Origin of the sequence: Deinococcus metalli (assembly GCF_014201805.1) — a bacterium.
In the GTDB taxonomy this organism is placed as follows: domain Bacteria; phylum Deinococcota; class Deinococci; order Deinococcales; family Deinococcaceae; genus Deinococcus; species Deinococcus metalli.
Genome location: NZ_JACHFK010000006.1, coordinates 225,638 through 281,448, shown reverse-complemented (window position 1 = coordinate 281,448; position 55,811 = coordinate 225,638). Strand labels below are relative to the sequence as shown.

Below are 55,811 nucleotides of genomic sequence, written 5' to 3'. Positions count from 1 at the left end.
AGCACGCGGCGTGGCCCGCAGCATACTGGCCGCACGACCCAGCCGGGGCCGCGCAGGAGTGGGACGCGCAGGTGGTCGCCTTCCGGGCGGACCTGGCCGCGCTGCTTGCCCTGCTGGACGATCCGGCGACCGACCTGCTGGCGGTGGTGCCCAACGGCGAGGGGGCCGGCGGGCAGACGTGGCTGCGCGAGTTCCTGCTGGTCGCGGACCACACTGCCTACCACGTGGGGCAACTGCGGCTCCTGCGCCGGCTTCTGTCGAATGGTGCGTGAGCCAGGCGGCGCGGGTGCGGGCGCTCCCCGTCCCCGACCCCTGAACAAGTTGACAACTTTGCTCAACTGCTCTGCTATGCTTCGCCGCATGCAGCGAGTCCTTCTTTCTCTTCTGACCCTTTCCCTGATCACCGGTGCCGGCGCGCAGCAGGCGAAGGAGCTGCGCCTGGGCGTGTTCCCGAACGTCACGCACGCGGCCGGGCTGGTCGGCGTGCAGCGCGGCCTGATCCAGAAGAACCTGCCGGACGGCGTGAAGCTGGTCGTGCGTGAATTTGCCAACGGCAGCCAGATCAACGAGGCCTTCGCGGCGGGCGCCATCGACGCGGCGTATGTCGGCCCCGGTCCGGCCATGAACGCCTTCATGCGCGGCGTGCCCATCCAGGTGATCGCCGGCGCGGCGAACGCGGGCGCGGTGCTGGTCGCGCGCGGAGACAGCGGCATCCGGACCATCAAGGCGCTGGGCGGCAAGAAGGTCGCGGTGCCCACGCGCGGCAGCACGCAGGACATCAGCCTGCGCCACCTGCTGCACGAGAACGGCCTGAAAGCCAGCGACGAGAACGGTACCGTCACCATCGTGCCCATCGACCCGGCGAACATGCCCGCCGCCTTCGCCGCCAAGCAGGTGGACGCCGCGCTGGTGCAGGAGCCGTGGGGCGCCGTGCTGGAAACGCAGGGCGCGAAGCTCGTCGCCAACGAGAAGGCGATCTGGGCCGGCGGGAACTACACGACCACCGTGCTGACGGTGAACACGAAGTACGCCGCCGCGAACTCCGACACGGTCAGGGGCCTGCTCAGGGGGCACCTCGCGTCCATCTCCTTCATCCAGAGCAGCAACGCGGGCGCGCAGAAGGCCATCGCGGATCAGATCGCGGCGTTCACCGGCAAGCGCCCGAACACCGCCGAGCTGTTCAAGGCCCTGGCGCGCACCAAGGTCACGTGGGACATCAACCTCACCACCCTGGGCGAGTACGCGCAGCTGAACAAGGAGGCGGGCTTCGCGCGGGACGTGCCGGACCTGAGCAAGTTCGTGGACCTCAGCGTGATCCGCAGCCTCGCCAAGTAAGTCCGGTTCCTACGCCGCGCTCCGACTTAGCGGAGCGCGGCGTTCCTGTGCCGGAACGCGCTGCCCGGTACACTGCGGCTCATGACGGGGCCAAGAAAGGGAACCAAGGGGCGAGGCCCGAAGAAGAACACCGCCCAGGGGCGCGGAGGCGTCACGCGTGACACCGTGCGGCCGGCGCGGGAACGAGCAGCCCAGAGCGGCGAGTCCCGCGGCGCGGCGGCGCCGCAGGGCACCGCAGGACGCTCCGGCGCCGGCAGTGGTGGTCGCCGCCCGGCCGCTTCGGGGGGCCGGACCGGCGCGACCAACCCGGCGCGGCGCAAGCCCGGGGAACGCGCGGCGGGCGAGGGCAACCCGACCGGTGCCCGCCCCGCGCGCGGCACCGGGAGCCTGAAAGGCGGGGCGAAGACCGAGGGCCGGACGCCGGGCGCCCGCGCGCCCCAGGGCGCGAAGGCCGGAGCGGTCGGGGAGCGCCGCGCGCCGCCGAAGGTGCGCAAGGCCCTCCCGGAACTCAAGCGGGTGGTGCTGGACGCGCCCGCACCCGACGCGGTGTTCGTGGACCGCGACGGCGAGCGGCTGACCTTCGCGGACAGCGCCCTGAAGCGCGTGGCGGCGCGGGTGCTGAGTGAGAAGCGCAAGGCGTGGCGCTACCGGCCGTTCTCGTTCCCACTGTTCACGGACCGCGGCCATGAGCAGACCTTCCATTTCGACTTCTACATCTACGACGCCGAGGACAGCGTGATCCGGCTGATCCTGGTGGTGCCCTTCGAGTCGCGCGAGGTGTGGGACCGCGTGGGGCGCTTCAAGCGGCAGTACCCGATGTACACCTACGAGCTGTGGACGCCGGAAAAACTGGCGTTCCTGGACGGTCCGCGTGGCCGCCTCGAGTTCTGAACCGGAACATCTCACGTGGCGTTAATACTTTAGCTGATCGTGTATCCGGTTCCATGCTTCGGGCGGAGGTGGTCTGGTAGCGTTCCCGCAAGTGGGGTCAGCCCGGTATGACCGGTGCGCGGCCCCGCTGCCAGACCACCCATGAACAGGGCCCACCATGCCCCTGAGGAGAGTCCCTCATGACGACCATCGAACGACCCCAGACTGCCACCCGCATCCGCCCCGGCTCGCCGTATCCGCTGGGCGCGACGTGGGACGGGCAGGGAACGAATTTTGCGCTGTACTCCGAGAATGCCGCCGGTGTGGAACTGTGCCTGTTCGACGCCGAGGGCCGTGAGACCCGCCACCGCCTGACCGAGCAGACCGCCTTCGTGTGGCACGGCTACCTGCCGGAGATTGGCCCCGGCCAGCGCTACGGCTACCGGGTGTACGGTGAGTACGCCCCGAAAAAGGGCCTGCGCTTCAACCCCAAGGTCGTGCTGCTCGACCCCTACGCCAAGGCCCTGGACGGCACTGAGGAGTTCGACAAGGGCGTGTTCGGCTACGTGGCCGGCAAGGACGACCTGGTCAAGGCCCGCAAGGAGCAGCGCGGCACGCCACTGGGCATCGTGGTCGATCCGGGCTTCGACTGGCGGGGCGACCGCCGCCCGAACGTGCCCTTCCACCAGTCCGTGATCTACGAGACGCACGTTAAGGGCCTGACCATGACGCACCCGCTCGTGCCCGACGAGCTGCGCGGCACCTACGCCGGGATTGCCTGCGAGCCGATCCTGTTCTACCTGCGCGAACTGGGCATCACCAGCATCGAGCTGATGCCGGTGCACCAGCACGTGGACGATCCCTTCCTGCTCGACAAGGGCCTGACCAACTACTGGGGCTACTCGACCCTGAACTTCTTCGCGCCGGACGTGCGCTACTCGGCCGAGGCGCGCCGGGGCAACCCGGCGGGCGCGGTGAACGAGTTCAAGGAGATGGTGCGCGCCCTGCACCAGTCGGGCATCGAGGTGATCCTCGACGTGGTGTACAACCATACCGCCGAGGGCAACAACATGGGGCCGACCATGTCCTTCAAGGGCATCGACAACCCCACGTATTACCGCCTGGTGGCCGACAACCCCCGCTTCTACTTCGATTACACCGGCACCGGCAACTCGCTGAACGTGCGCCATCCGCAGACGCTGCAGCTGATCATGGACTCGCTGCGGTACTGGGTCACGGACATGCACGTGGACGGCTTCCGCTTCGACCTCGCCAGCACACTCGCGCGCGGCCTGCACGAGGTCGATCAGCTGTCGGGCTTCTTCACGATCATCCACCAGGACCCGATCATCTCGCAGGTGAAACTGATTGCCGAGCCGTGGGACGTCGGTGAGGGCGGCTACCAGGTGGGCAACTTCCCCGTGAACTGGGCCGAGTGGAACGGCATCTACCGCGACGACATGCGCGCGTTCTGGAAGGGTGACGGCGGGCTTGCCAGCGAGATCGGCTACCGCCTGACCGGCAGCAGCGACCTGTACCAGCGCGACGGCCGCAAGCCGTACGCGAGCATCAACTTCGTCACCGCGCACGACGGCTTCACGCTGCGCGACACCGTGACCTACGAGCAGAAACACAACGAGGCGAACCAGGAAGGCAACAACGACGGCCACAACCACAACATCACGTGGAACTGTGGCGTCGAGGGCGAGACCGAGGACCCCGAGATCAACGCGCTGCGCCAGCGGCAGATCCGCAACTTCCTGGCGACCCTGCTGCTCGGGCAGGGCACCCCCATGCTGCTGGGCGGCGACGAGTTCGGCCGCACCCAGGGCGGAAACAACAACGCGTACTGTCAGGACAACGAGATCAGTTGGTACGACTGGTCAAGCCTGGACGAGGACCTGCTGGCGTTCACCAAGAAGGTGATCCGCCTGCGCAAGGCGCACCCGGGCCTGCACCGACGCAAGTTCTTCAGTGGCCGCACCATCCGCGGCGAGAACGTGCGCGACCTGGTGTGGCTGCGCTTCGACGGGAGCGAGATGGGCGACGAGGACTGGAACAATCCCCAGACCCAGTCTATGGGCCTGTTCTTCGACGGCGACGGCCTGGACGATGTGGACGCCAACGGCGAACCGGTGCACGACGACCACCTGCTGCTGCTGCTCTCGGCCACCCACATCGACCTGCCGTTCGTGCTGCCGGACCTGGCGGACTGCAACGAGTGGGAACTGCTGCTCGACACCTCGGACGACACCGCACACGGCGTGGAAAGCGCCAACGAGGAAACCACCCTCAAGGCCCGCTCCGTGAAGCTCTACCGCTGCCGCCGCAGCTGACGGCGCCGCCCCTCACTCCACACGGGTTGGGCGGGGCGGCCTCACGGTGCCGCCCCGCTCCGCTTGAGTTTCCAAAGGAGGCGACATGACGCCACTGTCCCACCTGAACCGTTCCCCGGACCGCTCCGCGACGCGCCTGGGCGCCCACCTGCTGCCGGGCGGCGCCGGCACCCGCTTCCGCCTGTGGTCCACCACGACCACCTTGGCCCATGTCCGCGTGGACGGCACTGTGTACCCCATGAACGCCCTGGGTCACGGCACCTTCGAGGTGGTCCTGCCCGTAGGCGCCGGCGCGCGCTACATCTTCATGCTGGACGGCGTGGACCGGCCCGATCCCTACGCGCGGTTCCTGCCCGACGGCGTACACGGCGAGGCCGAGGTGATCGACCCCGACGCCTACACGTGGCAGACCACCGGCTGGCGCGGCCTGCCGCTGTCGGAGTGCGTGTTCTACGAACTGCACGTGGGCACCTTCACGGCCGAGGGCACGTACCGCGCCGCCCAGGACAAGCTACCGTACCTCAAGGACCTGGGCGTGACGGCGGTGCAGCTCATGCCCGTCGCGGCCTTCCCCGGCCAGCGCGGCTGGGGCTACGACGGCGTGGCCCTGTACGCGCCCTTTGCGCCCTACGGCCGCCCGGAGGACCTGATGGCCTTCGTGGACGCCGCGCACGGCCTGGGCCTGGGCGTGTTCCTGGACGTGGTGTACAACCACTTCGGACCGGACGGGAACTACCTGAAGTCGTACTCGCCGGCGTACTTCACCGACCGCTTCCAGTCGGCGTGGGGCGAGGGCCTGGACTACGCCGAGCCGCACATGCGCCGCCTGATCACCGGCAGCGCCCGCATGTGGCTGCGCGACTACGGGTTCGACGGCCTGCGCCTGGACGCCACGCCCGCCATGCAGGACGATAGCGAACTGCACATCCTGGGAGAGCTCGCGCAGGACGTGCACCAGCTGGGCGGAACCCACCTGCTGCTGGCCGAGGACCACCGCAACGATCCCATGCTGCTCACCGAGTACGGCCTGGACGGCATCTGGGCGGACGACTTCCACCACGAGGTGCGCGTCACCCTGACCCGCGAGCACGAGGGTTACTACCGGGGCTTCGAGGGCGGCGCGGCCGAACTCGCGCAGGTCATCCGGCGCGGCTGGAAGTACGAGGGCCAGTTCTGGAACGTGACCGGCGAGCGTCACCAGCGCGGCAAGCCCGCCGACCTGGTGGAGGCGCCCAGCCTGGTGTACTGCATCCAGAACCACGACCAGATCGGCAACCGCGCGGTCGGCGACCGCCTGCACCACCACCCGGACGTGACGCCGCAGGAGTACCGCGGCGCGGCCACGCTGCTGATGACCCTGCCCATGACGCCGCTGCTGTTCCAGGGCCAGGAATGGGCGGCAGACACGCCCTTTTTGTTCTTCAGCGACCACCACGGCGAGCTGGGACGCATGGTCAGCGAGGGCCGCAAGAAAGAATTCGCGTACTTCAGTGGCTTCGCCGGCGCGAGCGTGCCGGACCCGCAGGCCGAGGACTCCTTCCTGGCCTCGAAACTCGACTGGACCGAGCTGGAGCGCGGCGACCACGCGCGCACGCTGGCGCTGTACCGCACGCTGGCCCACCTGCGCCGGGACGACCCGGTGCTGTCCCAGCGGTCGCGCACGAACCTGCACGCCGGGAACGTGCTGGACGTGCTGTGGGTCCGCACCCGCACGGACGCCGGCGAGCGCCTGCTGGTGTGGAACCTTGGGCAGGAGGACGCCGCGCTGGACGCCCTGAAGCTCGACCTGCCCGCGCAGGTCATGCTGCACAGCGAGGTCGGCGTGACGGACGCGCTGCCGCGCCCCGGCACGCTCGGGCCGGGCGAGGCGGCGCTGTTCCAGGGGGGGACGCCGTGAGCGCGCCCTCCCCCACCCCGCCGGACGCGCCGGTCATGCCCACGGCGCACCTGCCGGGCAGCACGTACCGGCTGCAACTGCACCGGGACTTCGACTTCGCGGCGGCGCGGCGCGTGTTGCCGTACCTCAAGCGCCTGGGCGTGACCGACGTGTACCTGTCGCCCATCTGGACGAGCACGCCGGGCAGCACCCACGGCTACGACGTCACGGACCACTCGCAGGTGAATCCGGAACTGGGCGGCATGGGCGGCCTCAAACGCCTGTCCGCACGGGCGCGCGAGCTGGGCCTGGGCCTGATCGTGGACTTCGTGCCGAACCACATGGGCATCCAGGGCGGCCACAACCCGTACTGGGAGGATGTCCTGACCCACGGGCAGGCCAGCCGCTACGCGCATTTCTTCGACATCTCGTGGCGCCCGCTGAAACGCGCGCTGGACGGCAAGGTGCTGCTGCCGCTGCTGGGAGATCAGTACGGCCGCGTGTTGGAGCGCCATGAACTCGTGCTGGAGCGCGACGGCCCGGTGTTCACGCTGCGCTACTGGGAACGCCGGCTGCCGATCTCACCGAAGTCGCTGGCGGGACTGCTCACCGGGGCCAGCGAGAAGCTGCCGGCGCGCACGGCGGACCTCACGCGGGCGGAACTGGCGAGCATCGCGCGCAGTGTGGCGAACCTGCCGCGCTCGACCGCGCGCGACCTGACCGACGACGACCGCGAGGAACGCGCCCAGGAGATGGAGGTCATGACGCGCCGCCTGGGCGCACTGCTGGACGCCTCCAGGCCCATGCGCGACGCGCTGGACGCCACGATTGCCGAGACGAACGCCGATCCCCTGCGGCTGGACGCGCTGATCTCCGAGCAGAACTACCGCCTGGCGTTCTGGAAGGTCGCGTCCGAGGAGATCAACTACCGGCGCTTCTTCGACATCAACGACCTCGCGGCGCTGCGCATGGAGGACTGGCGGGTGTTCGAGTGGGCGCACAGGACGCTGTTCGCGCTGCTGCGGGACGGTGTGCTCCAGGGCGTGCGGCTCGACCACACCGACGGCCTGTACGACCCGGCCGGCTACTTCCGGGCCCTGCAGGAGGGCGCGGCGGCGGCGCTGGGCGTGCCCGGCGGCCCCGAGCTGCCGGTGTACGTGGTCGCTGAGAAGATCCTGGAGCCCGGCGAGACCCTGCCGGAATCCTGGGCGATCCACGGCACGACCGGCTACGACTTCCTGGCGCAGCTGGGCGGCGTGTTCGTGGACGGCGCCAACGAGGACGACCTGAGCGCCATCTACCGGCGCTTCACCGGCGACCGCCTCAGCTACGGCGAGCACCTGTACCGCGGCAAGCACCTGATCCAGCGCGTGAGCCTGCCGGGCGAGGTCAATGTCCTGACCGAACACCTGGAGTCGCTGGCCGAGGCCGACCTGGGGTCGCGGGACTTCACGCTGAGCACGCTGCGCGGCGCCGTCCGCGAGGTGATCGCGTCGTTCCCGGTGTACCGCACCTACATCCGCTCGGACGGGCAGCGCGAGAGCGGCGACAACGCCAAGATCGCCCACGCCGTGCGCGACGCTCGCGCCCACAACCTGCGCGAGGGCCAGCCGCTCGATCCCAGCGTGTTCGGCTTTCTGGAGGGCGTCCTGACGCTCGACTCGCCGGACGGCCGGGTGCGGGCGAACGACGCGGACTTCGCCCTGAAGTTCCAGCAGCTCACCGGCCCCGTGACTGCCAAGGGCGCGGAGGACACGGCGTTCTACCGCTACGGCCGGCTGCTGTCGCTGAACGAGGTGGGCGGCGACCCGGCGCTGTTCGGCACGCCGCCGCGCACCTTCCACGCCATGGCTCGGCAGCGGGCCGAGCGCTGGCCGCACGCCATGCTCGCCTCCAGCACGCACGACACCAAGCGCGGCGAGGACACCCGAGCGCGCATCAGCGTGCTGAGCGAGATCCCGCAGGCGTGGGGGGTCTTCCTGAACGCCAGCGCGCCGCTGCTGCTGGCGCTGTCGCAGGATCAGGAACTGGGCCGCGCGCCCAGCGCGCTGGACAAGTACGTGCTGCTCCAGACCGTGCTGGGCGCGTACCCTCTGGACGCGGAGGGCGGCGCGTTGCCGGACGACTTCGCTCCCCGCATGGCGGCGTACATGGTCAAGGCGGCGCGCGAGGCCAAACTCCGCACGTCGTGGGCGTCGCCCCAGGAGGACTACGAGGCGGTGCTGGAGGCCTTCGTGCCCGCGCTGCTGGCCGACGCCGCGTTCATGGCGCGGCTGCGCGAGCTGCATGACCGCATCAGCCCGTATGGCGCGCAGAACAGCGTCAGCGCGGCCCTGGTGCGCCTGAGCGCGCCCGGCGTGCCCGACACGTACCAGGGCAGTGAGGGCTGGAACCAGAGTCTGGTCGACCCGGACAACCGCCGCCCGGTGGACTACGCCACGCTGTCGCGACGCGTGGCCCGCCTGGAACGCCGGCACGACCTGGGCGTGGCCCGCGCACTGCTGGAGCGCTATGCCACCGGCGAGATCAAGACCATGATCACATGGGCGGCCCTGCGGGCACGGGCAGACCACCCGGAGCTGTTCGCGCACGGCACCTACCGCGCCATCGACGCCGGGAAATACGTGCTGGCCTTTGCGCGCGAGCACGCCGGGCAGGTGGCCGTGACGGTCGCGCCGCGCCTGACCCTGACCCTCACGCGGGAGCGCACGCCGTGGGCGCTGGGCGAGGCGTGGGGCACGCGGCAGCTGACCCTGCCCGGCCCCGGCACGTACGTGAACGCCCTGACCGGCGAGCGGCTGCGCGTCCGCAGCGGCAAGGTGCCGCTCGCCAAGGTGCTGGAGGACTTCCCGGCCGCGCTGCTCCTCCGCCGCTGACCACCCCGCGGGGGTGCAGGATGTCGGGGAACTTCCCACGGGACGAAACCGTACTGTAGGCGTATGCAGACCTTTCCCTCCACGTCCGCCCGGTCGGCCGACCTTGTCCGCACGTTCATGGCCCGCACGTACTCCTGGATGGCCGCCGGCCTCGCGCTGACCGCGGGCATCGCGTGGCTGACCGCCTCGAACGAGGCGCTGGCGTACCAGGTGTTTCAGCTGCGGCTGCCGCTGATGCTGGCGCAGCTCGCGCTGGTGTTCGTGCTGAGTATGTTCGCGCAGCGCCTGAGCAGCACCGTCGCGGGCGCGCTGTTCATCGGCTACGCCGCCCTGACCGGCCTGACCTTCAGCTCGATCCTGCTCGCGTACGACCGCAGCGCCGTGACGGCCGCGTTCGCCACCTCGGCCCTCACCTTCGGCGCGATGAGCGTGGCCGGCTACACCATCAAGCGTGACCTGAGTTCCATGGGCCGCTTCTTCATGTTCGCCGTGATCGGCCTGGTCATCGCCATGATCGTGAACCTGTTCGTGGCCAGCAGCGCCCTGACCCTGGGCATCTCGGTCGTGGGCGTGCTGCTGTTCGCGGGCCTGACCGTGTACGACACCCAGATGCTCCGCAAGCTCGCCCTGAGCGGTGTGAGCGGCGAGATGGCCGAGCGGGCCGCCATCAACGGCGCGCTGGCCCTGTACCTCGATTTCGTGAACATGTTCCTCTTCCTCCTGCGCCTGTTCGGCGGTGCCCGCCGCTGACGCCAACGCACCAGAGCAGCGCCCCGGCATCTCGTCCGGGGCGTTCTTCATGTCGGGTGACTCAATCCGTGTGCCGCGTCAGCGCTTGTACAGATCGCCGATGTACGGCGAACGCGTGTCCGCCAGATTCCCGATCTCCGCGTACGAAATCACTGTGGTCTCGGCGCACGCGGCCACCACGTGCGGCAGGCTGGTGGGCGTGAGGTTCACGCCGGCCGGGCTCAGGTGCGCGGTGAACTCCAGGCCGCCCTCCCGCAGCACGTCACGGCACGCTGGATCGAGGTCCGGGGCGGGGTGAGCCAGATACAGCGCTTCCTGTTTCGCGCCGGTCAGTCCGGGCCACAGCTGCGCGACCTTCACCTCACGGCCACTCGCCCGGTCGAGGATCACGCCCTGCGTGTAGGTGTCGGGGTGGGCGCCGCCGCAGTAGTAGTACACGTCCTCGCGCACGCTGACGAGCCGCGCGCCCTGGAACGTGAGCTTCGCGCCCAGTTCGTACCCATTGCCGGGGTCGCGCTGCATGTCCTGCGCCAGCTGTGAGCGGCAGTCCAGGGCGTCGGCGGCCAGCCGCAGCTGGCGGTCCTGCAGCGCGGTGTTCAGGGCCGCGCTGGCGCCGGGCACGCGCGGGTACACCAGCTGCGACGCGGGTTCGGTTACGCTGCGCCCATCGGCAGCCCGCACCCACAGACGGTTCAGCTTCAGGAAGGTCAGAGGATCGTCGCGCCGCAGCGTAGCGGCGGCGGCCGTGTCCGGCAGGTTCATTGGCAGGGCGCCGACGTTCACGGCCCGGAGGGTCACGGCCAGCGTCTTGGTGCTGCCCGGCGCGCGCCACGTGCCGCCCAGCCCGGCCGCCGTGGGCCGCAGCGTGAAGCAGCCGGTCACCACCGCGTCGTCCCCCTGGCTCTTGCGGACTTCCTCCTGCAGGATCAGGGCCGTGCCCTGCCGGAACGCGGTGAGCGGGATGTCCAGGCCGATCCGCTCGTAGTAGTACGCGCTGCCGTCGACGTCCGCGTGGCGGATCTGGAGGGCCACCGGGCGGCCGCCCAGCGTGCCCCGGTACACGCCGTCCCGGACGCCGCCCGGCAGCCCGGGCTGGCCGCCGCATCCGTGGAGATCCTGGGCGCCCGCGTGGGCCAGGAGGGCCAGGCCAAGACCGAAGAGCCATCGTCGCATGGACCCAGCGTAGTGCGTTCCCGTCAGGGGGCGGCCCCGCGCCCGTCGAAGCGGCCCGAGCGCAGCAGCGCGTCCTCGAAGGCCCCGAACGGCGAGTGTACGGACGCCCACCGCACGGCCGCGTCGATGTCGTAGGCGACCGTGCGGAAGTCCGCCGTCCAGCGCCCGCCCCGCGCGTCCAGCAGCGTCCAGCGGGCGCGGGGATCGCCGTCCACCTGATCGCTCACCGCGCCCGCGTTCACGACCAGCGTGTCGCCCACCCGCGTCGAGCCCGGCCGGTGGGTGTGGCCGCACACGACCACCTCGGCGGTCAGGGCTTCGACGTCCGCCCGCAGCTCCAGCGGATCGCGCGAGCGGTAATACCCGCTCACGCCGTCCGCGTTCCATTCCCACACCCACAGCAGGCTGTCCCACGCGCTGTCCGGCGTGCCGTGGCACGCGAGCACGCCGCCCACGCGCGCGGTGAGCGGCAGCGCCGACAGGTGGGCCAGCGTCTCGGCGGGCACCTGGGTCTCCAGCCACGCGCCGATCTGCACCGACAGGGTGCTCCGCCGCCCGCCGGGCCACAGCTTCTCCTCGTTGTTGCCGCGCACCTCCACCGCGCCCAGACCCGCCTGCAGGGCGGCGGCGCGGGCCGGGTCGGCGCTGCCCTCGATTTGGTCACCCAGGTTCAGCACGGCGTCCGGCGCACTGGCCCGCATGTCGGCCAGCACCGCGTCCAGCGCGAAGGCGTTGCCGTGCACGTCACTGATCACCGCGATCCTCACGCGGCGCAGGCTAGCGCGTTCCCGGGTAGCATGCGGGTCATGAGTATCCTGCCCGACTGGCGCATCCGGGAGCTGGCCCACGCGGGCATGATCGACCCCTTCGAGGACCGGCTGGTCCGCACCGCCGAGAACGCCCAGGTGATCTCGTATGGCCTCAGCTCCTTCGGCTACGACCTGCGCTGCGCCGACGAGTGGAAGATCTTCACGAACGTCAACAGCGCTGTGGTCGATCCCAAGCACTTCGACGAGCGGTCCTTCGTGGACCTCCAGGCCGCCGAGATCATCATTCCGCCGAACTCCTTCGCGCTGGCGCGCAGCCACGAGTACATGCGGATTCCCGACAACGTGATGGTCGTGGCGCTGGGGAAATCGACGTACGCGCGCTGCGGCATCGTGGCGAACGTGACGCCGCTGGAGCCCGGCTGGGAGGGGCACGTGACGCTGGAGTTCAGCAACACCACGCCACTGCCCGCGAAGATGTACGCCTTCGAGGGCTGCGTGCAACTGCTGTTCTTCGAGGGCGAGCGGCCCGAGGTGACGTACGGCGACCGCAAGGGCAAGTACCAGGGCCAGCGCGGCGTGACCCTGCCGCGCCTCTGACCCGGCACACGGTCCACCGAACCCCAGCGTGATCCGCGACCGCACCGCTGCAGATCTACCGGCGCTGGCCCTGGCACTGCGCCGCGTGCACGACCGCGACGCCTACCCCTCCGTGTGGCCGGACGATCCGGCGGCCTTCCTGAACCCGCCGGGCACGCTGGGCGCGTGGGTGGCCGGCCCGGCAGATCACGTGCTGGGGCACGTGCTCCTGCGCGCCCTGCCGGACGTCCTGCCCGCATGGGCAGAGGTGACCGGGCAGCCGGCCACCGAACTGGCCGTGGTGTCGCGGCTGTTCGTAGTGCCGGAGGGACGCGGCGTGGGGCTGGCACGCTCGCTGTTCCACACAGCCTGGGCCCAGGCCGTGCGCCTGAACCGGCGGGCCGTGCTGGACGTGCACCTCAGGAACCACGCGGCCATCCGCCTGTACGACCGCTCGGGCTGGGAGCACGTCGCCACGGTAGAGGGCGACTGGCGTGATCCGGACGGGAGCGTGCCGCTGGTGCGGGTGTACATGGCCCCGGAATGACAGTGGCCCCACCGTCGTCCGGCGGGGCCACGCGGCTCAGGTCAGTGTGGGCTCAGGGGTAGCTGACGACGGTGACGGGCACATCGGGGTTGGCGATCGTCGAGGAGCCGCCGGTGCCGTTGATCACGTTCAGGATGCCGCCCTTGCCGTTCGAAGGATCGAGGAAGATCGTGAGCAGGTCGCGCAGGCTTCCAGCGGCCAGGGTGGACGGCACCACGAAGGCGTTGTCGGCGTAGATGTCGACGCCCTGGTTGAAGAAGCTGTAGCTGCCCATCCCGATTCCACTGAAGGTGCGGACGCCATCCGTGACCCGCAGCGCCGGGTAGCCCCGGACGTTCGGCGCGGACATCCACGCGGCCTGCGTGGGCGGATCGTAGGGCATCTCGTTCTGGAAGAAGATCACCTGGCCACGCTCGCCGTTCCAGATCACATCGCCCTTCTGGTAGTGCTCGACGAACAGGCCGGTGGCGCTCACGTCGTCGCCGTTCACGATGACGCCGTGGTCGGCGGTGTTCATGGTCCAGCCCACACCGTCGCCGTGGTCGGCGCGCCACGCCCACAGGTCGTCGAGGATGACGTGGTCGCTGTTCACTTCCAGGCTCAGGGTCGCCTTGCCGATGTGCGGTCCGCCGATGCGGAAGAACACGTCCTGGATCAGGGTGGGGGTGGCGGGATCGCTCCAGGAGTTGTGTTCACGGGCCTGTCCGTTCACGGCACGCTGCGTCCCGACGCGCAGCAGCACCGGAGAGTTCACGGGGCCGGCATCGACCATCACGCCGGCGACGGTCACGCCGGGTACGTCCGCGACCGTCAGCGCGGCGTTCCCGTTCTGGGGCGTGACGACCGGCAGCCCCAGCCCCAGCACGATGGTGCCGGGCCGCTTGACCTGGATGGCCTGCGTGGTGTCGTACGCGCCAGGCGTCAGCAGCAGGTGCTTGCCCTGAGCGAGCTGCGCGTTGATGGTCTGCACGCTGTCGCCGGGGCGCGCGACATAGAAGTCGCTCAGCGGCACGAAGCGCCCGGCCGCCGGACCAGCCTGCCATGTGGTGCCGCTCGAGTTCCGCCGAGTGGCCGGCACGAAGACGCGGTACGCGCCCGCGGTGTCCACGGTCAGGAATGGCTTCTCGCGCGAGACGGGCGTGGTGTCCAGGGTGGTGTAGGGGCCGCCGGCCGACGTCGCCGGGAACACCTGAGCGGGCGCGCCGGTCACGCCGGAGAACACCTGGTTCCACACGCCGTTCGTCCAGCCCGTCAGGACGCTGTTGCGGGTGTAGAACTGCTGCTGCGAGCCGTTGATGACCTGACCCTCGAACGCGGAGTCTGCGATGAAGCCGCCGCTGGCGAACGAGGGGCCGGTGCAGTAGTCCATCAGGGTGATGTTCTGGCCGTTCCCGATGACATGCATGCGGCGCATCGGGGCAGCCTGCGAGACCGCCCAGAACTCGCCGGTATAGCAGCCGTTCGCGTTCGAGACGTTGATGGTCATGTTCGACAGCGAGCGCCAGAAGTTATTCAGGGCGATGCAGTTCCCGTTGTCGCACTGGTTGTGTACGGAGACGGAGCCAATGATGGTCACGTCGTCCGGGCTGGCCCCAAGGCCAGCGACCTCAGTGCCGTAGCCCACTTCGACGTTCAGGGGATCGGCGGCCGAGCCGTAGGTGCCGGGCTTGAACAGCAGCGCGTAGCGCTCCGGGCCGAACTGGTTGGACACCTGCTGCGCGGCGATCTGCTTCACGACCGCGCGGATCTGCGCAGTGCTCATGCTGGGATCGAAGACCCGCACGTTCGGGCCTAGGTCCTGCGCGCCGGGCTTCGCGGCGCTGGCCGACAGCGCCACGTCGGCAGTGGCGGCCGGGTTCTGGCCGCAGGCGGCAAGGAACAGCCCCAGGGCGGCGAGCAGTGCGCCGGACAGGGCGGGGCGGTGCGGGCGGGATGGGATGTGGGTCACGGGCAGCCTCTCGAGCGCTCAGGGCGCGGCACGGTCAGGGCAGGCGGACGACGGGCGACCGGGATTCCTGGAAACGTGACCTCCTTTCGGCACAGCGCCGCAGCGGCGACGGACGGTCCGGGAACGGACGGGACCAGGGCAGATGGGGCCGTCCGCGGGTGGACGGTGGAGCACGACGGATTGAGGTGAGGAGAGTATGACACATCCCGCGCGAGTGTGAAAGCGCTTTCTTTTATCGCTATACCCGCGGGTCCGGGCGCTGTGCCAGAGCCCTCCCTCTGCGCTTGAGCCGGCGTTCATGTCTGAAGTGAGCCTCAACCCACCGGAATCCAGTGCTCCCTGCGGGCTGTCAGGGTGGGAGCATGCCGGACAGAGACGACAAGAACTCGGGCCACACGAGCCAGCCCCAGGAATACGACCGCACCAAGACCGAGGTGAGCGGCATCGAGGATGGCCACCACCCCTCGTTCAAGGACAACAACGACCGCGAGGCGAAGGCGCCGCGCAACACCGAGGACGGCCTCAGCCGCAAGGAGTTGCAAGACCGCGAGGAAGCCCGCAGCGTCCCCACCAGCAAATAAGGCCAGCGTGTCCATCCACTCCGCGTGATGCGCGCCACCCCTGGCCGCCTGCTCCCGCCCACCCTACCCCGGTCGGCGGTGGTGCTGGCGGCCCTGTTCGTGGTCGCGGGCGCGGCGCATCTGGTCCGGCCCGAGATCTTCGACCGGATCGTGCCGCCGGGCCTCCCGCTGGCCGCGCGCAGCGCCACGCTGATGAGCGGCGTCGCCGAGATTGCGGGCGGCGTGGGGCTCCTCCACCCCGCGACCCGGCCGGCGGCCCGCTGGGGCCTGCTGGCCCTGCTGGTCGCGGTGTTCCCCGCAAATATCTTCATGGCGCAGCACCCCGAGCGCTTCGGACTGCCCGCGTGGGCGCTGTGGGCGCGGCTGCCCCTCCAGCCGCTGCTGATGTGGGCCGTGTGGCGGGCCGGCCGGCGACCGGGCACCCAGCGCTGACCTGAGCGCAGCCCGGCCGGAGAGTCGTGATCAGCCCGACTGCGCCGCCCGCTCAGTCCTCGTCGTCCGCGTCGTCGAGGTCGTCCACGTCGAAGCCGGGCTCGTCTCCATCCCAGCCGGCCGCGGGGCCGCTGCGGCGCAGGTCGTCGCGCGGCGCGCTCAGCTGGGCGTCGCGGTTCTCGTCACCTGCCAGCACCCGCTGCGCGCGGGCCAGCACGTCCAGGTCGGTGGGGCTCACGCCGTAGCGCTCGGCCAGGTACACCGCCACCCACACGCCGAAGTACCACAGGCCCAGGTGCCCGGCGTATCCCTGCGCGCCCTCCGGGTAGGGCACGTGGATCACCTCGTCGATGCGCGTTTCCAGGATCTCGCGGGCGAGCAACAGGGTGTCGTCGGCGTCGCCCAGGATCACCGCCACCTTCGCGTCGCCCTTCTCGTGCCGGGCCTCGAACGCGCCGGTGCTGAGCGAGAGAGGATCGCCCAGCAGCGGGATCGCCAGGGTCTTGCCCACACGGGCCAGGACCTGCTGCCACGCGTGCGGCAGGGCGTCGGCGTCGGGTGCGGCCAGCAGCAGCGGCTGGCGGCCCCACACGCTCCACGCCAGGTCGCGGGCGGGGTTGCCCTCCTGCACGTGCGCGGCGCAGCGGGCCGCGAGGTCCGAGATCACGGTATCCGCCGCGCGGGCGTCGTCGGCGTGGCCGCTGGCGTACGCGACGTACTGCGCGAAGTGGTAGGTCGCCAGGGGGCCGCCGGGAATCAGGACGTCGATCTCGCCGGGCAGGCCGCCGGTGCTGGCGCGGCGCACGGTGGCCCCCGCGACCTCCGCGAGGTCGGCGTAGTCGGTGGCGGCGCTGCGGGCGTCGGGGCTGCCCAGCACGAACTGCGTGCCGCTGCGGGCGAGGCCGGCGGGCACCAGCGTCTGCGCGAGGTGCGCGGCCAAGGTGCCCTCGCCGGTGCCGACCAGGCCGTGGGGGCCGCTGTCGGGCTTGGTGGGGCCGGCGTAACTGCCGCCCAGCGTTTCGAGCAGGGTGATCAGGGTCGAGGCGGATGCGGTCATGGGTCCAGGGTACGGCACCCCCGGGCCGCGCGGGCGTGCTGGGGGTGAAAATACAGCGTCGCGAACGGGATTTCCGGCTTCATGCCCGATTAACCTTGCGTGCTAGAATTCTGCGCGTGTCAATTCCGGGTGCAGCGCAGATCGGGCGCAAAGCGAACACCACCCTGCCACTGGGCCTGGGGCCGCTGGGTATGGGTGGTGTGCATGGTGCACTCGACTGGGCTCGAACCAGCGACCTTTGGCTTCGGAGGCCAACGCTCTATCCAACTGAGCTACGAGTGCGGCTGACTCCGACTGAGCAGAGCCCTGGTACCCTAGCACCTGATGTAAAGGAGTTCAAGTGAAGCGAAAACCACTCGTGAACGGTCTGCTGATCGTTCTCGCCATCCTGCTGGTGGCCGGCATGGCCTACCAGTTCACGCCGGCCCTGCAAAGCGGCTCGCTGTTCGGCAGCAAGCAGACCGGTACCCCCGCCCTGACTGTGAACGGCCAGACCATCACCGCCGAGGAACTCGAAGCGGTCAAGACCAGCAACGCCGTGCTGGGCAGCGTGGACACCGGCGTGCTGGCCGACGACTTCAAGACCTACATCGTGCAGAGCAAGGTGCGCGAGAAGCTGATCACGGAGGCAGTCCAGGACATCAAGGTCAGCCGCGACGACGTGAACGCCGACGTCAAGAAGATCCGCGAGCAGAACCAGCTGACCGACAACAAGGCCTGGACCGACGCCCTGCAGAGCCGCGGCTTCACGGACTCCTCATTCCGCGAGCAGGTGCGCGCCAGCCTGGCATACCAGCGCAAGGTGGACGACCTGAAGAAGGCCGCGCCGGCCGCCACCGACGCCGAGGCCAAGGCGTACTACGACCTCAACCCGCAGGCCTTCCAGAGTGACGCGCGCATTGTGGGCCGACAGATCGTCGTGACCGACAAGGCCAAGGCGGCGGCGCTGCTGGCGCAGGTCAAGGGCGGCGCGGACTTCGCCAAGCTGGCCGGCGAGAACAACGCGGCGGCCGACTTCAAGGACCGCGGCGGCGCGCTGGGGCCCATCGAGAGCGGCGCGCCCCGGCCGGTCGCGCAGGTGGCGCTGCCCACCGAGGTCGGCCCGGCCGCCTTCGCCCTCACGCAGGGCGGCGTGACGGACGTGATCGCCAGCGGCGGGAAGTTCTACATCGTCAAGGTCGAAAAATACCTGGCGCCCGCGCCCAAGCCCTACGCCGACGCCAAGACCGACGCCATGACGGCCGTGAGCGAGGAGAAGAAGAACGCCGCGCTGGAAACGTGGATCGCGGGCCTGGAAAAGGGCGTGAAGATCGAGTTCATGGACCCCAACTGGAAGGTCGAGAACCCCACAGTCGCCACCGTCGCCGGCCAGGACATTTCCTACTCCGAGGTGCTGGAGCAGGTCGTGAACAACCAGCAGTTCTCGCAGCTGCTGCAGCAGGTGCCGGCCGAGCAGGCCGCCGGGCTGGTCAACGGCATCCTCAAGCCGCAGGTCGTGCAGCAGCTCATCCAGGGCTACGCCGCGCCCAGCATCGCCCAGAAACTCAAACTCGACCTGGCGGGCAGCCGGCAGGAAGTCGCGGCCGGGCTCGCCGCCTACGGCGCGCGGGACGTGAAGGTGACAGACGCCGACATCCAGGCGTTCTACGACCAGAACAAGTCGCAGTTCGAGACGCCCGCCAGCGGCACGGTGGCCGAGGCGAGCTTCAAGGACCAGGCCAAGGCGGTCGCGTTCCAGAGTGGCTGGAACGGCAGCGGCAGCTTCACCGGCGCGGCCACCAAGGGCGGCGGCACCGTCAGCGAGCACGGCGCCGTGACGGCCGGCGACGGCAAGCTGGGCGCCGAGCTGAACGCCGCCGTGTTCACCGCCAAGACGCTGCGCACCGCGGGCGAGGGCAGCCTCAGCGACGTGGTGAAGGTCGGTGACCGCTACTCGGTGCTGTACGTGACGGACCTCAAGGCCGCCGCCACCCAGCCTCTGAGCGCCGTGCGCTCGCAGATCGAGACGCAGGTGCTGGCCAGCAAGAAGCAGGAGGCCGGCCAGAAGTTCCTGAGCGAGCAGGTCGCCACGCTCAAGCCCGTGGACAAGCTCAAGGACGTGCTGGCCGCGCAGGCCAAGCGCGTCGCGGCCGCCACGCCCAAGACGACCACGCCCGCCACCGGCAGCGGCGCGGCCACGCCGGGCAGCGCCACCCCCGCCACGCCCGGGTCGGGCAGCGCGCCGGCCACCAGCACCCCCGAAACGAAGTAGGCACCCGCAACTCCAGGGGCGGCCCGCGCACAGCGGCCGCCCCTCGCCCATGGCCCCACGGTGACGCCGGGCGGGCGCGGAGCGCAGCGGGCCGCTACAATCCCCTGGTTATGTCGCGCGTGTTTTCAGGAATCCAGCCGACCGGCGAGCCCCACATCGGCAACTACTTTGGGGCCATGCAGAACTATGTGAAGCTCGGCCAGGACTACGGCAAGAACTCCATCTACTGCGTGGTCGACCTGCACGCCCTGACCAACCCGAACGCGTTCGACCCGGCGCTGCTCGCGCAGCGGACGCTGGACATGGCGGTGGCGAACTTCGCGGTGGGCCTCGATCCCGCCCAGGTCACGTTCTTCGTGCAGTCGCAGGTGCCGGAGCACCAGGAACTGTCGTGGGTGCTCACCAACATCACGCCGGTCGGTGAACTGGAACGCATGACGCAGTACAAGGACAAGGCCGGGCAGCTCGAGAGTGTGCCGGCGGGCCTGCTGATGTATCCGGTGCTGATGGCCGCCGACATCCTGCTGTACAAGGCCGACACCGTGCCGGTGGGCGAGGACCAGACCCAGCACATCGAGCTGACGCGCGAGATCGCCCGCAAGTTCAACCACACCTTCGGGGAGACCTTCCCGGAACCCCGGGCCGTGAACAACAAACAGGCGCTGCGGATTCCCGGCGTGGACGGGCACGGCAAGATGAGCAAGAGCAAGGGGGAGCAGAGCACCATCGGCCTGTTCGAGCCGCTGGACTCGATCTGGGCGAAGCTGCGCGTGGCCCCCACAGACCCGGCCCGCGTGCGCCGCACCGACCCAGGCGATCCGGACGTGTGCCTGGTGGGCGACTACCACAAGCTGTTCTCCGACGACCAGACGCTGCGTACCGTGTACGACGGCTGCCGCAGCGCCGGCATCGGCTGCGTGGACTGCAAGAAGCTGCTGATGACCGGCATCGAGGAACACCTCTCGCCCATCCAGGCCCGCGGCGAGGCGCTGCGCGCGGACCTGGACTCGGTACGCGACGCGCTGGCGCAGGGCACGCGGGAAGCGCGGGCCATCGCCGCGCCGGTCATGGAGGAAGTCCGCAGCAAGGTCGGGTTCCTGAGGCCGTGACGCGCGGGGTCCGCTTCCCGTGACGGCCCTCCAGGCCCTGCCCGGCGTGGTGGCGCCCGGCCCGGTCCCCCCCGGCGCGCTGCCCGCCACCTTCACGGTCACGCTGCCGGTCTTCACGGGTAGCCTGACGGAGCTGGCAGGAGCGCTGCGGGCCGGCCGCGTGCTGCCCGGCGCGGTGCCACTGCTGCGCCTCACGCGTGACGTGCTGGCGTGGGCGCAGGGCGTGAGCGGACCGGACGGCGCGCACACCGAATTGCTGCCCGCCCTGGCCGGTGTGATCGCCCTCAAGGCGCGGCTGCTGCTGCCGCCGCCCGAACCCGACGACCTGCCTCCCGAACCCGACGAACTGCTGGAGGAACTCGTGGAGGGCGTGGAGGCGCTGGCGGAGCTGGACGCGCTGGTGAGCTTTCTGGCCTCCCGGCGCCGCGAACGCGAGGGCCTGCTGCCGGGGCGTCCGGTGCCGGTGAACCTGCCGCGCCGCGAGCGGCCCCGCAACCCGCAGGGCAGCCTGGCGAAACTCGTGAAGGCCGCGCAGAACGCGGTGCGGCAGGTGGAGGTGCCCCTGCTGTCCCGCGAGCGCCTCACGCTGGTGGACGCGCTGGGCGCGCTGCGGGCCTTCGGGCGGCGGCTGCGGACCTTCACGTTCCGGGGCGTTCCCACGCAGGACTGGGGCGAGCGCACCACCTACTTCGCCGCGCTGCTCGAGGGCGTCAAGGAGGGCAGTTTCCGCGCGCAGCAAGACGAGGTCTACGGCGACATCGCGATCGCCTCGCACCTGGAGGGCGACTAGCCGCCGGTCTACGCCAGGTCCAGGGCGTCGCGCAGGGCCAGCGCGAACACCTGGAAGGCCAGGCTGGGGCTGGCGTAGGCCTCCAGCGCCCCTTGCAGCGCGTCGAGGGCGCTGTCCGCGCGGGCGCGCTGGTGGGCGGGGTGGTGGCGCCACGTGAAGCGCAGCGCCTCCGGGTGCCACGCGGGATCGAAGCGCTTCTCCAGCGCCTCGGCGGCCTCCAGGGCGGGCAGCAGGCCCTCCGGCAGCGCCGCGCCGAGGTCGCGGGCGTCCTGAAGGGCGCCGCGCACGCGCTCCACGTCGTCCAGCACGCCGGCCCGCCCGGCGGCGAACTCGACCAGATCGGCGTCCGGCGCGTGCCCCGCGACGGTCATGGCGCGCTCAACGGCGCGGTCGCTGGCGGGCGACACGTTCACGCGGGCGCTGCGGCTGGCGATGGTGGGCAGCACCGCGCGCATGTCCTCGGCCAGAAAAAGGAACAGCGCGCGGTGAGGGGGCTCCTCCACCAGCTTCAGCAGGGCGTTCGCCGCCTCGGCTCCCAAGTGCTCGGCGCCGTTCACGATCACCACGCGGCGGCGGTGGGTGGGCCGCACCTCCAGAAATTCGAAGACGTGCACCTCGTAGTCGTGGGCCTTGTCTCGGGCCTCCAGCACCGCGCCGATGGGAATCAGCTTGCGGCGGGCCGCCTTGCCGGTGGCGGTGGTGGCGCGCGGCTCGACCAGCAGCACGTCGGGGTGGCTGCCGGCCGCCATGGCGCGGCACGACGGGCACGCGCCGCAGGCCTCGCCGCCGGGACCACGCGCCCCCGTGCAGTTCTGCGCAGCGGCGATGGCGCGGGCCACCGCGAGCTTGCCCACGCGGGCCGGGCCGCTCAGCAGCAGGGCGTTGCCGCGGAAGGCATCGGCCTGTTCCAGCACCTGCGGGTGCAGGGTGGCCGGCGAGGTCGGCACGCCGCCGCTCACGGCCCTACTTCCCGACGGCCAGCCGGGCGGCGAGCACCTGCGGCAGCCCGGCCTCCAGGGCCGCTTCCTGCGCGCGCTCGATGTCGTACTGCACGCGGAACACCTCGTAGTGCATGCGCACCGAGTCAAACACCGCGTAGCTCGCCCTGGGGTTGCCGTCGCGCGGCTGGCCCACGCTGCCGGGGTTCAGGATCACGCGGGTGCTGGGCGGCACGAGGTAGCTGCCGCCGTCCTGGAACAGCTGCATCTTGATCCACTCGCCGACCGGAGCGTTCAGGGTGGCGTACACGGCGGGCACGTGGGTGTGCCCGACGAAGGCCAGGCGCCCGTGCCACTGCGCAAAGGCCTCGCGGGCGGCCGTGACGGAGTCGGTGTACTCGTCGAGGCTGGTGGGCGTGCCGTGGCGGTAGCGCGCGCCGATGTCCGGGTCGTCCACACCGTCGCGCCACGTCCGGACCCACGCGACGTCACGCTCGGACAGCCGCTCGAGCTGGTACTTGAGGGCCACCGACACCACGCTGTCCTTGACGGGCCGCGTGCCGTCGGCGTACTCGAGCAGCATGTGGTCGTGGTTGCCCATGATGCACACAGCGTCCAGGTCGCGCAGCGTGTCAAGCACCTCGCGCGGATGCGGGCCGTAGCCCAGCGCGTCGCCCAGGTGGATCACCTGGTCGTATTTGCGGGCCTCAGCGTCGCTGAGCACCGCCTGGAGCGCGGTGTGGTTCGCGTGGATGTCGGAAAGCAGCAGGAGCCGCACGCCACCGATGATAGCGCCCTGCGTCCGTGACGCACGGTCTTTCCACGCAAACGCGTTATACGCTCAGGGTCATCCAGTCCTCGGCGAGGACGAGGCCGTCGCGCCGCACGGCGTCCGGCTGCCGGCCCCACACCCGGAAGCCGTGGCGTTCGTACAGGCGCCGGGCACTGCCCTGCGTGTCCATCACGGCGAGGTTCAGGGTGGCCACGCCGGGCCACGCACGGACGTGGGCGATGGCCGCGCGGACCAGCGCGTCCCCCACGCCGCGCCCACGGGCACCGGGCGCGACGGACACGCCGTACACATTCACCCGGTGCGCCATGATCGCGGCCTCCTCGCGTGCCAGCGTCAGCAGGCCCACCAGCGCGCCGTCCACGAACGCGCCGAGGGTGACCGTCCGTTCCGTCGGCTCCAGGCGCGCGGCAACGCTGTCCAGAGGCCGGGCCGCGAACTCGTCGGCGGTGGTCAGGAAGGCGAGCGGATCGCTGCGCAGGGCGGCGAGGCGCACCGCGCGGTACGCGGGCGCGTCGGCGGCCGTCAGGACGCGCACCACGGCGCCGGGTTCAGCCACGGACCGGCACGGCCAGCGTGACCGTCTCGGGGGCGGTGGGACGCTCCTGGGCCGCCACGCGGTCGCGCCAGTTCAGGACGTGCCCGTCCACCCGCACGGTCCGGGTGAGCGCGAGGTCGAGGTCGTGCACCAGCCACCCGGGTGCGTTCCATTCGCCCTGCGCCACCACGCCGTCCGCCGGCAGGCCGTTGTCGGCGGGCGCGTAGATGGCGCTCATGCCGTGCGCGTCCTCGACGGCGTAGGTCCACGCGGCGTCCGCGATCAGCGGGGCGTGCAGCGCGTAGCACTGGCCCTCCAGCGCGCGGGCCATGCTGCCCACCCGCACGCGCGTGTACCCGTGGCGCGAGCCGGTGAAAGACGGCACGACCAGCACGTCCGCCCCGGCCTCCGCGAGGGTGCGGGCCAGCTGCGGAAACTCGCTGTCGTAGCAGATGGCGACGCCGAAGGTCACGCCGCCCAGCTCGAAGACCCGCGTGCCGTGGCCGGGCGAGATGTGCCACTCCTCGTCCTCGAAGCGGGTCATCATCAGCTTGTCCTGCCACGACACCGCGCCGTCCGGGCCGATCACATGCGCGCGGTTCACGTAGCCGCCCGCCGCCGCGACCGGGTAGCTCGCCGCGACGATGCCCACGCCATGCTGCCGCGCGAGCCGGGCGTGCAGGTCGAGGAAATCCGGCAGCCACGCCTGGAGCGCGGGCCGCATCGCCAGCACGTCGTGGTGCAGCTCCGGGGGCAGCAGACTGACGAGTTCCAGCGCGCCGTACTCCGGGAACACCAGCAGCGCGGCGCCCTGGGCCGCGGCGTCGTGCACCCACGCCGTGACCTTCGCCTCGTACGCCGCCCAGTCCGGGTGGAAGTCCACCGGGTACGCTGCCACTGCCACACGGATGACCGTCATGGCGCCAGTCTAGCGGCGGCCGGGCGGCTCAGTGGACGGTCTTCCAGTCCTTCACGAAGCCGTCTATCAGCTCGTCCAGCACGTCTGCGGCCTCCAGCGCGCCGCTGCCGGCGTCCATCGCGCCGAAGATGTTGTCCTGCCACAGCGTCACGCTCTCGTAGGCGCCGTCCTTGCTCAGCCAGCCCTCCAGGAGGGCGTCGAAGGTCTTGCCGTCGGTGGTGGTCGTGAAGTCGAAGTACAGGTTCAGCTGCCCGGTGCTGCTCAGGCCCTTGGGCTGGCACGGCGCCTCGGCGGTCGCGATCTTCGCTCCGTCCAGCGCGTCGTAGATCCGCCCGATGAGCTTGCTGCGGATGGCCTCGTTCTCCTTGTCCTGCTCGTGGAACCCGGCGTTCACGCACACGGTCTTGAAGGTCTTGAGGTTGGCGGGGGTGCGGTCGGCACCGGCGGCGCCGCTCAGGGCGCACACGGTCAGGGCGGCGAGGGCACGGCGGGCGGTCAGGGAGCGGATCGTCACGTCAACCTCCACGGAAACTCGGATTGCCTTCACTGTACCCGGCACCCTTCCCGCACGCTACGGTGGGGGTATGACGGTGGACATGGCCCCGCCGACCACGGCGGGCGCGTACCGCGAACACGTGTGGACGGCGCTGCTGCGCGCCCGCGCGTGCGGCCACCCGCTGCCGCCGCACGGCCACCACCCCAACTTCACGCACGCGCGCCGGGCCGCGCAGCACCTGCTGACCCACCCGGACGTCGCGGGCCTGCGCACGCTGGTCGTGGGGCCGGACCGCGCGCTGCGCCCACTGCGCCAGCTGGCGCTCCGCGCGGGCGTGGTGCTGTACGTGCCGCACCAGCACCGGGCCGGGTGGTACTGGCGGCTGACCGACGTGGCCGGGGCGCGCCTGTCGGCCATGGCCGCGGTGGGCGAGGCCGTCCGCGAGCCCACGGGCGCCCAGGCGGCGGTGGTCGCGTGCGTGGCCGTGGACCGCGCGGGCGCGCGGCTCGGCAAGGGCTTCGGCTGGGGCACGCGGGGCCTGGGCCTGGGCGTGCCGGAGTACACGCTGGCGCACCTGCGGATGCTTGCGGCGCGGCTGCCGTGCCCGCCGGACTCGCACGTCGCCCTGATCGGCACTCCCGGCGGGGTAATTGCCGCGCGCCCGGCGCCGGACGTGTGAGCGCGGCGGAACCCCGGCGGAAGCGGGCGCGTACTCTGGAGCATGACGTCACCCCGCAGCAAGCTCCTGGTTCCCACCATCCTGACCGTCGCGGGTGTCGGTGTCGCGGCGGGCGCGGCGTACCTGGCGCGGCAACGCAAGGGGGACGTGAAGGACTTCGTGGTGTCGCGCGTGCTGGAGGCCCCGGCCGGGCGCAGCTCGTACACGGACCTCGCGCAGAGCCTGGAGCGCGCAGGGGGTCACCTCGCGGGCCGCGCCGAACGCGCCGCCGACACCCCCGCCAACCGTGACGTGCTCGCGCACATCATCACCATCGAGCGCTGGGGGCAGAGCCGGCTGCGCGTGGCGCTGCGCGAGCGGGCGTATGTCCGCGACGAGTCGGGCGCGTACCGGCCCCCGGCCGCGCTGTCCCTGGACGAGCTGCGCGCCCTGCTGTCCAGCACGCGGGCCGGCACGGTGGACCTCGCGCGACAGCTGCACCGCCACCCGCCGCAGGACGACGTGACGGTGGACCACAACAGCCTGGGGCCGCTGACGGCCAAGGCGTGGCTGCGCTACCTGACGCAGCACGCGGACCTGGAAAGCCGGCGCCTGCGCGGCGGTCAGGACACCGCGCACGTGGCGGAACACTCGCTGTCCTGAGGGCCGGGCCGCCCCCCACGATCGGGGGCATGTGCGCGCCGGTACACCGGAAACGGCGCCCGGACGCCGAAAATCCGGCGTCCGGGGCAGCAGGCGCTTAGAGTTCTGTAAGACCCCCTCCGTACGCTGAGATCAAGATGAGTGTCCTGAACAGCGTACTGACAGCGATCGTGAAGGATGGCGCGAGCGACATCCACCTGCGGACCGGGAGCGCGCCGGCCGGCCGCGTGGACGGCGAGATCAAGCGCTACGGCGAGTCCCGCCTGACCCCCGAGCACGTCGAGGCCTTCACGCGCGAGATGATGTCGCCCGCCATGTGGGAGCACTTCGTGCAGCGGCGCGAGGCGGACTTCGCGTACGGCATCCCCAGCCTGGCGCGCTTCCGCGTGAACGCGTACTACCAGCGCGGCACCATCGGCCTGATCATGCGCGTGATCGAGGAAAAACCCATTCCGTCGTTCGGGGACCTGGGCCTGCCGCGCGAGACCTTCGAGGCGCTCGCGCAGCACGAACGCGGCCTGATCCTGGTGACCGGCCCGACCGGCAGCGGCAAGACCACCACGCTGGCAAGCATCCTCGACCACATCAACGCCACGCAGCCCGTGAACATCGTGACGCTCGAAGACCCCATCGAGGTGCTGCACCGCGACCAGCTCGCCATGATCAGCCAGCGCGAACTCGGCATGGACACCCTGAGTTTCGCCAACGGCCTGCGCGCCTCCATGCGCCAGGACCCGGACGTGATCCTGATCGGCGAGATGCGCGACAAGGAGACGGTCGAGGCGGCGCTGTCGGCCGCGCAGACGGGTCACCTGGTGTTCAGCACGCTGCACACCCAGGACGCGATCCGCACCGTGAACCGCATCATCGACTTCTTCGCGCCGCACGAGCGCGACCAGATCCGCCAGGGCCTGTCGGAGAGCGTCGTGGGCATCATCAGCCAGCGCCTGCTGCCGCGCGCCGGCGGTGGCCGCGTGCTGGGCATGGAGATCCTGCTGGGCACGCCCACCGTCCGCGAGTGCATCAAGGACGCCGAACGCACCGAGGAGATCAAGCAGGCGCTGCTGGAAGGCGGCTCGCGCGGCATGCACACCTTCGACCAGCACCTCGCGGAACTCGTCTCCCATGGCAAGATGACGCCCGAGGACGCCATGGCCTCGGCCACCAGCCCGCACGAGCTGAAGATCATGATGATGCGCGCCCAGTTCGCGTAGGAGCAGCGGTACCAGGTGGACGGCAGGTGGCCAATGACCGTGGCCACCTGCCGTCCACCTTCTGCGCCCTACACTTCCCCCATGATCGTCAAGTACGGCGGGAATGCCATGAAGAGCCTGGAGCTGCGGCGCGCGGTGGCCGCGGAGATCGCCGCGCTGCGCGCCGAGCTTCCGGTGGTGGTCGTGCACGGGGGCGGCCCCGTGATCGAGCGGGAACTCGCGGCGCGCGGCGTGCAGAGCGAATTCCGCGGGGGCCTGCGCGTGACCACCCCCGAGGCGATGGACGTCGTAGAGATGGCGCTGTGCCAGCTGAACAAGCAGCTCTCGCAGGACGTGGGCCGCGCAGTCGGGCTGATGGGCCGCGACTCGGAACTGCTGCGCGCCGAGGTGCTCGATCCGGCGCTGGGCCGCGTGGGCCGCGTGACGGGCGTGAACGCGGCCCTGCTGCGGACGCTGCTGGGCGCCGGGATCACGCCGGTGCTGGGGTGTGTCGCGGTCGGGCCGGACGGGGACGCGCTGAACGTGAACGCGGACACGGCGGCCGGAGCGGTCGCAGGCGCCCTGAACGAGGGCGTGGTGTTCCTGACCGACGTGGACGGCGTGTACCGCGCGTACCCCGACCCGGCCAGCCGCGCCGCGCAGCTCACCCGCGCCGAGGTCGAGGGCGGCATCGCGGACGGCTGGATTGCGGGCGGCATGATTCCCAAGGTGCGCGCCGCGCTGGACGCCCTGGACCGGGGTGCGCCCTTCGCGGTGGTCGCCAGCGGCATGACCGCGGGCGTGCTGGCCGCCGCGGCGAGGGGCGAGGCCGGCACGCGCATCACGCCGTGACGGGCGACGCCTACTGCGTGAGCGAGTAGATCAGCGTGTCGCGCAGCCGCGTGGGGTCGTCGGCGGCCACGTCGTCGTTCACCAGGCGGGCGTCCAGCGTGTAGCCCAGCGCGCGGGGAATGCGGGCGCTGCGCGCGTTGAGCGCGTCACAGCGGATCTCGACGCGCCGGAAGCGCAGGTCGTCCAGGGCATAGGTGGTCAGGAACGCCGCGACCTCCTGGGCGTAGCCGTGCCCGGTGTGCGCCGTGGCGATCCAGTACCCGATCTCCCCTTTCGGCACGCGCCAGTCCAGCGCGTGGTAGCCGGTGGAGCCCAGGAGTTGGGTGCCGTCCTCGGTCCACACCAGCAGGCGCAGGTTCTCGCGCCGCGCGTAGGCCTCGGCCGCCTGCGCGAGGTTCTCGCGGGCGCCGTCCAGCGTCTGGGGCTCCTGCGCCCACACCATCCAGCGGCGCAGTTCCGGCAGGCTGGCGTTCACAGCCTCCACCTGCGCCCGCGCGTCCTGCGGGCGCGGAGCGCGCAGCAGCAAGCGCGGCGTGCGGAACTCGGTGGGCACGGTCGGCGGCGTCATGCGGGCGAGCATAGCCCGCGGCGTTCAGTTCAGGCGCTTGTCGCCGGGTTTCACGCCGTACACCGCGCCCCACGGCTTGTACACGCTCTTGAGCTTGTCCCGGCTGACGACCTTGCCGCCCACCTTGATCGTGCGGGTGATCACGCTGGTCATGCCCTGCATGGGCGTGTCGAGCAGGCGCCGCCGCCCGGCCGCGACGCGCGGGTCCGGGCTGTACGTGGCCTTGGCCGCGGGCTTGAACGCCGTGACGACGGGCGTGCTGATGTTCACGCTGCGGCCGGTCTTCGCGCCGAACACGTCGAAGCGCAGCGTCTGGGCGCGGGTGTCCCACGCGGCCTGGACGAACAGGGACGCGCCGGTGTCGTTCTTCATGCGCAGATTCTTGGCCGGCGCGTACACGGTCGCCTCGAAGCCCACAGGGTCGTAGTAGTGCACGCGGTGGCTGTGCTCGTGGCGCTCTACGATGGGCAACCCGGCCGTGTACAGCGCGCGGAAGATGGTGGTGCTAACCTGGCAGATGCCGCCGCCGTCCTCCTTGGAGAGGGTGCCGCCGCTGATCACGAAGCCCTTCACGAAGCCGGTGCTCGCGTCGATCTGCCCGACCTCGCGGTTGAAATCGAACTCGTGGCCGGGCGCGATGAAGAAGTTGTCGAGCTTGTCCGCGCCGACCAGGATGTTCTTCACGCGGAACGCCGGACTGCCGCGGTACGAGCTGCTGCCGGTGGCGACGTGCCACCGCACGCCGCGCTGCGCGAGCAGCGTCACGCTGCGGGCAGGCACGACGCGCCGGTACGCGACCTGCGCGCTGCCCTTGCCCGTGCGGATGGCCTTCAGGAGGTTCGCCTTGGTGCCGTCGCGGTCGAAGACCCAGCCGGTCCGGTCGGCCGCAACCCACGAGCCGCCCACGTTCCGGAACACCGCCGGCCGGGGCGTGCGGGCGTTCACGGCACGCTCGATGCGCGACAGGACGGGCGTGAGGGTCGAGCTGACCTTGCCGTGCGCCTTGCTGGCCTTCACGCCGGCCGCCGGCAGCGTCCACGACTTCGTAAAGGCGCGCACCTTCACGTCACCCTTCTGGAGCGTGTGCTCGCTGGCACTGAGGATCAGCTTGAACGGCGTCTGGGCGTGGGCAGCGCCCAGGAGGGGCACGGTCAGGAGGGCCAGCAGGGAGCGCTTCACCCGTTCAGGCTAGAAGCGCGCACCTGACGGCCCGTGAGCGCGCGTTGCGCCGCTTTTCACGCGCGCTTGGGGGAGGGTTGACGTTCCGGGTGTCCTCCACCCCACCCGCTCAGGGAATCAGCGTCTCGAGTTGCGCGAGCCGGGCGCGCAGCGTGGAGACGTCCGGCGCGACGAGGTTCACGTGCCCGAGCTTGCGCCCCGCCCGCCACGCCTTGTGGTACAGGTGCACGCGGGTGCCCTCCAGCGCGTCGATGCCGGCCCAGTCGGGTTCCAGCGCTTCCCCGTCGGGGGACACCACGCCGACCACGTTCACCATCGCGCACGGGTGCAGGGGCCGCCAGTCGGTCAGCGGCCGGCCCAGCACCGCGCGCACCTGCGCCTCGAACTGGCTGATGCCGCCGCCGTCCTGCGTGAGGTGCCCGCTGTTGTGCACGCGCGGCGCGACCTCGTTCACCAGCAGCGTACTTCCCTGGAGCTGGAAGAACTCCAGGGTCATCAGGCCCTCCAGCCCCCACGCGTCCGCCACGGCGCGGGCCTGCTCGCGGGCGGCGGCCTCCACGCCGTCTGGCACGGCCGCCGGGAACACGCTGGTGCGCAGGATGCCGCCTCTGTGCACGTTCTCCACCAGCGGCCCGAAGGCCACCTGCCCACCGGGCGTACGCGCCACCCCTAGGCTGACCTCGCGCTCGAAGGGCACCACGCCCTCCAGCACGCAGGGCACGCCGCCGAACTCGTCCCACGCCGCGCCCAGCGCGTGGTCACTGACCACGCGGCGCTGGCCCTTGCCGTCGTACCCGAGTTCGCTGGTCTTCAGGATGCCGTGGCCGCCCACCGCCCGCAGCGCGCCCTGGAGGGCGGCAGGCTCCTCGATCACCACAAAGGGTGCGGTGCGCGCTCCGGCCGCGCGCAGGGCCTCCTTCTCGCGGGCGCGGTGCTTGCTGCGTTCCAGCAGGCCCGCGCCAGGCCGCACTGGTACCCGGCCGCGCAGGCCGTCCAGGGCGGCCACCGGCACGTTCTCGAACTCCAGCGTCACGGCGTCGCACGCGGCCAGGGCGTCCAGGCCCGCCGCGTCGGTGTACGGCGCGCACAGGTGATCCGCGCACAGCCGCGCCGGGGCGAGCGGATCGGGCTCCAGCACCGTCACGCGCACGCCCAGCGGCAGGGTGGCCAGGGCCAGCATCTGCGCGAGTTGCCCGCCGCCCAGGATGCCGAGGGAGGCCGTCACTCCGCTCCCGCCGGCGGGTGGCCGTCGAAATGGGGCTCGTCCAGCACGGCCTGCGTCTGACGTGCCCGGAAGGCGTCCAGCGCCGCGCGCACCTCCGGATCGGTCGTGGCGAGGATCGCGGCGGCGAACAGCGCGGCGTTCTTCGCGCCGGCCGCGCCGATGGCGAAGGTCGCCACCGGCACCCCAGCGGGCATCTGCACGATGCTCAGCAGGCTGTCCTGGCCCGACAGCGCGCGCGACTGCACCGGCACGCCCAGCACCGGCACGCGCGTGAACGCCGCGAGCATGCCCGGCAGGTGCGCCGCGCCGCCCGCCCCGGCGATCACGCACGCAAAGCCCAGCCGCTCGGCGCGCGCTCCGTACGTGGGCAGCAGCGCGGGCGTGCGGTGCGCCGACAGCACCCGCACCTCGTACGGAATGCCGAGGTCGCGCAGCGCGTCCAGGGCGCCCTGCATGGTGTCGAAATCGCTGCGGCTGCCCATCACCACGCCCACACGGGGCGGCGGAGCACTGGCGGAGGCGTCGGTTGTCACGCGCTGCATGCTACCCGGACAGGGCCGCCGGCGTCCCGCGCTCCCCTGGACGCGCTAGCGTTGGCGCGTGACGGACCCGCCGCCGCCCTCCCCTGCTCCCGATTACGCGTGGCTGTACGCCCGCACGCGCTCCGGCCGGGCGCGTGGGCCGGCGGGCGCACGGGCGCTGCTGGACACGCTGGGCGCCCCGGACGCGGCCTTCCGCAGCGTGCGCGTGATCGGCACGAACGGCAAGGGCAGCACCTGCGCCATGCTGGAGGCCGGACTGATCGCCGGCGGCGTGCGTGCGGGGCGCTTCACCAGCCCGCACCTGCACGACTACGAGGAACGTGTCCGCGTGCAGGGCGTGAACCTGGATCCGGCGCGCACGGCGGCGTTCATCGCGTGGGCGCAGGCACATGCGCCGGACGCCGCCTTCTTCGACCTCACGCTGGCGCTGGCGTGCGTGGCCTTCGCGGAAGGCGGAGTGGACCTCGCGGTGATGGAGGCGGGTGTGGGCGGCGTCTCGGACGCCACGCAGGCGCTCAGGAACGTGGCGGCCGTGGCGATCACGAACGTGGACCTCGACCACGTGGGCGCGCTGGGCGACACCGTGGAGGCCATCGCGCGCGACAAGGCGGGCGCCGCGCTTCCCGGCGTGCCCCTGCTGACCACCGCGACCGGCCCGGCGCTGGACGTCATCCGCGACGTCGCGCTGAAAGCGGGCGCGACGCTGTTCACACCGCACACGCACCCGGAGGTGTTCGCCGTGCCCCGGCCCCCGGTGCTCGCCGGCCCACACCAGCTTCAGAACGCGGCCCTGGCCGTCGCCACGCTGCGGACGCTCGGCTGCGCGGCGGGTGTGGACGCGGCCCTGAACGCCACCCATCCGGGCCGGCTGGAACGCTTCACGGTGGAGGGCCGGACGGTGCTGGTGGACGGCGGGCACAACCCGCACGCGACCCGCGCGCTGGCCGCAGCCGTGGCCCGCGCCGACGTGCTGCTGTTCGGGAATCTGGCCCGCAAGGACACGGCCGGAGCGCTCGCGCCGCTCCTCGCCCTCGCGCCCGTGCGGGTGTACACGGCTCCAGGCGGGGCGGCCACTCCACCGGCCGAGCTGGCCGCGCACTTCGGGGGCGAGGCCGTGGACGATCCCGCTGCGGCACTGGCCCGCGCGCTGGTCCTCACGCCGCCCGGCGGCACGCTGCTCGTCGCCGGGAGTCTGTACCTGGCCGGCACGGTGCGCGCCGAACTGAGCCGCAGGTCAAGTGAGCCATAACGCCCCATCTGCACGCCCTGACATAGGGTGGAGCATGCCCACCTTGAGCTCATCCATCCGCCGCCTGCTGCGCCCGGAACCCACGCCCTCGCCCGCGTACCGGGACGCCGTGATCGGCGTGCTCGCCGGCACCGCCGGCACCCTCCTGATGGGCCAGTGGTCGACCCGCGTGGCCCCGCTGATCGCCGGCGACCAGGACACCGCAGTGAAACCCCAGCCCGACAAGGACGTGATCAGTCCGCTGGGGCAGGAGCACGTGCCCGGCGAGAGCTCCACCGCAGCGCTGGGACGGCACCTGTACCAGCTCATCTCCCACCAGATGCCGCAGAAGGGCACCCGCACCGCCCTGAGCGAGGCCGTGCACTGGGGCACCGGCGTCCTCGGCGGAGCCGCGTACGGCGCCCTCGCGGCTCGGCGTCAGGGACCACTGACCGGCGCCCTGTTCGGCGCCGGCCTGTGGCTGGTGCTCGACGAGACGATCACGCCCCTGCTCGGCCTGCAGGACGGTCCGCGCGGCATGGACGCGCGCACACACGCGAACCGCTTGGGCGCGCACCTCGCCTACGGCCTTGGCCTGGGCCTCGCCGCCGCCGCGCTGAACGCCGCCCTGCCCGACTGAACGCCCGGCAGGGCCTGCTAACGCTTGACAGCACCGCCAGGCCCTGCCATACTCCACTCCGCCCGGTTCGCCGTGGCCCAAAACCGCTCGGATCGTTAGCTCAATTGGCAGAGCAGCTGACTCTTAATCAGCGGGTTGTAGGTTCGATTCCTACACGATCCACCACACAGACCCCCCACCGCGACGTGGGGGGCTTGCGTTGTCGGCACTCACTCGGTGTGCAGGAAGTCCAGGATGGCGCGGGCGAGGCCCTGGGCGAGGCGCTCACGGTACGCGGCGGTGGCGAGTTTCTGTCCCTCGGTGGGGTGCGAGCCGTACCCGACCTCGACCAGCACGGCGGGGGTGGTGGGGTTCTTGATGACGTAGAAGGCGTCGGTGAGCACGCCGCGGTTGACCGCGCCCGTGGCGCTGACCAGGCTGGCCTGCACCCGTCGCGCGAGGTCGCGGCTGAACGACAGCTTGGCCTGCGAGAGGATGTCACCCAGGGCGCTCTGGGCGCTGTTCGCGGCCTGCCGGGTGAGTTCCTCGCCGGTGCTGCCGCCACCGTTTTCCGCGACGGCCAGGCTGCGGTTGCTGCCGCCCAGTGGCTGCCCGAAGTAATACGTCTCGATGCCCTGCGCGGCGGAGGACCCGGAGTTCACGTGGATGCTGACGTATGCGGCGACGGTGCCGGACGTCGCCAGGCGCGAACGTTCGTCGAGGTCCGTGCGCTTGACGGTGCTGAGCTGCGTGTCGGTGGTGCGGACCATGGTGACGTCCACGCCGTGGCGGAGCAGTTCGGCGCGGGTGCGCAGCGCGACGTCCAGCGTGACCTCCTTCTCCACCACCCAGCGGCTGGCCATGCCGGGGTCGATGCCGCCGTGCCCGGCGTCGAGCACCACCCGGGGACGGCGCAGCGCCGAGGTGCTGGCAGGGCGGGTGACGACGGCCTTGCGGGCAGGCGTCACCGGCACGGACGCGACGCTCGCGCCCTTGAGCACGTCGATGATGAGCCGGGCGCCCTGGCCCCCGCTGGCCGGCAGCACGCTCGCCTTGGCGTGTGCGTAGCCGCTGGCCATGGTCACCGTGACGGTGCCGCCCGACACGGCGTAGGCGGTCACGCCCGGCGCCTTCAGGGGACCCTGTTCGGTCCTCAGGCGCACGCCGAGCTTCACGGTGACGCTCTGGGCGGTGACGCTCACGTCCAGCGGCGCGGTCTTGGGCAGGTCGAACACCAGCCGGGTGTAGGTGTCGTGCGTGCCGACGCGGGGCGCGGCCTGCGCGGACTCGGGAGCCATGGCGGCGAACAGCAGGGAGGTCAGGAACAGAGGGCGCGCGGCCCGGCCGGCCAGCCCTGACAGACGGGGAAGAACAGTGCCGTTCACTGCGCGGAGTGTAGCGGCCCGGCATGACGTGCGGATGGGAGGCCATGAGACCCCGCGCGCGAGACCTACGCTCCAGCGGCCCGGACGTACCCACCTGAAGTGGGGCTGACGGACCTCCTCACGGGGCGCTGTGGCGGGGGCGCTACGGTGACGTCCATGACGCTGCTGTCCTCCATCCGCTCCGCTGTCCTCGCCGCGCTGTTCGTCGGAGCGGCGTGCGCCGTGTCCTTCGGGGGCCTGACCATCACGCCGCGCGGCCCGCAGGCCCTGAACCTCGACACCGGCCTGACTGAGCTGCCGCAGGGCGGGAAGGCCACGGACAGCCGCGGACAGCTCACGCTGGACGCCCAGCGGATGCAGTTCAAGCCCGGCGCGTACCTGATCGCCAGCGGCGTGACCCTGACCACCAGACAGGGCGGCACCCTGAAGGCGGCACAGGTGCGATACGACCTCGCGGCCAGCACCGTCACGGCCAGCGGGGACGTGACGTACACCGACGCGCGCTTGAAGGCCCTGAGTGCCGAGAAGATCACGCTGGACGTCAGGACGGGCTTCGTGGTGGCGTCGGGCGGCGTGACGGCGGACACGCCGCAACTGAGCGGCCGCGTGCTGGTGTTCGATCCGGCCACCATGCAGGCGGTGCTGGGCGGACCGTACTCCGCGCGTCAGGGCACGCTGAATGCCTCGGGCGGCGCGAACGACCGGCTGCTGATGGTGTTCGGCGGCAACCGCGTGGTCCGCTCCTCGACCGAGCCCGACGCGGACGGCCTGGCGCGCTTCCTGCCGTACCTGAAGTGACCGCCGGGCCGGCGCTCAGGCGTTGGGCTTGAGCAGGTGACCCAGGCAGTGCCCGTAGGACACGCCCTGACGCGCGTCGGTGACGAGGTCCTGCACGCTGAATTCCTGAAGCACACCCAGCATCGCGTCACGCATACGGGTGTACACGGTGGCGCGCACGTGGCAGCGGCTCTCCTCCTCACAGGGTTCGTGCCAGTTCAGGCTGATGCACGACAGCGGCGCGACCGGGCCGTCGATGGCGCGCACCACCTCGCACAGGCTGATCAGCTGGGGTTTGCGCGCCAGGGCGTAGCCGCCGCCGATGCCCTTCTTGCTCTTCACGACGCCCTTGGCGGTCAGGGCGGCCAGGATGCGCACCAGGTACGGCCGGTGCACGCCGGTGGATTCGCTGATCTCGTCACTGGATATCCAGCGGCCGGGCTCCTGGGACCCCAGGAAGCCGAGCGCCTGGAAGGCGTACACGTCCGTCGCGGAAAGCCGCATGGGCGCAGTCTAACGTGCCGGTGGGTCCGTCCCTACGCGTCCTGCCGGCGCAGGTACGCCAGGGCCACCGGGTCCACGTGCCCGCCCGGCACCCAGCGCTCCTCGAGGTTCTCGGTGCCGTACAGCGCCCACGCGGCGCGCTCGGTGGCGTCGTCCCACGGGCCGTCGGGCAGGTGAGTGGCGTAGCCCTGCCGCAGCAGCCGGGCGCGCAGCCACGCGAGTTCCGGATCGCTCAGGGGCCGGGTCTCCTGCGGGCGCCCGAACAGCAGGTCATGAACCTCCAGCAGCCGCGCGAGTTCGTGGCACGGCCGGGGGTGGTCGTCGGCGCGCAGGTTCACCCACTCGTCCGTGAGCCCGCCGTAGCCGCGCCCCGGTCCGGCGCACAGCAGCGCGGCGGACTGCCGGCCGCGCCGGTCGCCGCCGGCGTCGTCCCCGGCGCGCAGCGCGCCCAGCAGCCGCGCGGGCAGGGACAGCCCGGCCCCGGCGTGCCACGCCGCCAGCATAGCGTCCACGACCTCCGGCCCGGTCAGGATGTTGCCCTGAATGGCGACGTCCGGCAGCGCCACGCCGCCCGCCCACGCGTGGCAGCCGGGGCCGGTGAAGGTGGCGCTGCGCCCAAAGGCGTCCACGATCCCGAACTGCCGCTGCGCGATGCCCGGATCGTCGCGCTGGAACTGCGCGCTGACGTCGGGTGCCGCGTGACCGGCCGCAAGGCGCTCCAGGCCGACCGGGCCGAAGGTGGGATTCACGTAGCTCTGCGTGGCGACCGCGCCGGCCCCGGCCCGCGCCCACGGCACCAGGGCGCCCACGGCGAGGAACTTGCTGGCGACGGCCACACCGACGTCCCCGGTGTCCGGGTCGCGGGCTGCGATCGAGAAGGTCATGCGCGCAGCGTAGCGCTGCCGGCGTAGCATCGGGGCATGCTCAAGGCCTGCCTGAACGGCAACCGGGACGCGGCGCAGCACCCGGCCGTGCCGGTCACCCCCGCCGAACTGGCGCGCGAGGCGCTGGCGGCGGTGCGAGCGGGCGCCGACGCGCTGCACCTGCACCCGCGCGGCGCTGACGGCGGTGCGCGCCGCGTGCCCAGGAGTGCCGGTGGGGATCTCCAGCGGGTTCTGGATCCTGCCCGACGTGGCCGGGCACCTGGACGCCGCGCGCGCCTACGCGGCCCTGACCCCCGCAGAGCGGCCGGACTTCGTGTCCGTGAACCTGCACGAGCCGCACGCCCTGGCGCTGGCCGATGTGCTGCTGGCGGCGGACATCGGCGTCGAGGCGGGGGTGTGGAACCCGCACGCGGTCGCCACCTTCCGGGCGTGGCCGCAGGCCCAGCGGACACTGCGGGTACTGGTAGAACTCCCGGACGAACCGGTGGCCACCGCACTGCCCCTCGCAGATGACCTGTTGCGCGGCCTGGCGGGCGTGGCGCCGGCCGTGCCCCGGCTGCTGCACGGCCTGGACCGCAGCGCGTGGCCGATGCTGCGCCGCGCCGCCGCCCTGGGCCTGTCCACCCGCACCGGGCTGGAGGACACCGTGCGGCTGCCGGACGGATCGCCGGCACCGGGCAACGCGGCCCTCGTGGCAGCGGCCCGCGACGTGTTAGCCTCGGCGCGATGACGTTCGCGCACGTGGTCACGGACCGCACCCGCCGCCTCGGCACGCGTCTGTGCGTGGGCCTCGACCCGCGCACCGAGGCCTACCGCGACCCGGATCACCTGCGGGCGCACACGCTCGACGTGCTGGAGGCCACCGCGCCGTACGCCGCATGCGTCAAGCCGCAGCTCGCGTTCTACGAGGCGCTGGGCCTGGAGGGCCTGCACATCCTAGAGGAGGTCTGTGCGGCGGCCCGTACGCTGGGCCTGCCGGTGCTGCTGGACGGCAAGCGCGGCGACATCGGCAGCACCGCCCTGGCCTACGCGCAGGGCTGGTTGACCGGCCGGCACGCGGGCGCGGCGCTGACCGTCAATCCCTTCCTGGGCTTCGAGACCCTGACGCCCTTCGTGGAGACCGCGCGGGCGCAGGGTGGCGCGGTGTTCGTGCTGGTCAAGACCAGCAACCCCGGCCAGGGCGACCTGCAGGGCAGCGGCGTGAGCGAGCGCGTGGCGGTCGAGGTGGCGCGGCTGTGCGCCGAGGAGCTGGGCACCGAGGAGTTGGGCGCCGGGAAGCCGGGCACCGGGTACGCCAGCGTGGGCGCGGTGGTGGGCGCCACGCACCCGCAGGACCTGGCGCTGTACCGCGCGCTGATGCCGCGTGCCCTGCTGCTGCTGCCGGGCCTGGGCGCGCAGGGCGGCGCGGCCGGTGCGCTCACCGGAGCCTTCGCGCCGGGCGGGGTGGGTGCCCTGGCGAGCGCCAGCCGGGGCGTGCAGTACGCCAGCGGCCTGGACGTGACCGCGAGCGTGGCGGCGGCGCGCACCTTCCGGGACGACCTGAACGCCGCGCTGGGCGTCGCCGCGCCCTGATCCCGGTGCGCGCCGGAACCGGGCTCACGCGGGCAGCGCGGGGCGTTCGGGCAGCGTGAAGTGCAGGGTGGTGCCCTGGTCCGGCACCGACTCCAGCCAGATGCGCCCGCCGTGGCTCTCCACGATCTTCTGGCACACCGACAGCCCGATACCGTTGCCGGGATACGCCTGACGGCTGTGCAGCCGCTGGAACACCGTGAACACCTGCTCCAGGTACTGCGCCTCCATGCCGATGCCGTTGTCCGTGACCGTGAATTCCCAGCCCTCGGGCACCGGGTGGGCGGCGACGTGCACGCGCGGCGGCACGCCGGGCCGGCGGAACTTCAGGGCGTTGCCGATCACGTTCTGGAACAGCTGCACGAACTGCGTGGGATCGCCGGCCAGCGTGGGCAGCGGCGAGGACGTGATCTGCGCGCCGGTCTCCTGGCTCAGCGAGTCCAGGCTCGAGACCACGTCGTCCAGCAGGCCGTCGAGGTGCACCGGGCGGGGGCTGGCGGCGTGGCTCACACGGGCCATGGCGAGCACGTCCTCGATCAGGGTGAACATGCGCTGCGCGCCCTCGATCACGATGGTCAGGTAGCGCTGCCCGCGCTCGTCGAGCTGCGCGCCGTGGCGGCCCTGGAGCAGCTGCGCGAAGGAACTCACGGTCCGCAGCGGCTCCTTGAGGTCGTGCGACGCGACGTACGCGAACTGCTCCAGTTCACGGTTGCTGCGTTCCAGCGCGGCCGTGCGCTCCTGCACACGGCGTTCCAGCGTCAGGCGGTGCTGCCGCTCGGCCTGCGCGAGCGTCACGCGGTCAAGCGTCTGGGCGCACAGTTCCGCGAAGGTCAGGAGCAGCGTGCGGTCGTCGGGCGTCGACAGCGGCATGTCCAGTACGCCCAGCACGCCCAGCACGCGGCTGCCCTGGGTGATCGGCACGGCGGTCCACCCGGGGGCGCCGTCGGGCGGCGTGACCACGTGGCCCGCGCGCGCCGCGTGGGCCAGGGCGTGCGGGTCGTCCAGCGCCAGGGCGGCCGGCGGGGCGGGCAGGTCCGGCGCCGGGCCGGCCACGGCCGTGACGCGCAGCCGGGGCACGTCGTCGTCGAAGACGTACAGGACCAGCGCGGCGCTGCGGGCGCCGAGCACGTGCTGCGCCTGGTCCACGATCAGCTGCTCGGAGTCCTCCAGCAGCAGCACGGTGTTCAGGGCCAGCGACGCGCCGTACAGCTGCCGCAGGCGGGCGGTCGCCTGACGGTCGCGTTCCTGGGCGTGCATCCGCAGCGTGACGTCGCCCAGGTACACCGACAGGCCGCCCGGCGCCGGGTACACGCGCACGCCCAGCCAGCGGTCGGTGTGCGGGTCGTGGAGTTCCTCGGACACGGTCGTCTGCGCGTCGTCAGCAGCGCTCAGCGCCGTGGGCAGCGCGGTGCCGGCCAGCCACGGCAGGGCGTCCAGCAGCGGCCGGTGCAGCGCGCTGGCGGCCGTCACGCCCAGCAGTTCGCACGCCGCGGCGTTCAGGTAGGTCACGTGCTGCGCCGCGTCCAGCGACAGAAAACCGTCCGTGATGCTCTCCAGGATGGTGCGCGACCGCTGCTGCTCGCGGCGCAGGTCGCGTTCCAGCGCGCGGCGTTCGATGGCGTTGGCCGCAGCCCGCCACAGGTCGTCGGACTTCAGCGTGCCCTTCACGAGGTAGTCCTGCGCGCCGGCCTGCATGGCGTTCACGGCGACCCGCTCGTCGCCCAGGCCGGTCAGCATGATCACCGGGCAGTCCGGCCGGGCCTGCGCGAGAAACTCCACCCCGGTCATGTCCGGCAGCTGGTAGTCGAGCAGCAGCAGGTCCGGCGGCGCGTGACGCAGCTGCTCGATGGCGTCCTCGCCAAGTTCGGCGGTGTGCAGCTCGACCGGCTGGTCCGGCCAGCGGCGCAGGAAGCGCGAGAAGGTGTCGGCGTCCTCGGGGCTGTCGTCCACGATCAGGATACGCAGCGGGGCCGCGCCGGCGCCGGTGGGGTGCACCGTCATTGCTGTCCCGGCCGGAGGGGCACCGGCAGCTGCGCGGTGTCGAGCCAGAACTCGCACATCACGCGGATCTGGTGCGTGAACTGCGCGAAGTCCACCGGCTTGACCAGGTATCCGTTCGCGCCGGCGTCGTAGCACGCGCGCACGTCGTCGTCGCTGGAGGACGTGGACATCACCAGCACCGGCAGCACGTGCAGCACGGGATCGCGCTTGAGGTGGGCGAGCACCTCGCGGCCGTCGGTGCCCGGCAGGTTCAGGTCGAGCAGGATCAGGCCGGGGCACGGCTCGCCGTCCAAGTGCAGGCGCTGCATCGCCTGGTCACCGTCGGTGCAGCGCTCCAGGCGCACGTCGCGGCCCAGGCGCCGCAGGGCCCACAGCACCGCCTCGAAGTCCTCGTCGCTGTCCTCGATCACCAGCAGGAAGCGTTCGTCCATGTCAGGCCTCCAGGGTGAACAGGAAGGTGCTGCCCTGTCCAGTCCCGCTCTCCACCCACACCAGCCCGCCGTGCCGCTCGGCGATCTTGCGCACGATGGTCAGGCCCGCGCCGGCGCCGCCGCCGTACTGGTCGCGGCCGTGCAGGCGCTTGAAGATGCGGAAGATCGTCTCGAAGTGCTGCTCGCGGATGCCGATGCCGTCGTCGCGGACGTACAGGATGTGCGCGTCGGGGCGGACCTCCGGCGGCACGCGGTGCGCGGCGTGTTCGGCGGGGTCCAGCACGCCCACCTCGATGTGGGGCTCGGCCTGGGTGGTGTACTTCAGGGCGTTGGAGATCAGGTTCTGGTAGATCTCCGTGACGCGCATGCGGTCAATACGCAGGGTGGGCAGGTCGTGCACGGTGACGGTGGCGCCGCTGTCGCGCAGCCGCGACGCGAGGACGTCCAGCGCGTCCGCGACCGGGACCGCCAGCGGCGTGGGCTGGACGTGCAGCTCCACGCGGCCCACCCGGGAGTACAGCAGCAGCGAGTCGAGCAGGGCGTCCATGCGCTGCGTGAGCCGCACCAGCGTGCGGAGCTTGGCGGCGCCGTCCTCGTCGATCTGGTGCTCGTAGGTCTCGAGCAGGAACACCGAGTAGTTGTGCAGGCCGCGCAGGGGTTCTTTCAGGTCGTGGCTGGCGATGTACGCGAAGGCGTCCAGCTCGGCGTTCGAGCGCTGCAGCTCGACGTTCAGCTCACGCGTCTCCTCGGCGCGGCGCAGCGCGACCGCGCTGATGGCGCGCCGCAGCGCGCGCGCCGCCTGCAGTTCGGCCGGCTGCCACGGCGCGGCGTGCCCGCGCACCGTCTCCTGCCACGCCGCGAAGGACTGGCGCGGACTGAGGCGGCCGGTCCCGCTGGCGTCCACCTGCACGGGCTTGTTCGGATCGCCGCCCCACGTGACGGCCCGCAGAAGTTCCGGGCGGAACCACAGCACGTAGTCCTGCCGGGACTGGGTGAGCGGCACCGCCAGCATGCCGCTCGCGGTGTCGGCGTAGACGCGCGCGGCGGGGAACTCGCGGCCCAGCGCGTCGGTGTGCACCACCTGCGCCTCGGGCTGGGTGGCCAGCCACGCGCACAGCTCCGCGACCTGCGCGCGCGTGGGGGTCAGGCCCAGCAGCAGCGTCTCGCCCCCGTAGTGGATGGCGGCGCCTGGCGCGTTGATGAAGCTCAGCAGCGTGCCGTCCTCGGCGCCCAGGGCCTCCAGCGGATCGGGCTGCCGCACCAGCCGGTCGACCAGGTCGGACTCCGCGGCGCGCAGGCGCAGCTCGTAGGCCTGCTCGTCGCGTTCCTGGCGGGCGCTGAGCTGCACGCTGGCGACCTGTCCCAGGAACTCGCACGCGCCGCGCACGTCGTAGGGCAGCACCCGTGGGCTGTCGTGGTGGCACGCGATCAGGCCCCACAGCTCCTGACCGCGCACGATCGAGATGCTCATCGACGCGCCCACGCCCATGTTCTTCAGGTACTCGATGTGGATCGGGGACACGGCCCGCAGGCCCGCGTAACTCAGGTCGAGCGGCTGGGGGTGCTCGGGCAGCGCCGAGAGCGGCGACGGCACTGCGTGCACGTCGCTGATGATGCGGATCATGTTCAGCACATACAGCGCCCGCGCCTGCTGCGGGATATCCGACGCCGGGTACCGCAGGCCCAGGAACGCCTCCATGCCCGGGGCGAGCTGCTCGGCGATCACGCTGCCGGTGCCGTCCGGCGCGAACTGGTAGACCATCACGCGGTCGAAGCCGGTCAGGTGCCGCACCTCGCGGGCCAGCACGGCGGCGAAGTCGCCCACGCTGCGCGTGGCGTTGAGCGCCCCCAGCGCCCCGCGGATCAGCGCGGCGGGCTCCACCTGCGGCCGCCCGGCGCTCGGCTCGAATTCCAGGATCTGCAGCCCGTCGTGGGCATGCGCGATCACGTCGAAGGGGCCGTGGCCGTGCACGGCGGCGCTCAGCAGGAACAGCGGGTTGTGCTCCACCGCCTCGCGCGCCAGGGCGGTCTCCACCGCGTGCCGGGTCTCGGGGTCGAACACGGCGCCCAGGTCGCGGCCGAGCAGGTCCGCGACCCCGAGGCCGAAGTGCGGCGCCACCGAGTCGCTGGCGACCACGATGCGGCCCGCGCGCAGCGCGATCAGGGCGCCGTGAGGCTGCACCGTGCCGGGAATGTGGATGGGTTCCTGGTCGCAGGTGGTGAGGTCGGGCGCGCCCGCCCCGAGGTGCAGGGTGGACAGCGGTCCGCCGGGCGGGCCGCTCACGCGCTCACCCGCGCCGGGGCGGCCAGCGTCTCGAACAGCAGGAAGGTGGCGGAGGCCCCCGCCACGACGCCGTCACGGAACGCGGCCGGACTGGCCTCGGTCCGGGCGGTCAGCGCCGCGCCGAAGGCCTTCCAGCGGGCGCCGACGTGCTCGCCGTAGCTGCCGAAGAAGCGCAGGCCGCGCTCCGGCGTTCCCAGCCGCTCGGCGAGGTGACGGCGCAGGAGCTGTCCGCCCAGGGTGGCGCCCTCCAGCACGTACAGCGCGCCCCACGCGTGGGCCTCGTCGGTCATGGCGGGTACGGTGCGCGGCGGGCCGGGTACGGCGCCCAGGTCGCGCAGGTCCGCGCTCAGCGCCGGCACCTTCACGGCGGCGCGCGCCGGCCAGTCCAGCGCCGTGTGCGCGGCGAGGGTGCGGCCGAGCTGCGCACACAGGGGGGTATACAGGGCATGCAGGCCGCGCAGGACGTCCACGTACCGCTCGGGCGTCAGGTGAGGATCGAGGAGGTCGAGTGCGGCCTCGGCACGGGCGTGCAGCGCGCGCGTCTCCGCCTTGAGCTGGGGGAGGATCACGCTTCCTGTTGTACCGCAAAACCCTCAGGACACGCCGGCAATCAGCGCCTCCACATCCTCGCGCGTGGTGTAGTGCGCGATGCTGGCCCGTACCACCCCGGCCGGGTACAGCCCCAGGTCTGTAAGGGGCTGCACAGCGTAGAAGTGCCCGGCGCCCACATCCACGCCCCGCTCGCTCAGGCGGGCGGCCGTGACGTCCGGGGCCTCGGTGCCCACGCGGAACGCCACGGTGCCGACCCGGCCGTCCATGCTGCGCGGTCCGTACACCGTGACGCCCGGCGTGTCCAGCAGGCCGCCCAGCAGCCGCGCGGCCACCGGCGACTCCAGCGCGGCGATCTGCGCGTAGGCGCGGTCCAGCGCGGCGCGGTCCAGGGTGCCTGCGCCGCCCAGGTCGCGCAGGTAGTCCAGCGTGGCCAGCCACCCGGCCAGCAGCTCGAACTGCGGCGTGCCGTGTTCCAGACCCGTGATGTCGCCCGTCGGCACGAAGGACAGCCGCGGCCACGGAAGCTGCTCGCGCACGCCGGGACGCAGCCACAGCGCGCCCAGGTGCGGCCCGAAAACCTTGTACGGGCTGAAGGTCACGATGTCCGCGCCCCACGCCTGCACGTCCGGCAGGGTGTGCGGCGCGGCGTGCACGGCGTCCACCGCAGTCCACGCGCCGGCGGCCCGCACCTGCGCGGTGATGGTGGGGATGTCCGGCGTGACGCCCAGCACGTTGCTGGCAGCCGTCACCGAGACCAGCCGCGTGCGGGGCGACAGCAGCGCCGCGAGGTCGTCCGGGTGCAGGCGCATGTCGGGCTGCCGGGCGTGCCACACGCGCACCGTCACGCCCACGCGCTCCAGCTCCCGCCACGGGCTGGCGTTCGCCTCGTGCTCCAGGCCCGACACGATCACCTCGTCGCCCGGCCCCCACCAGCGGGCCAGGCCCGCTGCGACGCGGAACGCCAGGGCGGTCGCGCTGGGCCCCAGCGCCACGTCGGCCGGATCGGCGTTCAGGAACAGGGCCGTGCCCGCACGCGCGCGGTGCTTGAGGTCCAGCACCGCGCGCCCGGGCGCGTGCGACGGCATCGCGTTCACCGCGCCGAATTCGGTGAGGTGCGCGCTGATGGCCTGGACGCTGCGTTCGGGCAGCAGGCCCCCCGCCGCGTTGTCGAGGTACGCGCGGCCGGAGCGCAGCGGTGGAAACTGGGCGCGCAGCCCGGCGGACGGAACAGCCGTGGACGTGGTCATGCCGGCAGCATAGAGCGGGCCGCCCACGAAAGGGGCGGCCCGGCCGACGTGGAACGGCGGTCAGTTGCGCTGGGGGGCGGTGGGGTCCGGCTGGCCGTCCAGCGCGGCGGTGCCCGTCTCGTGCGGGCGGCTGGCCAGGGGATCGATGTCCGGCGTGTCCTTGCTGACGCTGTCGAGCAGGATGTCCAGCACGTCGCCGGCCCGGGCGGCCTGCACGGCCTTGTGCGTGATGATCTCGCCCAGGTTCAGGATGATCGAGTCGTCCGGCGCGAGGATCACGCGGTTCACGGGACGGCCCAGGGCGTCGCGCACGCGCTGCTCCTGCGCTTCACGCTGCCGGTCGTCGAGGGCCGTCTCGGCCTGCTCGCGCTTGTCGCCCAGCCACGCCTTGGCCCGGTCGAGCAGGCCGCTGGCGCCCTCGGACACGCTGGCAAGGCTGCCGGCCACCGCCGCGCTCGCCCCGGCCACGCTGGCCCCGGAGCGGGTGGCGGCCAGCAGCTGCTGCTCGACACCCAGGTGCCGGGCGCGGTCCAGGATGGCCGGCGTCACGATCTGGCCCTGCGCGCCCACCAGGCTGCCGCCGGGCGCGCGGACGTCCGTCTGCAGGCGGCGGCCCACGGCGGCCTCGGGGTCGTTGGGATCAAGGGCCGGGCGCGGGGCGAGCGCGCCGGCGGTCAGCGCGGCAAGCTTGCCGGTCGCCTCGGCGCGGTCGGCCTGGAAGGTGGTGATCACGGCGCCCTGCGGCACGATCACCTCGCCGGCGTCGGTCGTGACGTCGCGGCTGGCGACCTTGCCGACCACGTATTCCTTCTGGCGCGCGGCCGCCCCGTCGCGGACGTCCTCGTAGCGTTCCTGCACGCCCTGCACCGCGCTGCCGTAGGCGTCCGCGATGGTGCCGCCGGTCGCGCTGGTCGCCAGGGCCGTGAGCTTCCCGGCGGCATCGGCGCGCTCGGCGTCCATGGCGGTGATGGTCTCCCCCTTCGTGACCAGCACCGTGCCGTCGTCCAGCAGCAGGTCGCTGCCCGCGGTACGGCCGACCACGTACTCCTTCTGACGCTCCTTGGTGGCGTCGGCGATGTTGCCGTACGTCTCCTTGACCGAGTCGGCCGCGCTGGTATACGCGCCCTGCACGCTGGCGGACGCGGACTGCAGCGCGCCCTTGAGACCGCCGGGCTCCTGCTCCTGCATGGCGGCGGCCACGCTCACCGGCACGATGGCGGCGTCCTCACCGATCTGCACCTGCTCGGGGGCGGGCACGTAGGTGCGTCCGCTGCTGAGGTCCGAGAACAGCCCGCCGGTCGCCTCGTAGCCCTGCACGCGGCCGCTCTGCTCGTCGAAGTACACGTCGGCGATGCGCCCGAGGTCCTGGCCGTCGCTGGTGAGCAGCTTCATGCCGATCAGGCTGTGCTTGGCCTCCAGCGCGTCCTTGAGCTGGCCGTCCTCGCGGCTGGTCGTGATGTCCTCGGCCGAGCCGATCATGACGGCGTCCTCGCCGAAGGACTTGATGGCGGCGAACGGCACGGCCTTGGCCGCGCTGAACCACCCGCCCTCGTCGACGAGCAGGCCGAGCACCTGGTTGGCGTTGTGGTCGAACACGACGTCGTGCACCGTATCGACGCGCTCGCCGTTGCTCACGGCGACGATGGGTCGGCCGAGGATGTCCTTGCCTTTGATCATGGTGACGCCTCCTGATGGGGTGAGTGGGGTGGGCGGCTCAGAAGCCGAGGTTCAGCAGCCCCTGGGGCTTGAGGTAGAGGAAATACGCGAGCAGCAGCAGGATGACGATGATCAGCACGATCACCAGCCAGCGGCCACCGCCGCCGGACGAACCCTTGAGTCTAGTCATGAGACCTCCATCTGGGAGTTTAGGAAGGGCATCTCATGGGGCGGTATGGCCGGACTCATGGGGACTTGACTGAATCTTGCGGACGCCTTTAGGGCGCCCCGCGCTAGCCTCCGGGACGTGAGCGCCAGCGTGACCCTGCCCTTTCTGCGCCCCGCCCCGCCGCCGCCGGCCGCCTTCGAGGCGTTCCTGGGCGACCTTCCCCTGACGGTGCTGGTCGGCGTGACCGGCGTGGGCAAGAGCACCGCCCTGTCGGCCCTGGGCGGCGAGCGCGTGCTGCCGGACCGCCGCCGCGTCACGGACGCCGTGATGATCCTGCCGCACGCCCCGCAGGGCGTCGCGGACCGCGAGGAACGGTTCCGCCTGACCGCGCAGTACCGGCAGGGCCACCCGGGCGGCATGGCGCAGGCGCTGGGCTCGCTGGTCGGCGACACCCGGCACTGGGGCCGGCGGCCGGTGTTCGACGGCCTGCGCGGTCTGGACGAGGTAACGTACGCGGCGGGCACCTACCCCGCGTGGCGCTTCGTGGCACTGAGCGCGCCGGACGCCGTGCGCGTGCGGCGCCTGCTGGGCCGGGCCGACGCCTTCGACCGCGTGAAGGCCGCAGGTTCAGCGGCTGGACGCGACCTGCGGACCGCGCTGGACGAGCTGCCGGGCATCGGGGCGGTGTTCACGCCCGAGCAGCGCGACGCGCTGGCCGCGCTGCCGGACGAGGGATTCGCGGCGGCCGACGTCCTCGCCAAGGTGCGGATCGTGATCAGCGAGCGCCGCAACTACGACCCCGCCGCCGCCGAGGCCTACCTGAGCACGCTCGGTCCGCAGCGGGCGCTGCTGCTCGACACCGTGGCGCTGGACGCCGCACACGTCGGGCAGGCCATCCGGGCGTGGGCATGAGAGGGTCAAACGTCGAGCTCTCTGGCGTAACCGTGCAGCGCGTGGAGGGCTGGCCGTTCCGGCTGCCCCTGAAGTCCGCGCTGGCGTGGGGCGCGCACTCCGCCATCAACGCCGCCGAGCACGTGCTGGTGCGCGTGACCCTCTCGGACGGCACGGTGGGCGTCGCGGAGGCCCCGCCGCGGCCCACCATCTACGGCGAGACGCCGGGCAGCGTGGTCGCCATCCTGGCGCACCTGGAACCGGCCCTGCGCGGCGTGGACATTCTGGACACGGCCGCGCTGGATCGCGTGCGGAACTCGGTGGCAAACAACCACACCGCGCGCGGCGCGCTGGACATGGCCCTGCACGACGCCCGCGCCCGCGCGCAGGGCCGGACGCTGCTGGACACGCTGCTGGGGCCGCGGGACCGGGTGCGCGTCAGTTTCATCCTGGGCATCGCGTCGCCACAGGACATGCTGGCCGAGGCGCGGGATGTCGTGAACGCCGGCGTGCGCTGCCTGAAGGTCAAGGTCGGCCGCGACCACGCGCGCGACCTCGCGGTGATCCGCGACCTGCGGGCCGAGTTCGGGCCGGACATGCAGCTCTACGCCGACTCGAACGAGACGCTGCGGCCCGCGGACGCCCCGGACATCCTGGCCGCCATGCGCGACGCCGGCCTGACCTACGTGGAGGAGCCGCTGCCCGCCCGCGACCTGCGGTCCCGCGCTGCCCTGCACGCCCGTGGCGTCCTGCCGATCGTCGCGGACGACTCGTGCTTCACGCCCGCGGACCTGGAGCGCGAGCTGGACTTCGACACCTTCGATGTCCTGAACGTGAAGACGGCCCGCAACGGCTTTACCGACGGCCGGCGCATGCTGGAGCGGGCCGCCGCGCACGGCAAGCGCGGCATGGTGGGCTCGCAGGCCAGCAGTGGCCTGGGAACCCTGCACGCCGCGGCGCTGTCTACTCAAGCTGAGGTGACCGAACCGTGCGAACTGAGCTTCGTGCTCAAGCTCCAGGGCGACCTGCTGAACGCGCCGATTGCCTTCCAGGGCGGCTGGCTCGACGTTCGAGCCCTGCGCGGCGTGGACCTCGACCCGGCGCTGGTGGCCCGTTACAGGATGTGACGGCCGGGCCGCCACGCCGCGCAAGTCACAAATCTGAAAGAGTGCGGGGCAGACAATGAGGCATGGGTCAAGAAATGCTTAATACACTCTTCTTCCCGCTGCTGTTCAGCATGGGCGCTGGCAGCTACGCGTACCTGCGCTTCCGTGACCGCCGCCCCAACGCGCTGCTGGTCATGACCCTGTTCCAACTACTCGGGGCCTATGGCTACTTCACGCAGCCGGTGGCGCCCCTGTTCATGCTGCTGGCCCTGCACGCCACGGTCGTGTTCTTCCTGCTGGTTCACCACCTCCAGGCGCCGACCCTCGCCCCCGAAACGCGCACCGGCCCGCGCCGGTAAGCGCCCGCCACCGCACGCCGACACGCGAGCGGCACGCCCCGGCTGTCCGGGCGTGCCGCTCGCACTGCCCTAACGTCAGCGGGTCGCGGCGCGCACGGCCGCGTTGGCGTCCAGCAGCGGCAGGCCGGCGCTCCAGTTGACGCTGCCCAGCAGCAGCGCCTTGGTCTGCGCGGCACTCAGGTCGGGGTTGGCGGCACGCATCAGGGCCGCCACGCTGCTCACCAGCGGCGCGGAGAAGCTCGTGCCGGCCTCGGACGCGTACTTGCCACCCGGGGCGAGCAGCAGCAGGTCGTCGGTGGCCGCGGTGCCAGCGCAGGTGCCGTAGCCCGCACCGCCCGGCGCCACGATGTCCAGCACCCGCGTCAGCTTGGCCGACGGCCGCGCGCTGTAGCACGCCAGCTCTCCGTCCTTGGTGCCCACCGCGCCGACCGCGATCACGTCCGGGTGGCTCGCCGGGTAGTACACGCCGTCGCTGGCGGTGTTGCCTGCGGCCGCCACCAGCACCGCCGACGCCGAGGCTGAATGCAGCACCGCGTCCAGCGTCTTGTCCGCCGTGATGCCCGCCGCGCCCAGGCTCATGTTGATCACCTGCGCGCCCTGCTGCAGCGCCTCGTTCACGCCCTGTGCGACCGCCGAGGTGGTCGTCCCCTCCTCGCCCAGCACCTCGACGGTGATGACCGTTCCGCTCCACGTGGCCCCGGCCAGTCCCACGCCGTTGTTGGTGGTGGCCGCCAGGACGCCGGTGGTGGCCGTGCCGTGGTCCGTCGCGCGGGTGTAGGTGCTGGGCAGTGCGGAGTTCGCCGCCACCGTCCGGCCCTGCAGGTCCGGGTGGGCGGTGTCCAGCGCCGTGTCCAGCATGGCCGTCCTGGCCGCGGCCGGCGTCTTGCCGCACGCGGCGAGGAACGCCCACGCCTGCGGCAGGGTCACGCGCGTCAGGTACGTCTGGAACATGGTCTTGGTCCCCTGCGCGGTCGCCACCGACAGCCCCTTGTTGCCCGGCACGCCCGGATCGTTGGGCGTGGCCAGCGCGGCGTACCGGTAGTCCGGCTGCACGCGCAGGCCCCGCGCGGCGAGGCGGGCCGCGTACGCGGCGTCGGTCTCGCCGGCCGGCGTCGCCACCCGCAGCAGGCCCGGCAGCACCGTCTGGGCCGCCGCGCCGGACAGCGCACCCAGGGCCTGCGCGCCCAGCGCGCCGCCGCTGAGCACCAGCACCCGGCCCGCCACATGCGGCGCCGCCCAGTCGGCCGGGCCGGGCGTGACAGCCGCGAGGCCCTGCTCCACGGTGACGCCCAGGCTCTGCGCTGCTGCAGGCCCGCGTACCGCCGCCGGAGCGAGGCTCTGAGAACAGATGGGGTCCGGCGTGGGGGTCGGGATGGGAGCAACCGGGCCCGCGCACCCCAGCAGCAGCAGGGGCAGGCAGGGCAGCGCCAGGACCGCTCGGAGAGACGTCATGGCACACGTATACCGCTTTCCTCTGATGGATCGCTGAACCCCGTTCATGGGCTGTTCCTCCTCACCGGCGGCCCGTAGTCTGGAGCATGACGTTCCTGCGGCGGCAGATCGCGTGGGCCATCCTGGGCGCGCTGCTGTCGGGCGTGTGGTGGCTGCTGACCCACGCGGGACACACGGCGCCGTCCCCGGCTGCCAGACCGGACACCAGCGCCCTGAGCCTCAGCACGCCCGCCACCGTGGTCCTCGCGGGCGGAGAGGTGATCCGGGGTGCTGTCACCGGCGCACAGGCCCTGTGCCCGTCGTGGGCCGATACCCTCGCGGCCGGGGGAGTCACCGTGACCCTGCCCGACGGCCGGCGTATCCCCGGCGACGAGGTCCGCAGCGTCGCGGTCACGCCCGCCACGCTCGACGGCCTGGCCGCCCTCGTGACCACCACGGCGTGCGGCGACGCCCTCACCCTCCACCCGCTGACCACGCCGCCGCCCTGAGGCGGCGGCAGAGGGCACCGGGCACGCGGCCCCGCGCTCAGCTGGCCTGCATCCCGTGCTTGAGATCACGCACCTGGTCGTGGCTGGCCTTCACCTGCGCGTACTGCTTCTCCACGAGGGCGCGGATCGTGGCGGGCAGGTCGGTCTCGTCCAGCACGTCCTGGTAGTTCTGGACGGCGACGTCCTCGCCGCGCTCGACCTCGGCCACCACGGCCGCGTCGTCCCGGCCCGTCAGGGCGTCGCGGACGTTCAGCCACGCGCGGTGCAGCGCGGCGCCCACGCTGCCGCTCTCGCGGGGCCGGTCCCCCAGGGCGGTGATCTGCGCCTCGACCTCCGCAGCCATCGCGGCCCGCTGGCCCGAGCGTTCCGTGAACAGCGACTTCAGCCGGGCCTCGGTGGCGTGGTCGGCGGCGTCCGCGAAACCCTTCTCGCCGTCGCGCAGGGTACCGAGCAGGGTGTTGAGTTTGTCCAGCAGGTGGTCGTTCGTCATGGTGGTCTCCTCAGGGCCCGCACGCGGGGCCGGGTGGCATGCCGTGAGGGTAGGGGGCAGGCCGGGGGCCGACCTGTACCGCCCCTTACCGTGCGCCGTTCACGAAGCGTTGAGTTCCCCGCGCGCCTGGCGCCGGCGCGGCGCATCCCGGATAGCCTGACGGCATGACGGACCGCCGCCCCTGGGTGCTGCGCATGACGTGGCGTGACCTGTGCTTCATGCACTGGCCGGTGCCGCCGGCGCTGCTCTCCCCCACCCTGCCGCGCGGCGTGGACCTCGACACGCGCGGCGGCCACGCGTGGCTGGGCGTGGTGCCCTTCACCATGACGGGCGTGGCGCCGCGCTTCGCCCCGGACGTGCCCGGCGTGAGCGCCTTCCCGGAACTGAACCTGCGGACTTACGTGACCGCGGGCGGGGTGCCCGGCGTGTGGTTCTACTCTCTGGACGCCGCGCAGCCGCTGGCCGTGCGGCTGGCGCGCGCGCTGTTTCACCTGCCGTACTTCGACGCGCGGATGTGGGCGTCGCGCGAGCAGGGCGTGACGCGCTACGCCAGCGTCCGCACGCACCCCGGGGCGGCCCCGGCCCGCTTCGCGGGAGCGTACCGGCCGGTCGGTGACCCCGTGCCGGCCCCGCCGGGCAGCCTGGAGGACTGGCTCACGCACCGGCTGTTCCTGTACTCGGCCGACCGCGCCGGGCGGGTGTACCGGGGCCGCATCCACCACGCCGCGTGGCCGCTGCGCCGCGCCGAGGCGGTCATCCGCGAGAACACCCTGGCCGACGCGCTGGGCGTGAGTCTGGCGGGCGAGCCGCACCTGCTGCACGCCGAGACGCTGGACGTGCGCGCCGAGTGGACCCAGCGGGTTCGGTAGGGCCAGCCGCTAGGAGGCGGGTGCGTCGCCGGTCTCCAGCAGGAACGGCTCCCGCAGACCCGTCTCGGCCGCGCTGCGCGCCACCTGCGGCGCGTACGACAGGGCCAGCACGGCGCGGTACGTGCGCACGGCCAGATCGCGGTCGCCCAGCGCGTCGCGCACCTGCCCCAGCCGGGCCAGGGTGAGGCCCGCGAGGCTGCGCGGCTGGCCGTCCGCCAGGCCGTGCGCGGCGCGTTCCAGCAGCGCGCGGGCGGTCTCCAGGTCACCCACCGCGAGGTGGATGCCCGCCGCCGCCGCGTCCAGCTCGGCGCGCGGCGTGATCCGGTCGCCGCTCTCGCGGTCCAGGGCGGCCAGCAGGGCGCCGAGATCGTCGTCCTCGTCCAGCGCCCATGCGCGGTCGGCGAGGGCCCGGCGGCGGCTGGTCTCGCCCGGCGTGAAGCCGCTCACGTCCGGCAGCGCCGCGTCCGGCAGCCGGGCGCGCAGGCCGGGCAGGTCGTCCAGCGGCACCAGGGCCACGCCCGCGTGCCCGGCGAGGCGCTGCGCGAGTTCGGTCAGCCGCCGCTCCCGCCAGCGCGTGCCCGGCCCCTCGTCCAGCGCGGCGCGCACGCGGTCGTGGTAGGCCTCGGCGGCGGCCAGGGTCTCGGGGGCCAGCACCTGCGAGGGAGCCATGGGCGCCGTGAGCAGGGCAGCGAACTCGCGCTCCGCGTGCGCGGCGTCCCGCAGCCGCTCCCGGCCCTGCGGGTACTGCTGCAGGAAGGTCTGCAACTGCTCGTGCTCCGCGTCGGCCCACGCCCACCCGGCGGTGACGCCGTCTCGCACGGCGATCCCGGCGGCGGGCAGCGCGTCGCGCAGCGGGTGGTCCGGGTCGTCCGACGTGGCCCACAGCACCTCCCGGGCGCCCAGCCCCTCCAGGAGTTCCACGACGGTGCCGGCGTTGTAGCGCGGGTGCAGCCGCAGCAGGTCGCCCAGGTCCGGCAGCAGGATCACGCGTTCGCTCCGGCGCGGGCCCGGCCGTCGCGACCCACCCGCACCATGTCGGTCACGCCCTGCACCCGCAGCAGCGCCGTGCGCACGGCCGCGAGGTCCGCGTTGCCGGTCACGGCCAGCCGCAGCAGGATGTGCGCCACGTTGTCCACCCCGACGCGCGCCTCGACCTTCAGGGGGCTGCGCTTCTCGCTGCTCAGCACGCCCAGCACGTCGGCCAGCAGCCCCGAGCGGTCCGGTCCGACCACGTCCACGTCCACCAGCATGTTGCCGTGCGTCTCGGCATCCCACGACGCGGCCACGCAGCGTTCCGGTTCGTCCTTGAGCAGCCGGATCATGTTCGGGCAGTCAATGCGGTGCACGCTGACGCCCCGGCCACGCGTCAGGTAGCCCATGATCTGGTCGCCACGGATCGGCGAGCAGCAGTTGCTGAGCTTGGTGGTGGTGGTAAAGCCCTCGACGTACACGCCGCCGGTGTCGGGCGTGCGCGGCTTGGGCGCCCGCTTGGCCGGCGCGGTGCCCTGTTCCTGCGCCAGGCTGGGTGACAGCACCCGCCCGACAGTCGCGGGCATGATCTTGCCGGCGCTCAGCGCGAAGTACAGGTCGTCGGGGTTGCGGGTCCCGAGCAGCTTCTGGGCGGCGTCCTCCAGCAGTTTGGTGCGCATCAGCTGCCGCACCGGGAGCTGGCGCTTGCGCAGGTGACGCTCCAGCAGGTCGTGGCCCTTGCGCAGCGCCTCGGCGCGTTCCTGCGTGCGGAAGTGGTGGCGGATCTTCGTGCGGGCGCTGCGGGTGACCGTGAAGTTCAGCCAGTCCTTGCTGGGGTGCCCGTTCTTGCTGGTCACGATCTCGACCATGTCGCCGTTGCCGAGTTTCTGCGACAGCGGCACGATGCTGCCGTTCACGCGCGCCCCGATGGTCGTCTCGCCGATGCGGGTGTGGATGTGGTACGCGAAGTCCACCGGCGTGCTGCCCAGCGGCAGGCTGATCGCCATGCCCTTGGGCGTGAACACCCGCACGCGCTGCGACAGGATGTCGGACTTCACGGCGTCCATGTAGTCCGAGGCGTCGTTGATCTCGTTCTGGAGTTCGCGCAGCTGGGCGATCCAGTTCTCGCGGTCGCGCTGGGCGAGCTGCGTGCCCTGCTTGTACATCCAGTGCGCCGCGATGCCGAACTCGGCGACCTCGTGCATGCGCCGCGAGCGGATCTGCACCTCGATGGGCTGGCCGCTCTGCGAGATCACGGTGGTGTGCAGCGACTGGTAGCCGTTGGGCTTGGGCACCGCGATGTAGTCCTTGAAGCGGCCGGGCAGCGGCGTCCAGATCGAGTGCACGATGCTGACCGTGTGGTAGCAGATGCGTTTCTCGCGCGTCTCCTCGGCGCGCTCGCGGCGCTTCTCGTCCGTGCCGGCCGGCACCACCAGGTCGCGCGGCGTGAGGATCACGCGGATGGCCAGCAGGTCGAAGATCTGCTCCAGGCCCTTGCCCTCGCGCTGCATCTTGGTGTGGATGCTCCACAGGTGCTTGCTGCGCCCCGCGATGTCGATGTCCAACACCCACTCCGGCAGCTCCAGATCGTCCAGCAGCGCCTCGTGCAGTTCAGCCACGGCCCGCTCGATCAGCGCCTGGCGCTCCTCCTGGCGGGTGCGCAGCCGCCTGCGCAGCACGTCGTACTCCTCGGGGTACAGGTACTGGAAACTCAGGTCCTCGAGTTCCCACTTGATCTGCCCGATGCCCAGGCGGTGCGCGAGCGGCGCGAAGATCTCCATGGTCTCGCGCGCGATGCGCACCTGCTTTTCCGGTTTCATGGCGCCCAGCGTCCGCATGTTGTGCAGCCGGTCCGCGAGCTTGACGACGATGATGCGGATGTCGTCGGTCATGGCGACCAGCATCTGGCGCAGGTTCTCGGCCTGGATGTCGCGCCCGGCGTCGCTGACCTCGGCCGCCTGCGAGCCCTGCTTGGACAGCTTGCTGACCTTGGTCTCGCCCTCCACGATGCGGCGCACGTCCGGCCCGAACTCGGCCTCGATC

General features: G+C 72.0%; 55 protein-coding genes and 2 tRNA genes (2 of these 57 running past the window's edge). 29 read left to right on the top strand and 28 right to left on the bottom strand.

Going from position 1 to position 55,811, the window contains the following annotated elements:
• From HNQ07_RS13700 to HNQ07_RS13670, 7 genes are all read left to right on the top strand, one after another.
• Positions 1-272: the 3' portion of a DinB family protein gene (locus HNQ07_RS13700; protein WP_184112667.1), read on the top strand. The gene continues 229 nt to the left of window position 1, outside the view; 272 of the gene's 501 nt are visible here — the last part of the coding sequence; its start codon lies off the left edge, out of view; its stop codon occupies positions 270-272.
• 88 nt (positions 273-360) lie between these two features.
• Entirely contained in the window at positions 361-1,335 is a 975-nt protein-coding gene (locus tag HNQ07_RS13695; RefSeq protein WP_184112665.1) for an ABC transporter substrate-binding protein, read from the top strand.
• An 81-nt stretch (positions 1,336-1,416) separates the two neighbouring features.
• Positions 1,417-2,226 (top strand): hypothetical protein, encoded by an 810-nt coding sequence (locus HNQ07_RS13690; RefSeq protein WP_184112663.1) that lies wholly within the window; start codon positions 1,417-1,419, stop codon positions 2,224-2,226.
• 179 nt (positions 2,227-2,405) lie between these two features.
• Complete coding sequence (glgX, locus tag HNQ07_RS13685; RefSeq protein ID WP_184112661.1) at positions 2,406-4,541, top strand: glycogen debranching protein GlgX; 2,136 nt, start codon at positions 2,406-2,408, stop codon at positions 4,539-4,541.
• 85 nt (positions 4,542-4,626) lie between these two features.
• Positions 4,627-6,438, top strand: coding sequence for a malto-oligosyltrehalose trehalohydrolase (treZ, locus tag HNQ07_RS13680; RefSeq protein WP_184112659.1), 1,812 nt, complete (start codon positions 4,627-4,629; stop codon positions 6,436-6,438).
• Between the two features lie 35 nt (positions 6,439-6,473).
• Positions 6,474-9,293, top strand: a complete 2,820-nt coding sequence (gene treY / locus HNQ07_RS13675) for a malto-oligosyltrehalose synthase (RefSeq protein WP_184112790.1) — start codon at positions 6,474-6,476, stop codon at positions 9,291-9,293.
• A gap of 63 nt (positions 9,294-9,356) precedes the next feature.
• On the top strand, positions 9,357-10,043 hold the full coding sequence (locus tag HNQ07_RS13670) for a Bax inhibitor-1/YccA family protein (protein WP_184112657.1): 687 nt from the start codon (positions 9,357-9,359) through the stop codon (positions 10,041-10,043).
• Between the two features lie 78 nt (positions 10,044-10,121).
• Here the strand turns inward: HNQ07_RS13670 and HNQ07_RS13665 are convergent, their stop codons facing one another.
• Both HNQ07_RS13665 and HNQ07_RS13660 read right to left on the bottom strand, forming a co-directional pair.
• On the bottom strand, positions 10,122-11,216 hold the full coding sequence (locus tag HNQ07_RS13665; protein WP_229831967.1) for a polysaccharide deacetylase family protein: 1,095 nt from the start codon (positions 11,214-11,216) through the stop codon (positions 10,122-10,124).
• A gap of 23 nt (positions 11,217-11,239) precedes the next feature.
• Positions 11,240-11,983, bottom strand: a complete 744-nt coding sequence (locus tag HNQ07_RS13660) for a metallophosphoesterase family protein (RefSeq protein WP_184112655.1) — start codon at positions 11,981-11,983, stop codon at positions 11,240-11,242.
• Between the two features lie 39 nt (positions 11,984-12,022).
• Here HNQ07_RS13660 and dcd point away from each other — a divergent pair, with 39 nt between their 5' ends.
• On the top strand, positions 12,023-12,583 hold the full coding sequence (gene dcd, locus HNQ07_RS13655) for a dCTP deaminase (protein WP_184112653.1): 561 nt from the start codon (positions 12,023-12,025) through the stop codon (positions 12,581-12,583).
• Positions 12,584-12,611: 28 nt separating this feature from the next.
• The gene (locus tag HNQ07_RS13650; protein ID WP_229831968.1) at positions 12,612-13,109 is read left to right on the top strand and encodes a GNAT family N-acetyltransferase; all 498 of its coding nucleotides are present in this window, start codon (positions 12,612-12,614) and stop codon (positions 13,107-13,109) included.
• 52 nt (positions 13,110-13,161) lie between these two features.
• Here HNQ07_RS13650 and HNQ07_RS13645 read toward each other — a convergent pair whose 3' ends face one another.
• On the bottom strand, positions 13,162-15,057 hold the full coding sequence (locus tag HNQ07_RS13645; protein WP_184112651.1) for a pectate lyase-like domain-containing protein: 1,896 nt from the start codon (positions 15,055-15,057) through the stop codon (positions 13,162-13,164).
• A 362-nt stretch (positions 15,058-15,419) separates the two neighbouring features.
• Between HNQ07_RS13645 and HNQ07_RS13640 the strand changes: the two genes are divergently transcribed.
• Both HNQ07_RS13640 and HNQ07_RS13635 read left to right on the top strand, forming a co-directional pair.
• Positions 15,420-15,638, top strand: a complete 219-nt coding sequence (locus HNQ07_RS13640; protein ID WP_184112649.1) for a hypothetical protein — start codon at positions 15,420-15,422, stop codon at positions 15,636-15,638.
• Positions 15,639-15,665: 27 nt separating this feature from the next.
• Positions 15,666-16,070, top strand: a complete 405-nt coding sequence (locus HNQ07_RS13635) for a DoxX family protein (RefSeq protein ID WP_184112647.1) — start codon at positions 15,666-15,668, stop codon at positions 16,068-16,070.
• A 52-nt stretch (positions 16,071-16,122) separates the two neighbouring features.
• On the opposite strand, the gene HNQ07_RS13630 is transcribed toward HNQ07_RS13635, so the two are convergent.
• Both HNQ07_RS13630 and HNQ07_RS13625 read right to left on the bottom strand, forming a co-directional pair.
• Positions 16,123-17,127: an SIS domain-containing protein gene (locus tag HNQ07_RS13630; protein WP_184112645.1), complete on the bottom strand. Its 1,005-nt coding sequence runs from the start codon at positions 17,125-17,127 to the stop codon at positions 16,123-16,125.
• 205 nt (positions 17,128-17,332) lie between these two features.
• A tRNA-Arg gene (locus HNQ07_RS13625) sits at positions 17,333-17,409 on the bottom strand.
• 58 nt (positions 17,410-17,467) lie between these two features.
• On the opposite strand from HNQ07_RS13625, the gene HNQ07_RS13620 reads away from it, so the two are divergent.
• The 3 genes from HNQ07_RS13620 to HNQ07_RS13610 all read left to right on the top strand — a co-directional run bounded on the left by HNQ07_RS13620 (position 17,468) and on the right by HNQ07_RS13610 (position 21,277).
• Entirely contained in the window at positions 17,468-19,378 is a 1,911-nt protein-coding gene (locus HNQ07_RS13620) for a peptidylprolyl isomerase (protein ID WP_184112643.1), read from the top strand.
• Between the two features lie 110 nt (positions 19,379-19,488).
• A complete protein-coding gene (gene trpS / locus HNQ07_RS13615) occupies positions 19,489-20,487 on the top strand; it encodes a tryptophan--tRNA ligase (protein WP_184112641.1) in 999 nt (332 codons plus the stop codon).
• A gap of 46 nt (positions 20,488-20,533) precedes the next feature.
• A complete protein-coding gene (locus tag HNQ07_RS13610; RefSeq protein WP_373298042.1) occupies positions 20,534-21,277 on the top strand; it encodes a segregation/condensation protein A in 744 nt (247 codons plus the stop codon).
• 8 nt (positions 21,278-21,285) lie between these two features.
• Here the strand turns inward: HNQ07_RS13610 and HNQ07_RS13605 are convergent, their stop codons facing one another.
• Genes HNQ07_RS13605 through HNQ07_RS13585 form a run of 5 tightly spaced genes read right to left on the bottom strand, consistent with a single transcriptional unit; the run spans position 21,286 to position 24,976 of the window.
• Entirely contained in the window at positions 21,286-22,236 is a 951-nt protein-coding gene (locus HNQ07_RS13605) for a DNA polymerase III subunit delta' (RefSeq protein ID WP_184112639.1), read from the bottom strand.
• Positions 22,237-22,240: 4 nt separating this feature from the next.
• Positions 22,241-23,002 (bottom strand): metallophosphoesterase family protein, encoded by a 762-nt coding sequence (locus tag HNQ07_RS13600; RefSeq protein ID WP_184112782.1) that lies wholly within the window; start codon positions 23,000-23,002, stop codon positions 22,241-22,243.
• Positions 23,003-23,048: 46 nt separating this feature from the next.
• Positions 23,049-23,564 (bottom strand): GNAT family N-acetyltransferase, encoded by a 516-nt coding sequence (locus HNQ07_RS13595; RefSeq protein WP_184112638.1) that lies wholly within the window; start codon positions 23,562-23,564, stop codon positions 23,049-23,051.
• A complete protein-coding gene (locus HNQ07_RS13590) occupies positions 23,557-24,462 on the bottom strand; it encodes a carbon-nitrogen hydrolase family protein (protein ID WP_184112637.1) in 906 nt (301 codons plus the stop codon). The genes HNQ07_RS13595 and HNQ07_RS13590 overlap by 8 nt, the downstream gene beginning before the upstream one ends.
• A gap of 28 nt (positions 24,463-24,490) precedes the next feature.
• Complete coding sequence (locus HNQ07_RS13585; RefSeq protein ID WP_184112636.1) at positions 24,491-24,976, bottom strand: hypothetical protein; 486 nt, start codon at positions 24,974-24,976, stop codon at positions 24,491-24,493.
• Positions 24,977-25,046: 70 nt separating this feature from the next.
• On the opposite strand from HNQ07_RS13585, the gene HNQ07_RS13580 reads away from it, so the two are divergent.
• The 4 genes from HNQ07_RS13580 (at position 25,047) to argB (ending at position 28,324) form a co-directional block, all read left to right on the top strand.
• Positions 25,047-25,637, top strand: coding sequence for a 5-formyltetrahydrofolate cyclo-ligase (locus HNQ07_RS13580; protein WP_229831970.1), 591 nt, complete (start codon positions 25,047-25,049; stop codon positions 25,635-25,637).
• Positions 25,638-25,679: 42 nt separating this feature from the next.
• Complete coding sequence (locus HNQ07_RS13575) at positions 25,680-26,279, top strand: DinB family protein (protein WP_184112635.1); 600 nt, start codon at positions 25,680-25,682, stop codon at positions 26,277-26,279.
• 137 nt (positions 26,280-26,416) lie between these two features.
• Positions 26,417-27,493 (top strand): PilT/PilU family type 4a pilus ATPase, encoded by a 1,077-nt coding sequence (locus HNQ07_RS13570; RefSeq protein ID WP_184112634.1) that lies wholly within the window; start codon positions 26,417-26,419, stop codon positions 27,491-27,493.
• An 81-nt stretch (positions 27,494-27,574) separates the two neighbouring features.
• On the top strand, positions 27,575-28,324 hold the full coding sequence (gene argB / locus HNQ07_RS13565; RefSeq protein ID WP_184112633.1) for an acetylglutamate kinase: 750 nt from the start codon (positions 27,575-27,577) through the stop codon (positions 28,322-28,324).
• A 10-nt stretch (positions 28,325-28,334) separates the two neighbouring features.
• On the opposite strand, the gene HNQ07_RS13560 is transcribed toward argB, so the two are convergent.
• The 4 genes from HNQ07_RS13560 to purE form a co-directional block, all read right to left on the bottom strand.
• Complete coding sequence (locus tag HNQ07_RS13560) at positions 28,335-28,892, bottom strand: GNAT family N-acetyltransferase (protein ID WP_184112631.1); 558 nt, start codon at positions 28,890-28,892, stop codon at positions 28,335-28,337.
• A 24-nt stretch (positions 28,893-28,916) separates the two neighbouring features.
• Entirely contained in the window at positions 28,917-30,071 is a 1,155-nt protein-coding gene (locus HNQ07_RS13555) for a VanW family protein (protein ID WP_184112630.1), read from the bottom strand.
• 109 nt (positions 30,072-30,180) lie between these two features.
• Positions 30,181-31,296: a 5-(carboxyamino)imidazole ribonucleotide synthase gene (gene purK, locus HNQ07_RS13550; RefSeq protein WP_184112628.1), complete on the bottom strand. Its 1,116-nt coding sequence runs from the start codon at positions 31,294-31,296 to the stop codon at positions 30,181-30,183.
• Positions 31,293-31,790, bottom strand: a complete 498-nt coding sequence (gene purE, locus HNQ07_RS13545) for a 5-(carboxyamino)imidazole ribonucleotide mutase (RefSeq protein ID WP_268245899.1) — start codon at positions 31,788-31,790, stop codon at positions 31,293-31,295. Before purE ends, purK begins: the two co-directional genes overlap by 4 nt.
• 106 nt (positions 31,791-31,896) lie before the next feature.
• Between purE and HNQ07_RS13540 the strand changes: the two genes are divergently transcribed.
• The 3 genes from HNQ07_RS13540 to HNQ07_RS13530 all read left to right on the top strand — a co-directional run bounded on the left by HNQ07_RS13540 (position 31,897) and on the right by HNQ07_RS13530 (position 33,871).
• Entirely contained in the window at positions 31,897-33,087 is a 1,191-nt protein-coding gene (locus tag HNQ07_RS13540) for a glutamate ligase domain-containing protein (RefSeq protein WP_184112626.1), read from the top strand.
• 34 nt (positions 33,088-33,121) lie between these two features.
• Positions 33,122-33,706 carry a hypothetical protein gene (locus tag HNQ07_RS13535; protein WP_184112623.1) on the top strand — a complete coding sequence of 195 codons (585 nt, stop codon included), beginning with the start codon at positions 33,122-33,124 and terminating at the stop codon, positions 33,704-33,706.
• An 89-nt stretch (positions 33,707-33,795) separates the two neighbouring features.
• Positions 33,796-33,871 (top strand) — tRNA-Lys (locus tag HNQ07_RS13530).
• Between the two features lie 44 nt (positions 33,872-33,915).
• Here the strand turns inward: HNQ07_RS13530 and HNQ07_RS13525 are convergent.
• Positions 33,916-35,070 (bottom strand): N-acetylmuramoyl-L-alanine amidase family protein, encoded by a 1,155-nt coding sequence (locus HNQ07_RS13525; RefSeq protein WP_308430873.1) that lies wholly within the window; start codon positions 35,068-35,070, stop codon positions 33,916-33,918.
• A 156-nt stretch (positions 35,071-35,226) separates the two neighbouring features.
• On the opposite strand from HNQ07_RS13525, the gene HNQ07_RS13520 reads away from it, so the two are divergent.
• Positions 35,227-35,868: a hypothetical protein gene (locus HNQ07_RS13520; RefSeq protein WP_184112621.1), complete on the top strand. Its 642-nt coding sequence runs from the start codon at positions 35,227-35,229 to the stop codon at positions 35,866-35,868.
• 15 nt (positions 35,869-35,883) lie between these two features.
• Here the strand turns inward: HNQ07_RS13520 and HNQ07_RS13515 are convergent, their stop codons facing one another.
• Positions 35,884-36,351, bottom strand: coding sequence for an Rrf2 family transcriptional regulator (locus HNQ07_RS13515; protein WP_184112619.1), 468 nt, complete (start codon positions 36,349-36,351; stop codon positions 35,884-35,886).
• A gap of 32 nt (positions 36,352-36,383) precedes the next feature.
• Positions 36,384-37,235: a DUF1028 domain-containing protein gene (locus tag HNQ07_RS13510; RefSeq protein WP_184112617.1), complete on the bottom strand. Its 852-nt coding sequence runs from the start codon at positions 37,233-37,235 to the stop codon at positions 36,384-36,386.
• Between the two features lie 211 nt (positions 37,236-37,446).
• Here HNQ07_RS13510 and HNQ07_RS13505 point away from each other — a divergent pair, with 211 nt between their 5' ends.
• Together HNQ07_RS13505 and pyrF are read left to right on the top strand one after the other, a co-directional pair.
• Complete coding sequence (locus HNQ07_RS13505) at positions 37,447-37,965, top strand: 3-keto-5-aminohexanoate cleavage protein (RefSeq protein WP_229831971.1); 519 nt, start codon at positions 37,447-37,449, stop codon at positions 37,963-37,965.
• Entirely contained in the window at positions 37,962-38,807 is an 846-nt protein-coding gene (gene pyrF / locus HNQ07_RS13500) for an orotidine-5'-phosphate decarboxylase (RefSeq protein WP_184112615.1), read from the top strand. Before HNQ07_RS13505 ends, pyrF begins: the two co-directional genes overlap by 4 nt.
• Positions 38,808-38,831: 24 nt before the next feature.
• Here the strand turns inward: pyrF and HNQ07_RS13495 are convergent, their stop codons facing one another.
• Genes HNQ07_RS13495 through HNQ07_RS24090 form a run of 7 tightly spaced genes read right to left on the bottom strand, consistent with a single transcriptional unit; the run spans position 38,832 to position 47,165 of the window.
• Positions 38,832-40,805 (bottom strand): ATP-binding protein, encoded by a 1,974-nt coding sequence (locus tag HNQ07_RS13495; protein ID WP_184112613.1) that lies wholly within the window; start codon positions 40,803-40,805, stop codon positions 38,832-38,834.
• The gene (locus HNQ07_RS13490; RefSeq protein ID WP_184112611.1) at positions 40,802-41,236 is read right to left on the bottom strand and encodes a response regulator; all 435 of its coding nucleotides are present in this window, start codon (positions 41,234-41,236) and stop codon (positions 40,802-40,804) included. The genes HNQ07_RS13495 and HNQ07_RS13490 overlap by 4 nt, the downstream gene beginning before the upstream one ends.
• A 1-nt stretch (position 41,237) precedes the next feature.
• Positions 41,238-43,520 (bottom strand): ATP-binding protein, encoded by a 2,283-nt coding sequence (locus HNQ07_RS13485; RefSeq protein ID WP_184112609.1) that lies wholly within the window; start codon positions 43,518-43,520, stop codon positions 41,238-41,240.
• The gene (locus HNQ07_RS13480; protein WP_184112601.1) at positions 43,517-44,089 is read right to left on the bottom strand and encodes a biliverdin-producing heme oxygenase; all 573 of its coding nucleotides are present in this window, start codon (positions 44,087-44,089) and stop codon (positions 43,517-43,519) included. The genes HNQ07_RS13485 and HNQ07_RS13480 overlap by 4 nt, the downstream gene beginning before the upstream one ends.
• Before the next feature lie 24 nt (positions 44,090-44,113).
• Positions 44,114-45,319 carry a cysteine desulfurase-like protein gene (locus tag HNQ07_RS13475; RefSeq protein ID WP_184112599.1) on the bottom strand — a complete coding sequence of 402 codons (1,206 nt, stop codon included), beginning with the start codon at positions 45,317-45,319 and terminating at the stop codon, positions 44,114-44,116.
• A 60-nt stretch (positions 45,320-45,379) separates the two neighbouring features.
• Positions 45,380-46,996 carry a PRC-barrel domain-containing protein gene (locus HNQ07_RS13470; protein WP_184112597.1) on the bottom strand — a complete coding sequence of 539 codons (1,617 nt, stop codon included), beginning with the start codon at positions 46,994-46,996 and terminating at the stop codon, positions 45,380-45,382.
• A gap of 37 nt (positions 46,997-47,033) precedes the next feature.
• Positions 47,034-47,165 carry a hypothetical protein gene (locus HNQ07_RS24090; RefSeq protein WP_260322918.1) on the bottom strand — a complete coding sequence of 44 codons (132 nt, stop codon included), beginning with the start codon at positions 47,163-47,165 and terminating at the stop codon, positions 47,034-47,036.
• Between the two features lie 117 nt (positions 47,166-47,282).
• Here HNQ07_RS24090 and HNQ07_RS13465 point away from each other — a divergent pair, with 117 nt between their 5' ends.
• The 3 genes from HNQ07_RS13465 (at position 47,283) to HNQ07_RS13455 (ending at position 49,500) form a co-directional block, all read left to right on the top strand.
• Positions 47,283-48,056: an ATPase gene (locus HNQ07_RS13465; RefSeq protein WP_184112594.1), complete on the top strand. Its 774-nt coding sequence runs from the start codon at positions 47,283-47,285 to the stop codon at positions 48,054-48,056.
• The gene (locus HNQ07_RS13460) at positions 48,053-49,162 is read left to right on the top strand and encodes an enolase C-terminal domain-like protein (protein WP_184112592.1); all 1,110 of its coding nucleotides are present in this window, start codon (positions 48,053-48,055) and stop codon (positions 49,160-49,162) included. The genes HNQ07_RS13465 and HNQ07_RS13460 overlap by 4 nt, the downstream gene beginning before the upstream one ends.
• A 74-nt stretch (positions 49,163-49,236) precedes the next feature.
• On the top strand, positions 49,237-49,500 hold the full coding sequence (locus HNQ07_RS13455) for a hypothetical protein (protein WP_229831972.1): 264 nt from the start codon (positions 49,237-49,239) through the stop codon (positions 49,498-49,500).
• Between the two features lie 75 nt (positions 49,501-49,575).
• Here the strand turns inward: HNQ07_RS13455 and HNQ07_RS13450 are convergent, their stop codons facing one another.
• The gene (locus HNQ07_RS13450; protein ID WP_184112587.1) at positions 49,576-50,952 is read right to left on the bottom strand and encodes a S8 family peptidase; all 1,377 of its coding nucleotides are present in this window, start codon (positions 50,950-50,952) and stop codon (positions 49,576-49,578) included.
• Positions 50,953-51,038: 86 nt separating this feature from the next.
• On the opposite strand from HNQ07_RS13450, the gene HNQ07_RS13445 reads away from it, so the two are divergent.
• Positions 51,039-51,440: a hypothetical protein gene (locus HNQ07_RS13445; RefSeq protein ID WP_184112585.1), complete on the top strand. Its 402-nt coding sequence runs from the start codon at positions 51,039-51,041 to the stop codon at positions 51,438-51,440.
• A gap of 37 nt (positions 51,441-51,477) precedes the next feature.
• Here the strand turns inward: HNQ07_RS13445 and HNQ07_RS13440 are convergent, their stop codons facing one another.
• Positions 51,478-51,930, bottom strand: a complete 453-nt coding sequence (locus tag HNQ07_RS13440; RefSeq protein WP_184112582.1) for a PA2169 family four-helix-bundle protein — start codon at positions 51,928-51,930, stop codon at positions 51,478-51,480.
• Between the two features lie 164 nt (positions 51,931-52,094).
• Here HNQ07_RS13440 and HNQ07_RS13435 point away from each other — a divergent pair, with 164 nt between their 5' ends.
• Positions 52,095-52,799 (top strand): YqjF family protein, encoded by a 705-nt coding sequence (locus HNQ07_RS13435; RefSeq protein ID WP_229831973.1) that lies wholly within the window; start codon positions 52,095-52,097, stop codon positions 52,797-52,799.
• 9 nt (positions 52,800-52,808) lie between these two features.
• Here HNQ07_RS13435 and HNQ07_RS13430 read toward each other — a convergent pair whose 3' ends face one another.
• Together HNQ07_RS13430 and HNQ07_RS13425 are read right to left on the bottom strand one after the other, a co-directional pair.
• Positions 52,809-53,786, bottom strand: a complete 978-nt coding sequence (locus HNQ07_RS13430) for a tetratricopeptide repeat protein (RefSeq protein WP_184112580.1) — start codon at positions 53,784-53,786, stop codon at positions 52,809-52,811.
• Positions 53,783-55,811: the 3' portion of a RelA/SpoT family protein gene (locus HNQ07_RS13425; RefSeq protein ID WP_184112772.1), read on the bottom strand. Its footprint extends 242 nt past the window's final position; the window shows 2,029 of its 2,271 coding nt (coding positions 243-2,271); its start codon lies off the right edge, out of view; it ends in the stop codon at positions 53,783-53,785. The genes HNQ07_RS13430 and HNQ07_RS13425 overlap by 4 nt, the downstream gene beginning before the upstream one ends.

Bases quoted from the DNA above. Each gene is read 5' to 3' on its own strand.
- HNQ07_RS13695 (WP_184112665.1), top strand. From the start codon at position 361: ATGCAGCGAGTCCTTCTTTCTCTTCTGACCCTTTCCCTGATCACCGGT.
- HNQ07_RS13690 (WP_184112663.1), top strand. From the start codon at position 1,417: ATGACGGGGCCAAGAAAGGGAACCAAGGGGCGAGGCCCGAAGAAGAAC.
- glgX (WP_184112661.1), top strand. From the start codon at position 2,406: ATGACGACCATCGAACGACCCCAGACTGCCACCCGCATCCGCCCCGGC.
- treZ (WP_184112659.1), top strand. From the start codon at position 4,627: ATGACGCCACTGTCCCACCTGAACCGTTCCCCGGACCGCTCCGCGACG.
- treY (WP_184112790.1), top strand. From the start codon at position 6,474: ATGCCCACGGCGCACCTGCCGGGCAGCACGTACCGGCTGCAACTGCAC.
- HNQ07_RS13670 (WP_184112657.1), top strand. From the start codon at position 9,357: ATGCAGACCTTTCCCTCCACGTCCGCCCGGTCGGCCGACCTTGTCCGC.
- HNQ07_RS13665 (WP_229831967.1), bottom strand. From the start codon at position 11,216: ATGCGACGATGGCTCTTCGGTCTTGGCCTGGCCCTCCTGGCCCACGCG.
- dcd (WP_184112653.1), top strand. From the start codon at position 12,023: ATGAGTATCCTGCCCGACTGGCGCATCCGGGAGCTGGCCCACGCGGGC.
- HNQ07_RS13640 (WP_184112649.1), top strand. From the start codon at position 15,420: ATGCCGGACAGAGACGACAAGAACTCGGGCCACACGAGCCAGCCCCAG.
- HNQ07_RS13635 (WP_184112647.1), top strand. From the start codon at position 15,666: ATGCGCGCCACCCCTGGCCGCCTGCTCCCGCCCACCCTACCCCGGTCG.
- HNQ07_RS13630 (WP_184112645.1), bottom strand. From the start codon at position 17,127: ATGACCGCATCCGCCTCGACCCTGATCACCCTGCTCGAAACGCTGGGC.
- trpS (WP_184112641.1), top strand. From the start codon at position 19,489: ATGTCGCGCGTGTTTTCAGGAATCCAGCCGACCGGCGAGCCCCACATC.
- HNQ07_RS13590 (WP_184112637.1), bottom strand. From the start codon at position 24,462: ATGACGGTCATCCGTGTGGCAGTGGCAGCGTACCCGGTGGACTTCCAC.
- HNQ07_RS13580 (WP_229831970.1), top strand. From the start codon at position 25,047: ATGACGGTGGACATGGCCCCGCCGACCACGGCGGGCGCGTACCGCGAA.
- HNQ07_RS13575 (WP_184112635.1), top strand. From the start codon at position 25,680: ATGACGTCACCCCGCAGCAAGCTCCTGGTTCCCACCATCCTGACCGTC.
- HNQ07_RS13570 (WP_184112634.1), top strand. From the start codon at position 26,417: ATGAGTGTCCTGAACAGCGTACTGACAGCGATCGTGAAGGATGGCGCG.
- argB (WP_184112633.1), top strand. From the start codon at position 27,575: ATGATCGTCAAGTACGGCGGGAATGCCATGAAGAGCCTGGAGCTGCGG.
- HNQ07_RS13560 (WP_184112631.1), bottom strand. From the start codon at position 28,892: ATGACGCCGCCGACCGTGCCCACCGAGTTCCGCACGCCGCGCTTGCTG.
- HNQ07_RS13535 (WP_184112623.1), top strand. From the start codon at position 33,122: ATGCCCACCTTGAGCTCATCCATCCGCCGCCTGCTGCGCCCGGAACCC.
- HNQ07_RS13520 (WP_184112621.1), top strand. From the start codon at position 35,227: ATGACGCTGCTGTCCTCCATCCGCTCCGCTGTCCTCGCCGCGCTGTTC.
- HNQ07_RS13515 (WP_184112619.1), bottom strand. From the start codon at position 36,351: ATGCGGCTTTCCGCGACGGACGTGTACGCCTTCCAGGCGCTCGGCTTC.
- HNQ07_RS13510 (WP_184112617.1), bottom strand. From the start codon at position 37,235: ATGACCTTCTCGATCGCAGCCCGCGACCCGGACACCGGGGACGTCGGT.
- pyrF (WP_184112615.1), top strand. From the start codon at position 37,962: ATGACGTTCGCGCACGTGGTCACGGACCGCACCCGCCGCCTCGGCACG.
- HNQ07_RS13495 (WP_184112613.1), bottom strand. From the start codon at position 40,805: ATGACGGTGCACCCCACCGGCGCCGGCGCGGCCCCGCTGCGTATCCTG.
- HNQ07_RS13490 (WP_184112611.1), bottom strand. From the start codon at position 41,236: ATGGACGAACGCTTCCTGCTGGTGATCGAGGACAGCGACGAGGACTTC.
- HNQ07_RS13475 (WP_184112599.1), bottom strand. From the start codon at position 45,319: ATGACCACGTCCACGGCTGTTCCGTCCGCCGGGCTGCGCGCCCAGTTT.
- HNQ07_RS13470 (WP_184112597.1), bottom strand. From the start codon at position 46,996: ATGATCAAAGGCAAGGACATCCTCGGCCGACCCATCGTCGCCGTGAGC.
- HNQ07_RS24090 (WP_260322918.1), bottom strand. From the start codon at position 47,165: ATGACTAGACTCAAGGGTTCGTCCGGCGGCGGTGGCCGCTGGCTGGTG.
- HNQ07_RS13460 (WP_184112592.1), top strand. From the start codon at position 48,053: ATGAGAGGGTCAAACGTCGAGCTCTCTGGCGTAACCGTGCAGCGCGTG.
- HNQ07_RS13455 (WP_229831972.1), top strand. From the start codon at position 49,237: ATGCTTAATACACTCTTCTTCCCGCTGCTGTTCAGCATGGGCGCTGGC.
- HNQ07_RS13450 (WP_184112587.1), bottom strand. From the start codon at position 50,952: ATGACGTCTCTCCGAGCGGTCCTGGCGCTGCCCTGCCTGCCCCTGCTG.
- HNQ07_RS13445 (WP_184112585.1), top strand. From the start codon at position 51,039: ATGACGTTCCTGCGGCGGCAGATCGCGTGGGCCATCCTGGGCGCGCTG.
- HNQ07_RS13440 (WP_184112582.1), bottom strand. From the start codon at position 51,930: ATGACGAACGACCACCTGCTGGACAAACTCAACACCCTGCTCGGTACC.
- HNQ07_RS13435 (WP_229831973.1), top strand. From the start codon at position 52,095: ATGACGGACCGCCGCCCCTGGGTGCTGCGCATGACGTGGCGTGACCTG.